Genomic DNA, 55,534 nt, shown 5'->3' on the forward strand with positions numbered 1-55,534 from the left:
GCGACGAGCCGGGTGACGCCTGATGTGCGGCGCCACCGAGGGCGGGCTGTCGCTCGACGGCGTCAACGTCGCCAAGGAGGCCGTGATCCAGGGCCAGGTGCTGCGCGGGGCCGAGCCCGTCCCCAACGCCTACGTCCGGCTGCTCGACGGCAGCGGCGAGTTCACCGCCGAGGTCCCGACGAGTGCCACGGGGCACTTCAGGTTCTTCGCCGGTGACGGCGAGTGGACGCTGCGCACCCTGGCCCCGAAGGCCGACCCGGTCGACACCCGGGTCGTCGCGGCCACCGGCTCGGTCGCGGAGGTCGCGGTCGCGATCTGACCGGGCCGGTCCGGGCGACGTTGTCGCGCGTTGCGGTGGGTTCGCGTTCACTGCAGTGTGCGCGAACCCACCGGATCACCGGTCAGCCGGTGATCGCACGAGCGGCACCCGAGGACGCCGGGACCACCCCGACGGACGTGACGAACGCCTCGCCACCCCTGCGGGTCTGACGGCCTGGTGGAGCCGCTGCGAGCGTGGAGTGATGAAGGCACTCACCTGGCAAGGCAAGCGCGACGTCCGCGTCATCGACGTCCCGGACCCCATGATCGAGGAGCCGACGGACGCGGTCATCAAGGTCACCTCCACGGCGATCTGCGGATCCGACCTCCACCTCTATGACCCGCTGGGCCCGTTCCTCTCGCAGGGAGACGTGCTCGGCCACGAGACGATGGGCATCGTCGAGGCGGTCGGCCCCGACGTCACGCACATCGCCGAGGGTGACCGCGTGGTCATCCCGTTCAACATCTCCTGCGGACACTGCTGGATGTGCGAGCGCGGCCTGATGGCCGCCTGCGAGACCACCCAGGTCCGCGCCCAGGACAAGGGTGCCGCCCTCTTCGGCTACACCGAGCTCTACGGCTCGGTGCCCGGTGGCCAGGCCGAGTACCTCCGCGTGCCGCAGGCGCACTTCGGCCCGATCAAGGTTCCCGAGGGAGTGGCCGACGAGCGCTTCCTCTACCTCTCCGACATCCTGCCGACCGCGTGGCAGGGCGTGGAGTACGCCGAGGTGAGCGAGGGCGACACCCTGCTCGTCATGGGCCTCGGCCCGGTCGGCCAGCTCGCGACCCGGATCGCCCAGCACCGCGGCATCCGCGTGCTGGCCGTGGACCCCGATCCGTTCCGCGCGGGCGTGGCCCGTCAGCGCGGCGTCGAGATCGTCGAGGCCACCAAGCCCGAGGAGGTCGCCGCCGCCGTCAAGGACCTCACCGGTGGCCGCGGCGCGGACGGCACCCTCGACGCGGTCGGCATGGAGGCCCACGGGACCCCCATCGCCGAGACCGCGATCAAGTCCGTCGGGCTCCTGCCCGACGCCGTGGCCAAGCCGCTGATGAAGACCGTCGGCATCGACCGGCTGGGCGCCCTGCGGGCCGCCATCTCGTCGGTACGCCGCGGCGGCACGGTGTCGATCTCCGGCGTCTACGGCGGGATGAGCGACCCGTTCCCGATGATGGAGATGTTCGACAAGGGCATCAGCCTGCGGATGGGCCAGTGCCACGTGAAGCGGTGGATCGACGACATCGTGCCGGTGGTGATGGAGGACGGCGACCCGCTGGGCCTCGAGACCCTCGCGACCCACCGGCTGCCCCTGGCGGAGGCGCCGGCGGCGTACCAGATGTTCCGCGACAAGGCCGACGACTGCCTCAAGGTGGTCCTCAAGCCGTGAGCGGGGTGGACGTACGCGCCTGGCTCCCGCAGCCGCGCGGCGCGATCTCGGGGGCAGTGGCCGCGACGCTGGTCCGGCGCCCCCGGGTCGTGCACCTCGCGCCGGACGTGGAGGACGCGCTGGCCGCCCTCGACGACGCGGCGGGATACGTGCACGACGAGGACGCCCAGCTCGCGCTGTGGATGCTGCTCGAGCTGCACCACCGCGGCTTCGCGGGGGTCGACGACGCGTGGGAGTGGCACCCCGAGCTCGCCCGCATCCGCGCGGTGCTGGGGCGCCGGCTCGAGGAGGTCGTGCACGCCGAGGTGGCCACCGCGATCGACGACCAGGTCCCGGCGATGGTGCGCGAACCGGCGGACACCTTCTTCGCGCTCGTCGGTGACGGCAGCGGCTCGACGCTGGCCCGCCACGTGCGGCGCCGCGCCACGCTGGAGCAGTGGCGCGAGCTGCTGGCCCTCAAGTCGGTCTACCAGCTCAAGGAGGGCGACGCGCACTCGTGGGCGATCCCGCGCGCCCACGGTGCCGTCAAGGTCGCGCTGACCGAGATCCAGTACGACGAGTACGGCTCGGGCGACCCGGCCCGGCAGCACGCGACGCTCTTCGCTCAGGCGATGGAGGCGAGCGGCGTGGACGCGACGTACGCCGCCCACGTCGACCGGGTGCCGGCTGTCGTGCTGGCGGTCAACAACTTCATGGCCGTGTGCGGGCTGCAGCGTCGGCTGCTGGGCGCCACGCTGGGGCACCTCGCGATGTACGAGGCGACGAGCTCGCTGCCGCACGGGATGTACGCCGCCGCTGCCCGGCGGCTGGGACTGCCCGAGGAGGTGGCGGACTACTTCGACGAGCACGTCACGGCCGACGCCATCCACGACCAGATCGCGGTGCGCTCGATGTGCGCGCCGTTCGTCGACGGGGACGCCGACCGGGCCGAGCAGGTGCTCCTCGGGGCGTTGGGCGGGGCCTGGCTCGACGACCAGATGGCCGACGTGGTGCTGGCCGCGTGGGCCGAGGACCGCAGCGCCCTGCTGCCGGCGCCGCCCGGACATCCGCGGGGAGGCACGCCCCGGTTGCAGGTCTGTCCCGACGGACCGGTGCTGGTGCGCGGCGCGGACGAGTGGGTCGGAGGGGACGGTCAGGTGCACACGCTCACCCGGCCCGTCACCGCGGTGTGTCGCTGCGGCGGATCGGCGCAGCAGCCGTGGTGCGACGGGACGCACAAGGTCAAGAGCTGACACGGTGCCCCACGGGGGATTCGCGCGAGACCGGGCCGCACTAGAGTTGCCGCTCGGCGAAGGGCGGGAGCAGATGGATCAGATCGGCGACAGCTTGCTGAGGCTGGCGATGCAGCACTCGCCGGTCGGCATGATGCTGGTGTCGCCGGCGGGCGAGATGCTGGCGGTCAACGACGCCGCCTGCGGGATGCTCGGCTACGACCGCGCGGAGCTGCTGCGGACGTCGTGGCAGGACATCACCCATCCCGAGGACCTGGCCTCCGACGTCGACGTCGTCGCCGACGTGCTGGCGGGTGAGCGGTCGTCGTACCGGCTGAGCAAGAGGTACGTCCGCAAGGACGGCTCGCTGCTGTGGGGCGACCTGTCGGTGGCGCTGCTGCGCGACGACGACGGCACCCCGCTGTACTTCATCTCCCAGATCCTCGACGTGAGCGAGCAGCGCGAGGCCGCCCAGCACATCGCGGAGGCCAACGCCACGATCGAGAAGCAGTCGCGGTCCGTGGCGGCCATCTACGACGCCGTCGACGTGGGACTGGTGCTCGTGGACCGGTCGGGCCGCTACGAGCGGGTCAACCGGCGCCACCACGACTTCATGGCGCTGGCCTACCCGGAGGGCCACCACGGGATGGCCGGCCAGAGGGGGGAGGTCTACGAGGCGGACGGGGAGACCCTGATGGCCCGCCAGGACCTCCCGTCGTACCGCGCCACCATGGGCGACGAGTTCGACGACGTGCGGCTGTGGGTGGGCTCGGACCCCGCGACCCGGCGGGCGCTGTCGGTCTCGGCGCGTTCCACCCGGCGACCCGACGGCACCCTGACCGGCGCGGCGCTGGCCTACAAGGACGTCACCGACTACATGCGGGCCCTGGCGGTCAAGGACGAGTTCGTCGCCTCGGTGTCCCACGAGCTGCGCACGCCGCTCACCTCGGTGCTGGGCCACCTCGAGATGCTGGCCGGGCGCGAGGACCTGCCCGCCGACGTGCGGGCACAGCTGGCCGTCGTCGACCGCAACGCCGCGCGGCTGCAGATGCTCGTCTCCGACCTGCTGTACGTCGCGCAGGAGGCCGACGCGTCCCTCCAGGTCGTCCGGGTGGCGGCCGACGCGGCGGGGATCGTGCGCGAGGCCGTCGAGGCGGCCCGGCCGTTGGCGAGGGCGGGCAAGATCTCCCTGTCCGTCGACCTGCCGGACTCGCGCGTCGCGCTCTTCGACCCGCAGCGGCTGCGCCAGGTCGTCGACAACCTGCTGTCCAACGGCATCAAGTACACCGACGCCGGTGGCGAGGTGCTGGTCCGGCTGCCGGTGGACGAGGACCGTCTGGAGGTGCAGGTGTCGGACAACGGCATCGGCATCGCCCCCGACGACCTCGAGCGCCTCTTCTCGCGCTTCTACCGCGCCGACACCGAGCGGGTCCGGCTCACGCCCGGAACCGGCCTCGGGCTCAGCATCGTCCGCTCCATCACCGAGGGCTGCGGGGGAGGCGTGCGCGTCGAGAGCGAGGTGGGGGTGGGCAGCACCTTCACCGCCTGGATCCCGTACGTCGCCGCGGGCGACGACTGAGGGTCGTCAGGCCGACGCGACATGCTTGTCCTCGTGGTCGCTCGTGACCGGCGGTGTCTCCTGGCGACGGGCGGCACCCCGGACCCGCGCGGTGCGCCGCGGGATCTGGTTGAGGACGATCCCGAGGGGCCGGGCGCGGACCGCGTGGAGGTGCTCGATCGCCGTCTTGAGCTCGTCGTCTCGGGTGCCTCCGGCACTCACGACCACCAGCGCCCCATCGGTGAGGTGGGCGACGATGGCGGCATCCGTCACGGGCAGGAGAGGTGGGGCGTCGATGATCACCATGCCGCGACCGGAGAGCTCCGCTATGAGTGAGCGCATCGCGTCGGACCCGAGGATCTCGCTGGGATTCGACGGTCGGTGACCCGCGGTCAGCACGCTCAGGCCCGCGATGTCCGGATCCTTGCGGAGGACAGTGTCCAGCCTCGCGCGATCTGTCAGCACCTCAGTGAGGCCGTCGCCGTCGTCGAGACCGCGGGAGTGGGCGAGGTCGTCGCCAGAACCACGTAGGTCGGCGTCGATGACGGTGACACGCTGGCCGGTCAGTGCGATGGCTGCAGCGAGGTTCAGAGCGACGGTTGTCTTGCCATCGCCATGATTCGCGCTGGTGACGACTACGGACCGTGGCTGGCCCTCCGCGTCCATGTACGACAGGTTCGTCCGCATCCTGCGCACCTCTTCCGCGGCCTGTGCTGAGAGGTCTGCACCTTGTGCGGTGACAAAGAGCCCACTGGCTCCATCGAGCTCAGGCAGGGAGCCGACGACCGCCACCCCGGACGTGCTCTCGACCCGCTCCAGTGAACGCAGCCGGCGGTCAAGCAGAGTGCGAACGAAGGCGTAGGCAATACCGAGGATGGCGCCCAGTAGTGCGCCGAGGAGGACGGTTCGCGCGACGTTGGGAGAAACGGGGCTGCTGGGGAGAAGTGCGGAGTCGGAGACTTCTAGCCGCAGACCATCGTTGTCCCCGCCCGACTCGACGTCGGAGACCCGCTCCGCCAGCGCCGAGATCCACGCGTCGGCGAGCTCCTTTGCGCCATCTGGCGTCGAGGCGCGAGCGCTGACGTTGACCAGTACCGTCTCGGGCGTCTGCGCAGCATCGATGTTGCCGACAAGGGCTTCGGGAGTGGTGTCGAGATCAAGATCCTCGATGACCAGGGACGCCGTTTCGCGATCCTTCGCGAGACCAACGTAGGAGGCGGCGCGGGACTTGCCCAGCACGTCGTTGATGTTGTCCAGGTTCGGGTCACCGCCCGGGCCGGAGGTGACGAAGCCGGAAGTCGTGGCGACATATACCTGGGGCTGCACGCTGCTGTAGACGAAGGCGGCGACGGCACAGGCGATCGTCGTCGCGGTGATTGCGATCCAGTGGTCGCGCAGCACGCGTAGGTAGTCGGCCAGATCCATGGAGTCGTCCTTGTGGTGGGAGGCGGGCGGGCTGCCTCGTTCGAGTCTAGGTGAGGTGTGCCCTCCCAGCTCAGTTCGGGCGCTCCTCGCCGGAAGCCGCCCCGGCCTGTCGCGTGCGACTCCGTGCGTGCCGCGCGTGGGAGTCGTGTGGCGCCACAGCGAGGCCAGTGACGGAGGGCTGTCTAGAGTCACGGCCAGGGAGAGGGGGTCTGATGGACGAGTGGGGCGACGGTCCACCGCAACGGCCCCCGGCGGGCTCTGTCCCTCTCGACGGGACCTCCGGTCCGGGTCGGGTGCCACGAGTGGGCCTCGACGTACGCCGCGCGGCCTGGGGCGTCGTCCTTGTGGCGTACGTGGTCGCCCTGGTCACCGTGGTGCTCGCCCCGAGCGCCCCCGCGCCCAACAGGGTCCTGGCGGAGCTGATCGAGCGGGCCGTGGCCGCCGGCGCACCGCCCCAGCCGACCGACCACGTCATCGAGGTGCTGCTGAACCTCGCGCTGACGGCTCCGCTGACCGTCCTCGCCTCGCTCGTGTGGCCCCGGCCGAGCTGGCGGGACTGGACCGCCTGGGCGTTCCTGGTCTTCAGCGCGGTCGAGCTGGTCCAGGGACTGCTGCTGCCCGCACGCGACGGGTCCTTCTCCGACATCGTGGCCAACACCGGCGGATGCTGTCTGGGGGCCGTTCTCGTGGTCGCGCTGCGTCGCGCGACCGGTCGGGGGGACCGCTCCGACTGATCAGGAGCGCGCGGACCGCTTGCGCGTCCCGGTGGCGGCTGTGGTGTCGACGTAGTCGTCCGGCGCGTATCCGTAGTGGGCGTAGTTGCCTGCCCCCACGTTGCGTCGCGAGACGCGGTTGAGGATGACGCCGAGCGGCCGCGCGTGCACGGCGTGGAGGTGCTCGATGGCCGAGGTCAGCTCGGTGTCGAGGGTGCGACCGGCGCTCACCGTGACGAGGGCGCCGTCGGTGCTGTGGGCCACGATCGCGGCGTCCGTGACCGGCAGCAGCGGCGGGGCGTCCAGGATGACCATGCCGCGGGAGGCCAGCTCGGCGACGACGGACCGCATGGCCTGCGAGCCGAGGATCTCGCTGGGGTTGGGTGGGCGGCTGCCGGCGGTCAGCACGGTCAGGCCGGCGATCTCGGGGTGCTCCTGCACCGCGTCCGCGAGCTCGACCCGGCCGGCGAGCACGTCGGTGAGGCCGACGGTGTCGTCGAGGCCGAGGGTGCGTGACACGTTGGGACGCCGCAGGTCGCAGTCGACGAGGGTGACGCCCTGGCCCGACAGGGCGATGGCCGCGGCGAGGTTGGCCGCCAGGGTCGACTTGCCGTCGCCCTGCTTGGGGCTCGTGACGACGATGGCGCGCGGCGGGTTGTCGACGTCCATGTAGGAGAGGTTGGTCCGCAGCCGGCGAATGGCCTCTGCCGCCTGGGCGGCGGTGCCGACGCCTGACGCCGTGACGAACAGGTGCTCGTGCTTGCCCAGGTCGGGCACCGAGCCGACGACGGCGAGCTTGGAGGCGCGCTCGACGTCCTCGGTGGAGCGCAGCCGGCGGTCGAGGAGCGTGCGAGCGACGGCGTAGCCGGCGCCGAGGAGGGCTCCGAGGAGGGCGCCGATGAGGACGTTGCGCTCGACCCGGGGCGAGATGGGGCTCGTCGGCAGCTGGGCCGACTCGGAGACCTCGATCCGCATGCCCTGGTCGCTCTTGCCCGACTCGATGTCGGAGACGCGCTGTGCCAGGGCCCCCACCCACGCATCGGCGAGCTCCTGGGCGTCATTGGGCGTGCCGGCCCGGGCAGTGATCTGGATGATCACGGTCTCGGGCGTCTGGCTGGCCTCGATGTTGCCGACCAGCGCCTCGGGGGCCACGTCGAGCCCCAGGTCGTCGATGACGATGGACGCGGTCTCCCGGTCCTTGGCCAGCACGACGTATGACGCCGCGCGCGACTTGGACAGGGTGTCGTTGAGGTTGTCGAGGCCCGGGTCGCCGCCCACGCCGGACGTCACGAAGCCGGACGAGCTCGCGGCATAGACCTTGGGCTGGAGGCTGCTCCAGCCGAACGCGAGCGCCGCCGCCACGATCACCATCGCCGTCATGGCGAGCCAGTGGTTGCGCAGGATGCGCAGGTAGTCGGCCAGTTCCATCGAGTCGTCCCTGTGGTCGGAAGAGGGCGATCGCCCGCCGCGAGTCTAGGTGCGACGCCGGGTCCTGCGCGGGGCTTCGGGGACTCCGTTACTGGACCAGACCGAAAAACCACGGCACGTGCACAGGTCGGTCTCGCGGCAGGCACGGATCGCCCACAGGCGGCTCCGAGGCGTCCCGCGGAGGTCTACTCGGAGCCCTCGGGGACCAGATCACCGACCAGTCCGGGGGGACTACACCATGACTCACTTCTCAGCAGCTCCGACACGACGCACCGTCCTGCGAGCCGCGGCGTGGACCGCGCCGGCCGTCACCATCGCCGTGGCGGCACCCGCCCTCGCATGCTCGCCCGGCACGCCGTGCGGCACCGCCGGTCCGCTCACGATCGTCCGGCAAGGCACGGTCCTCCGGTTGACCACCACCCTGACGACGGACCAGGCGCTCACCGGGGTCTCCGCCGTCGTCACGCTCAGCTACGTGGGGGCCAACGACACCCGTGTCACGTCGACGACGGTCAGCGCCCCGTGGGCGACATCCGGACACGGCGTCGCATCGGCCACCTTCACGGCGGCCGCGCTCGACAGGGGTGACATCTCCTTCAGCCCGCGGATCAACCTCGACAACACGTCCTTCGACAGCGTCAGCGTCAGCGTCACCTTCACCTGGGCGGGCAACACCCAGGGCGTGACGACGTCCGGGACGTACGCCAAGGACGCCAGCCTGCCGTGACGGGCCGGGTGGGAGTGCCACGGGCAGGGTGTGGCGCTCGATCCACCCGTGAGTAACGCAGGTGGCCCGCGGTCTGGACCAGTCCTCGACGGGGCGTGCACAGGACGGTGCACGAGCGTGCACGGGTGCTCCACACCGGCGATCGGCAGGTGGTCACGACGGTCTACTCAAGGCCTCGGGACCACCTGCCACGTCGACTTCGATCACGAGGGACCCACCCATGAGCACGCAGCCCCGCCTCGCACCCACCCGCCGTACCGTCCTGCGCACCGCTGCCTGGACCGCTCCCGCCGTGTCCATCGCCGTGGCCGCCCCGGCCTTCGCGACCGGCTCCGAGATCGCCACGCCGACCGCCACCGCCAGCACCAGCGGCTCCACCCGCGACGGCCGGGTGCTCACGCTCAAGTCCGTCCTGACGCCGGACAACCTGGCGATCACGGGCCTGACGGCCACGGTCACCGTCGACACGGGCACGATCGAGTCGATCACCACGCCGGACGGCTGGACGTTCAGCGGGATGTCCGGGAGCACCGCCACCTTCACCTACAACGGCACCGCGCTGGCCAACACCGCCACGCCCTTCAACCCCGTGGTGACGCTGGTCGGCAACCCGACCTCGACCGTGACCTCGACGATCGGATTCGCCTGGACCGTCTCCGGGACCGCCTCGGTCACCATCCCGCTCGCGTACGTCGCCCCCGCGGCCGGCATCGTCGCGACCGGTACGGCGCGCAAGTACAGCGACTCGGTCAAGCCCAGCATCAAGCACGTCGAGTGGAAGCTGCGGCTGACCAACACCTCGTCGACCCAGACCATCGAGCAGCTCAACCTGGACTTCGCCTGGTCCGGCGACACCGCCAAGAGCCCGGCCACCGCCCTGACGGTGACCACGGCGGGACGCACCTGGACCACGACCGTGGCCGGCCTGCTGGCAGCGCTCTCCAGCACCGCCAACCAGACCGTCAGCGGCTGGAGCCTGGCGCCCGGCGCGACCATGGACATCACGGCGGACTTCGTCAACACCGACAACTCGGCCGGGTCGCTGGGCGTGATCGTCAAGTCCGGCACGAGCCAGGTCACCCAGCTCCTCAACGTCGGCTACTGAGCAACCCTCACCCGGCGTCCAGGACGTGGTGCTCGACGAGCTCCACGACCTGGGCCCGGGTCAGCTCGAGGGCGTCGAGCGGTGGGGCCGGCGGTCCGAACTCATCCACGACCGTCGCCGTGAGCTGCTCGAGGGTCGTGCTGCCCGTCACCGGCGTGGCCGTCAGGATGACCGTGGCCATCTCGGAGAGCACGACGACCTGTCCCCGTACGAAGACTGCCGCGCGACCGTCCGCCACCAGTGCGTCGAGCAGCTCGCCGCGTCGTACCCTCACCGCCGGGCTCCCAGGAGTCGGGACAGGAGCGGTGACAGGTCCGCGGACTCGCGGTAAGTGACCCGGTGGGCGCCGCCGGCCAGGTCGACCAGGTCGGCGAGCCGGTGCAGTGGTCGCTCGAGCCGGGCCAGGTAGGAGTTCTCGGGCGTCAGCGCCGCCAGCGCGTCCACCAGCGCGAGCGGGTCGACCCGGGGCTCGCCCTCGTGGTCGACACGCCTCTCGATCACGAGGAGTGCCGCCAGGCGGGCCTCGGTGTCCGTCGTCAACAGCCCCAGCTCGCTGGGTGAGCGTTGCGTCTTGAGGTGACCGCCCTCGATCACCGACAGCGGCTTGCGGTAGGGCAGGACGTGTCCCTCGGCAGTGATCGCCGACGTCTCGTCGGACAGGTAGACCATCGACCGGCCAAGGGTCGCGGCGGCGGTGGTCTTGCCGGTCCCCGAGGGCGCCACCAGGACTGCGGTCGCCCCGGTGACGGGGTCGGCCAGCGCCGCCGCGTGCAGCATGACCAGCTCGCCGGCCCGGCGGTCGATCATGCGCGTGGTCACCACGGGGGAGAGGTAGTGGAGCACCTCGCCGAGCGTCGCACCGGTGACGTCACCGGCGGTCGCCGGTCCGACCGCCACGCGCAGGGTGATGGGGGTGCCCCGGACCTCGGGGGAGACCGCGTCACGCCACGCGCTGTGCACGGCCTGCGCGAGCTCGGCTCCGACGACCTCGAGAGCGACGTCGACCCCGAGGCCCCTCACCACCAGTCGGGTGACTCGCTCTTCGTCTGGGACCGGCACGCGGTCACCCTACGAGAGGCGTGCCGCGGTGTCCCGAGGATCGCGGGGAGGGGAGTGCCCGTCGGACGGCTCGCCCGCCCGGGCCGCCCGCGCCCTCTGGAGGAATGCCGTCGCACGCCGGCCCAGCACGCGGGGGACGACCACGGCCGCGTGGGGTGACGCCTCCTGGTAGGTGAGCCACTCCGGCAACGCGCTGTGCGACAGGTGGTGCCACAGGTCGGCCCTGCTCGCACCGGCCCAGCGGAGCGCTCGCACCCCGCGGACCAGCGCCAGTCCGGGAACGCGGGTGGGCTGGTGCGTCGCCGCTCCGGTGGCCTGCCGGCGCATCGTGGCGTCCCAGACCCGGGCCGCCTGCTCGGCGGCCTCGGCAAGGACGGGCGGGGCGTGGCGAGGCATGCCGAGCATGCGGACGGCCAGGCCGACGGTCAGCAGCTGGTCCTGGTGCAACGGGCGATCGACGCCGTCCCAGGTGCGGGGGTCGGCGATGAGACGGTGCACGTCGACGATCCCCCTCATCCAGTGCCAGCCGTCCTTGGCGGCGTGCGACGCCGAGTGGGCCAGCGCGTCGTACGGCGACAGGGTCGGGACCTCACGACCGAGCACGTCCACCCAGGCCCTGCGGGCCCACAGCGTGTCGAAGTCCGGGAAGGCGGAGCGTGCCGGGCCGAGGTGCCAGTGCAGGTCGACCATGCTGGTCGGGGACACGAGCGCGAGCTCGTTGTTGGTGCGGACGAAGTGGCGCCAGGCCCAGCTCGACCCCGGCGAGGGGTAGCCCCCGGCGGGCGACCACCCGGCGGCGACCAGCACCCGGTGCGCCCGCTCGAGGTCTGCGGGAGGCACGAGCAGGTCGAGGTCGCCGGTGCCGCGGGCGGCGACGTCACCGTGGGCCTGGACCGCGAGGGGCAGCCCCTTGAAGCAGATGCACCTGATCCCGGCGTGGTCGAGCCGGTCGAGCACGCGTGCGAGGTCGTGGGCGAGCAGGTCGACCGTCGCGCTCTGCTGCCGGTCGACCGCCGCAAGCCCTGCTGCCGAGGCAGCCGGTAGGGCGAGGCGGTCCGACGACCTGGCGAGCGTCGGTGTCACGCGGTGCCGCTCGCTCGCGGCGAGCAGCTGGGTGCCCGAGACGCCGTCCGGCAGGGACCACCGGTCCGGCGAGGGAGACATCACGTGGCGCAGGCAGCTGCGCAGTGCCGCCACCGAGGCGGCGGTGACCGGTGCGCCCGCCGTCGCCTCGTCGGTGACCAGCAGACGGTGTGCCACCAGGTCGTGCACCTGGTGCTGGACCACGTCCAGGGCCTCGAGCGGCGCAGGCGGCCTGCCCACGGAGGCGACCACGGCGTCGGTGAGCTGCTCGAGACTCACCGCGCCGTCGAGGGGCGTGGCCTCCAGGATGGCGGCGGCGACCTCCGAGAGCGCGATGACCTGGCCGTCGACGAGGACGGTCGACGTGCCGTCCTCGTCCCGGACCATCTCCAGGGCTCCGCGACGGACCCTCATCGATCGGCGTGACGGACCGGGTCAGGGAGCATGGCTCGAGGGTAGGGGAGGACCGGGACTCCCGTGGGCACGACGGTGTCGATCCGCCGGCCGGGCGCCGTGGTCCCTTCTACCCAAGTTCGCCGCACGAGGGGAACAAGTTGTTAAAGCCACGACGACGACGAGGCTCCGCCTCCTAGCGTGCACGATGCCGGGTCACCGCCGGCGCTGGACCCGGTGCGTGGGGCACCTGGACAGGAGTCATCCGTGGAGGATGAATGTCGCACGTCAGCCACCTGGGGGAGATCGCTCCGGCGAGGTCGTTCCAGCCGGTCGCCCGGCTCCGCCTCGCCGAGCGCCGTTCGGCCGACTCGCTCGCGGTGGACGGCTGGCGCGACAGCTACGCGCGGGTCCTCCTGCTGGTCGACACGGCGGTGCTGGTGGTCGCCGTGGCCGGGGCGCAGCTCGTCCGCTTCGGACCGACGGGCGCTCCCGAGTCCCGGGTCCAGGGCATTGCGGTCTCCTACCCCGTCGTCGGGATCGCGTTGGCGGTCGGTTGGTGGATCTCGTTGCAGGTGCACCAGGCGCGCAACCCCCACGTGGTTGGACACGGGGCCGAGGAGTACCGCCGCATCGTCGTCGCCACGTTCCGGGCGTTCGCGGTGCTCGCGATGCTGTCCGTGGCCTTCAAGGTGGACTCGTCACGGCTCTACCTCGCCATCGCCTTCCCCCTCGGGCTGGGTGGCCTCCTGCTCGGCCGCAAGATCGCCCGTGTCCACCTGCGTCGACGCCGGCTCAAGGGCGACGCCATGGTCAACGTCATGGTCGTCGGCGGGTCGGGTTCGGCCAGCCAGCTCGCCGGCTGGTTCGCCAAGCACGCGGCAGCGGGGTTCCGGGTCAGTGGCGTCTGGGTGCCCGACGCCCACGAGGCGCGCGTCAACGAGCTGAAGCTGGGGTCGAGCCGGGTGCCGGTGATGTCGACGCGGCTCGCGTTCGAGGAGGCGCTCGCCATCTCGCGGGCGACGACCGTGGTCGTGACCGACACCGAGCACCTGGGCCACGAGGCGCTGCGCGAGCTCACCTGGCGACTGGAGGGCACCGGTATCGACCTGATGCTCTCGCCGAACGTCCTGGACGTGTCGTCCTCCCGACTGAGGCTGCACGACGTGTCCGGCATGCCGATGCTGCACCTCACCGAGCCGCAGTACGCCGGCGCGGCTCGCCTCGGCAAGACCGCCTTCGATCGCATCGGAGCACTGGTGCTCCTCCTGGCCCTGGCTCCCGTCCTGCTCGCGGTGGCACTGGCCGTCAAGCTGACCAGTTCCGGATCGGTCTTCTACCGCCAGAGCCGGGTGGGCCGCGACGGGGAGTCCTTCGCCATGGTCAAGTTCCGCTCCATGCGGGTGGGCGCCGACGCCGAGCTCGCCGCCCTCCTCGCGGCTGAGGGGAAGTCGCTCGCAGCGCTCCCCAAGCTCACCCAGGACCCGCGCGTCACCCGGGTCGGCGCGTTCATCCGGCGCTTCTCCCTCGACGAGCTGCCCCAGCTCTTCAACGTCGTCAGGGGAGACATGAGCCTGGTGGGGCCCCGGCCCCAGCGCGACTTCGAGGTCGAGCAGTACGACCACGTCGCCACCCGACGGCTCACCGTGCGACCGGGGATGACCGGCCTGTGGCAGGTCTCGGGCCGCTCGGACATCTCGTTCGAGGACGCGATCAGCTTGGACGTGCACTACGTGGAGAACTGGTCGATGACTGCCGACCTCATGATCTTGTGGAAGACGGTCCGCGCAGTCGTTGCCTCCGATGGGGCGTACTGAAGGACCGTCGTGGACACTAGGCGGTGCCCATGACACATCTCGGGAAGTAGGCAGCATGCACGGGAGGTCCGTCTCCTTGGTGACGGTGACGTACAACAGTGCTGCAACCCTCCAGCACTTCTGGCATGACTGGCCGGCCGACGTCTGCGAGTGGATAGTCGTGGACAACGCTTCCACCGACGGCTCGGCTGACATGGCCCGGTCGATGGGGGCCCGCGTCGTCCAGCTCGACGCGAATGTCGGATTCTCGGCCGCGAACAACAGAGGCGTCGAGGAGGCCGGAGGAGATGTCCTCGGTTTTCTCAACCCCGACATTGCGCCGACGCGAGAAGGGATCGCCCGACTGGCGACTCGCGTGACGGCATCGAGTGCCCTGGTGGCCCCACAGCTCACGAACCAGGACGGGTCGCTGCAGGAGAACGGGCGCGGTGCACCGTATCCATGGCGGAAGCTCGCGCACATGTTCGCCCCGGCATCGAAGACCAACAGCCGATACGTGCGCCATGTCGATTCGGGCCTGGAACGAGTGGTGTGGGTCATGGGCGCCGCAGTGTTCATGTCTCGGGACGTGTTCGATGCCATTGGCGGGTGGGACGAGGGATATTTCATCTACTACGAGGACTCCGACATATGTCTACGCGCGCTGCGCGTCGGCGTGCCCACGTACGTCGACGGCGAGGTGCGGTGGGTCCACGGGTGGGCCAGGGAGACAGCCAAGGGAGGATCCCTCTCCATCTGGAAGCACGAGGTGCGATCAGGGCTGCGCTTCTACCGTCATCACTTCAGCTGCGTGATGCCCCTCGGGTCTCAGGCGAGGGCGATGCGCTCCATCGAGCGTCCACAGAAGGGACTCTGGGCATGACCATCTCGTTGGTGATGACGGTGCTGAACGAAGCCGTCGGCCTACCCGCGTTCCTGAACACCCTGTCGCGACAGTCACGTCTTCCCGACGAGGTAGTGGTGGTGGACGGCGGTTCCACAGACGGCACCGCCGAGGTGTTGGAACAATGGTCTCGTGACTCGGGCATCCCGACCCTCGTCCATACCTCGCCGGGCGCCTCCATCTCCGAGGGGCGGAACGAAGCGATCCGCCTCGCGACTGGCGACTTCATCGCCGTCACAGACGGTGGGACCACCTTGCACCCGGAATGGCTCGCTGGGCTCGTCGCGCCTGTCGATGCAGGTGCTGACGTGGTGTCGGGTTGGTTCGAGCCGCAGTACTCCGACTTCTGGTCAGGGACGATCGGCGCCACGATCACGCCTCTTCTGGCAGAGGTCGAACCGGAGACCTTCTTGCCGTCGAGCCGTTCCGTCCTCTTTCGCCGCTCACTGTGGGAGCACGTCGGCGGGTATCCGGAGTGGCTGGACTACTGCGAGGACCTGTTGTTCGACCTGGCGATGAAGGAGACGGGAGCGAAGTTCGTCTTCGCGCCGCAGGCGGTCGTCTCATGGGACGCCCGTCCGAGCGTCAGGGCCTACGCCAAGCAGTACTACCGATACGCGCGAGGCGATGGGAAAGCGCACCTGTGGCCGAAGCGGCACGGGATCAGATACGGCAGCTATGCCCTCGGCGTCGGTCTGATCGCCGCCGATCGTTCGGCAGGAGGATCTCTCCCGCTGCGTATGACGATGCTCGCCGGCGGTGCCGCCTACACCAGCAAGTACGCCCGCCGAGTGATCGCCCGCCGTGCCAAGCTCGGGGCGTCGTGGCCGGTCTCGTTGGCCCTGGTCCCGGTTCTTATGGCGGTGGGTGACGCCGCCAAGATGGTCGGCTATCCCGTTGGCCTGTGGTGGCGTCGAGCCCACGACCAGAGCGTGTAGATCCAGTGCGTGACGTGGGAGCGATCATCGTCCACCATCGACACTTCCCGGAGGTGACGAGGACCATCGGGGCGATCTTGGCGTCGGGGGTCGAGCCGACATCGCTGGTCGTGGTCGACAACAGCGATGACGAGAGGCTCGCCGCCGATCTTCGGCGCGGTGTGCCGACCGGCGTGTTGCTCCAGTTTGTTCCGAATCGCGGATATGCCGCTGCTGTCAACGCCGGCCGGAGCGCACTCTCCGCCGCGGACCCCAGCATCATCGTGGTGGCGACGCATGAAGTGATGCCGGAGGCAGGTGCCCTGCTGATTCTTGTGGACGCCGTGCGAAACGACGCGACGATAGGTGCTGCGGGCCCGACGCTGCTTCTCCCAACCGACGAGGGCGACACTGAGCGGGTCTGGTCGCTGGGCGGACGCCTGAGCCCGGTCCTGGGCTGGCCGCAACATGTCCGGAGCGAGCCGAACGGTGCGGCCCCTGCGCCACGCGACTGGTTGGACGGCGCTTTGTGCGTCTATCCGGCCAAGGCCTTGGCTGAACTGATGCGGGAAGACTTCTTCATGTACGTCGAGGAGCTCGAGTTTCATCGCCGTCTGCGGGCATTGGGATGGAACGTGGTCTGGGTGCCGTCGGCGCGGGCTGTCCAGGACACCGAGGGAACTCCGCCCTACCTGCAAGCGCGCAATCTCCAGCTCTTCTACACGTCGTGGGGCTCGATGGCTCAACGGCTTCTTTCGGTGCCCGCCCTGATCATCAGGCAGGGCCTCATTCGGCTGTTGCGCAGACAGCAGCCGATCCCGGCAACTCGTGCGGCATTGCTGGGTTGGTGGGGTGCGTGGTTCCACGACACGGACCTCCGCGACAGTGCACACGGTCCAGGCAGCCACAGAGAGAGCTTCAGACGTTACTGAGTGAGGTCCTCCTCATCGGACGCCCGACGCCCGACCACCAACGCATGAAATCATGGAGCTCATGGAGACCTTGACAGTCGACGACGTCGAGCTCGTCGCTGCGGTGAACGATTTCCGCATTCTCGAACAATGCCTCAAGAGCTCACCGGACGTCCGGGACGGCCGGGTGACGCTCACCCTGATCCAGGGGGAAACCCGTCCCGGCAAGGCGTTCAACGACGTGCTGGATGCCTCCGCGTCACGCCTGATCGTCATCGTTCACCAAGACGTGTACCTGCCGGCATCCTTCGTGCCCAGGCTCTTGGACGAGATCAACCGCTTGGCCGAGGTGGATCCAGACTGGGGAGTGATCGGCTGCATTGGAGCCGACGAGGACGGTGTCGTGCACGGAAAGATCTGGGCATCCAGCGTGCAGGCCGAGGTGGGGAACAAGTGCACCTCGCCGACCCGGGTGGAGAGCCTGGACGAGGTCCTCCTGGTGTTGCAGGGAGGTACCGCTGTGCGTTTCGACGAGGGCTTGCCGAGCTTTCACCTGTACGCGACGGATCTCGTCCAATCAGCGAAGCAGGCTGGACGTTCGAGTTACGTCGTTCCGATCCAGGTGGTGCATCACAGCAAGCGACTCGCTGACCTTGGCGGGGGATATCGCACTGCGTATCGATATTGCCAACGCAAGTGGGCACACGTCCTGCCCGTCCCGACTCTCTTCGGCGGGCTTCGGCGAGGCATGGCCCATCTCTTGGTGGCCGACCTGCGGATTCGCCGAGCCAATGGGTGGCGACGCGCGCGACCTGAACCCGTCGGCAATCCCGCTCAGATAGCTCGTGACCTGGGGTACGAGGCGCCCTGATGCGCCTTGTCCCGTCACTTCACCCGGGTCGACCAGCCATCCTCAACACCCCTTCCGTGGTTGCGATAGGTCGCTTTGTCTCGCTGTTCTTCTCACTCGCGACGGTCCCCGTCGTGGCCCGGGCGCTCGGGCCCGATGGTCGAGGAGTCAGCGCGACGATGCTCGCTGTCATCACGTTCTCGCAAGTGATGCTCGGTCTGGGTGTGCCGCTCGCCGTCAGACGGCGGGCAGTGGTGATGGATGACCTCACTGGCGTCATGAACAGCGCCAGATTGTTTGCGGCACTGACCATCGTCCCCGCTTTGGTGATGGGCTTCCTCGTGGATCTCTCCTTCTTCGGGTCCGAGACGACCAGCAGTCGTATCGCGTTCTTCATAGGAATGGCGGCCGTTCCTCTCGCCGTGTCCTGGGCCACCGACGTGAGCGTCTTGGTGGCTCGTGAGCAGTACTTGCGCATGGCGGTTCTTGGTCTCATCCAAGCGGCTACATCACTTGTCTGTGTCGTCTCCTTCTGGCTGGCTGGAGGACTGGACGTCGCGAGCGTCCTCTACGCCAATCTGGCGGGGAGTGTGCTGACGTTCGTGGTCGGTCTTGCGTGGGTGCGTGTCCCGCTGCGGAGGCACCACGAGTTCGCGAGCCTCCTACGGGAGGGAGCAAGCCTGACCGGCGGCCAGCTGGCCAGCGTCGCGTCGGGGCGACTCGATCAGGTGCTGGTCCTGGGTGCCTTGGGGTCGACCAGTGCCGGCCTCTACTCCGTGGCCGTCACCATCGGGACGCTCCCGCTACCCATCGCACAGGCTGTCGGAGCGGGTGCGTACCCCAAGTTCGCCAACGGCGATCGAGAGGCCACGACAAGTGCGATGCGGCATTGCGCGGCGCTCGGGATCGTCGCAGCGCTCTTGTTGGCAATGGTCTCCCCGTTCCTCATCCCGATTCTCTTCGGTCACGAATTCGCGGGCGCTGTTGGCGCCACGCTGGTCAGCGTGCTGGCCTCGGTGAGCGTTGGCATTGCCTTCGTCACCTCCATGGCTCTTGCGGGTGCGCGCATGGGTAACCGCATGACGGCTGCACAGACCGTCGGGCTAGCTGTCGGCCTCGCGCTGCTGACCCCGTTGGCGATGTTGTGGGGGGTGGTTGGAGCGGCGGTCGCAATGCTGCTGGGAACCGTGACGACGACGACGATCTCGCTGCACTTCCTGAGGCTGAACCCGTTCAGCATCTTTCCCAGACCAGTGGACTGGGCCGGGGCTATTCGGTTTCTCGTTCGCTGAGCGTCGACGCCCGGCACGTGAGGGGCGTGGTGACGGTGTGACACGATGGACTGGTGCTGAGAATCCCTCGCGATCAGATCCGCGAGCGTGCCGTGTCTGTTCGCCTGCGACTGGAAGCCGCGCGTCTCAAGCGGCCGTATGCAGTCGTGTGGGGCAACTGTCAGGCCAGTGCGGTCCGACGATTGTTGAAGGCTTCTCCGGGCTTCGCAGGTCGGTTTGACGTCGCGTGGCTCCCTGGGGTCCACGAGGTGAGCGCGGACCAGCTCCCCGTCGTGCGCCGCATTGTTGAGGGAGCGGACGTCGCCATCGTGCAGCCTGTGAGAGATGGCTATCGCGGCCTGGCTGTCGGAACTGAGGAGATCCTGGCGCACAACGCGAAGGAACCCACGGTGCTCCGCTATCCCGCCATCTACTACACCGGGCTCCACCCTTACCTGGTCTACGTTCACGCCACGGGTGAGCTAGGCACACCCATGCCAGTGACCGGGGGCTACCACGACCTCCGCTTCATCTCGGTGGCCTCAAGCGGTGCAATGGGCCGCGAGGCCGAGAGTCGGTTGCTCAGCCTGGTGGGCGACGAGGAGGCGCTACGACGGAATGCGCAGGAGTCCTTGTCCGAGCTGGCAAGGAGAGAGCTCTCTCTGGACGTGCGTGTCTCGCACCGGATTGATGCGTTGGGCGTCGAGGCGGTCTGGACGGTCAACCATCCTTCCAATGCGCTCCTTTCAGAGGTTGCCACTCAGGTGAGCGGGCATCTGGGGCTCGAAGGCACGCCCGCGCCTGGCATGCAGGAACTCCTGCAGTCCGTGGTTTCTCCCGTACACGCAGACGTGCGTGCGGCCTTGAAGCGTCCGGTTGACGGCTCGAACGAGTGGAAGGTCGACGGCACGGCCCACCATGACCTGAGTGTGATGCACGCGCATCTAGCTCACTATCGCGACAATCCGCGGGTCCTCCAAGTTGCCCAGGACGAGCATGCGGAGAAACTCGGCAGGTTCGGACTGATCAACTGACCGTCAACCCGAACCGGTTGTCGGCGCGGGAGTCAATTGCGGCGAAGCATCAGGGTCGTGCCTCCACTGAGGCTCCGTCGTCGTGTCCCTCGCTGCCGCGGCGAGACGAGTATGCGAACGCCAGTGTCATGAACAGCAGCGCGGCGATTTGGGGCCACGTGGTCAGGGCGACCACGAACCCACAGCCCAGCAGCCCCATCGCGGCGAGAGAAGCCGTTCTTGCGTTCCTCAGCCCGTTGATCGCGATGATGATCCAGACGACGTAGACGACCAGCCCGAGGTAGCCGAACTTCGAAGCAAGGAGCACCGGTTCGGCGTCGATCGAGATCGACACGTCAGACACACCTCGAGCATTGGAGAAGATGAAAAGGACACCCTGGGGGAGACCCGAGAAGCCGTGCCCGAGGGGCGACCCGGCGAGCATCTCGGGAACGAGCGAGTACAAGGCCGGTCGGTACGCGGTGCTGTACTCCTCGGTGGTGGAGTCGTTGATGACGTTCGTCCAGTGGTAGATGGACAGCCACGCGGTGACAACCACGGCGCAGAACAGGGCCACCTTCAAGAGACCTGGCCGTCGAGCGAACCAGTGGGTGAGGGACGGGGCGAGTGTCAGGACGGTGAGCGCCCCTGATACTGCCATCGGCCCTGACGATCCCGTTGAGTAGACACCTGCCAGCAGGAGCAGGACAGACGCCAGCCGAACCGCGCGCCTCTTCAGGCAGGGCGTGAAAGGGATGCCGATCGCGAGGAGCAGGCCCAACACGATGGGGTGCTGCACGAAGACGAGGGCCCTGTCCAGGTCAGCCTGCTCAGTGGAGCCCAGAATTCTCGAAACGCGGACGTGCTCGTACGTTGCGAGCGCCGCCATGATCAGAGCAATGCGCACATATGTGCGCATGAACCTCTGCCACATCAAGGGATCCCGGGAGAGGGCGTAACCAATTGTGGTCGCCATAGGCAGGATGGCGGCAACCACAGCCATGGTCGGAAGGGGCGACGCGGTCGAGTCGGAGGGGAACAGTGCTGCCGTCGTGACGACGAAGAGTGATGTGAGGTACATGGGCACTGTCCATCGAGCCTGCAGCCCGGCGCCGCCGTGCATCACGAGAACCAGCGCCAAGGACGCGATAACCGGTATAAAGCCGGTGACTCCAGAGCGGATTGACAACTGGACCGTGAAGCAGACCACCACGAATGCAAGCAACGAGAGCTGAGACGGCAGGTTGCGCGCCGGGGTCGCAACCGGACGCCTCATCGCCATTGCGGTTGTCACGCTGCCTCCCTCGCTGCGCGACTGTGGGGCTGCACCATGCTCGCACTTTTCTGAATCATGCGTGGGGCTTCCGCCGTGACCGCGCCCATGTGCCCAACGTCGTGCGAGCAGTCGCCACGGGCTGGCTCAGCCAGCCGCGGTACAGGCCGTACCCCCGGTAGTGCGGGGGCACCTTGCCGGCAAGTCGTCGCCCTAGGAGACGGCCCGACAAGACCGCCCGTCGTTGGCGTTGCAGGGGTTGGACGCCTGCCACCGCGTCCAGCGAGAGTTCCCGCACGACGATGACGCCGGACTTGATCGCCGACCGGAGGACTTCAAGCCCACGAGGAGTCCGTGCGATGACCACCGACGACCCGTCGTTCTCGGAGAAGACAGGGAAGCCCTTGGCGTCGGTCTTCCAATAATCGCCCACAGCGATGTCGGCAAACTCGCCTGTACCGTCGACACAGAGCTTGCAGCGCCACTGGAGGTCCCTACCGAGGTGCTGGCCCCAGGACTCCTCGTAGCTCAGGGTGCTAGTGCCGGCGATGTCGGACGCCGCGAACGAGCCGGGCCACCCGTCGCCGCGATAACGAAGAGACGTCAGGTTCTCCACGTCTCTGCCGATCGCGGTGACGAGACGATCTGTCGCGTGCTGCGACGGCGTTCCGGCACAGAAGAACGAGATCATCAATGGGGGAGCACCAGCCCCAGGACTCACGCGGTGGTAACCCCGAGCCGCAGCAACCTCACACGGCTTGGCGACCAGCACCTGGTCCTCAGCGCCAGACCACTGCGACAAGGTGGCCACGGGGGCGTAGCGAGACCCCGCGGCTGCCAACGCCTCATCGCGTGAGGTGATGGTGATGGGAACGGTACGCGATGCCTTCGTGGGCGAGCTGGCGACGCAATGGGTGCCAGACGCCTCACCGGCTTCGACGAGACCCAGGGAGAGAGCAGTGATGACGCCACCGCTGCTTCCTTGACGACGGACCTCGGGATCTGCGGCCCAGGCCTCCCAGGCTCCGAGGTAGCGACCAAAGGTCGGATGAGAGTCTCCCGCGGACTCGGGAGAAGCGAGGCCTACGCCCGGACACACGCTCTTGAACTGCTCGGCAAGGTCGTTCGATGAAGATGATTCGAATCGAGGCTGGCAGACCCTCGGCCGGAGGAAGCCGTCGGCAGAGTCTTCGATCACGATTCGGGGGTCAAGCAGGGCGCATGCACCACACCCGGAGCAGTTGTCATTGTTCAGGACTCGTGCGACCTCGACCTCTAACGGGTCGCGGTCGGTCACTCGCCCGCGGAGCCTTAATCGCGCCATTGCCGTCAGTCCGTCCGGTCGAGAGTCGGGGCCCTATCCCACCGGACTGGACCTGTGCCTACTGTGCGTCGCGTCAACGACCGTCTCGAACAGGGCTCGAGTCGAGTGCCACGCTGAGACTGACCTTCTCCAGGATGTCTGCTGCCCGTTCATTCACCTGATTGAGCCGCTCGGTCGGGGGATCGGATCTCCACCGCTGCACGAGCGCGACTGTTTCTGGCACAGGGTCGTTGTCGTGATGCAGGTTCTGGACGTAGTCCCATCCCAACTGCCGCAGGAGGGGCTCGAACTTCCGCGAGTAGGCCCACGGGATTGCGGGAGTTCCGACGGAGATAGCGTTGAGGCACGCGTGCATACGTGACCCGATGACGACCTCCCCAGTCGACAGCCATTCGCGCGCCTGCGTCAGGTCGCTGGGAATCAACAACTCAACGGTGTCGCCGAACTCCTGACGGAGTGCTCTGGCCACCGGCACGTCGTTGTCCCCCGAGGGGTTGTCCAAGACATGCGCCAAGAGGGCAACGTCGCGCCCCACCGATTGAAGCTCGTTGATCAGAGCGCGGATCGCTTCGCGGTAAGCGCGATGATCCACGTGCGTGTTGTCTTCGAACAGCAGTCCCGACACATTCAGGATCACGTCTCGTGACTTGACCCCCGTGGGGCGTGGCAGTGCGAAGACCACGTCCGTGGCCAGTTGGGCATCTGCTCGACCCAGCGACACCGCGTAGTTCTGGCTCTCTGGGTCCCGAGTGATGACACCGCTCATACCTCGAAGGGACCGGGCTCCGATCGCGCGACCCACTCTGGTGCGAAAGGGTCCGATGGTCTGGGGAGCCATCACGATCGGGATTCCCAGCTGGCGTGCGATCCGATGGACGTTCGCCATGATGGCGAGTCGCTTCAGGCCGTAGATATCGGTGAAGCTGTCGCCTGCTCCGGTGTCCATCACGACGTCGAACTCGCGGAGCCTCGTCTTGAGCGGCCCAGACGCCCTGCCCAGGTCGCGCACGGAGTTGGACCCGCCGAAGGACAGGCCGGAATCACCCGGCGCGAAGTCCTGGAATGCGACTTCGACATCGCGCCCCCACATGCGAGACGCCAGTGCAGCACTTCCCTCGGCCAGCACCCTTACCCCGAGGTTGCTGGAATGGTGGTCTGCCCAGAGGACGAGAACCTTCATCGAGCCTTCTCCACTGCGAGCAGACCTACGATCCGCTGTTGATCATCCCGGCGCCGACGGTGACGCCGGTCGCCTCGTCGATCAGGATGAACGATCCCGTGGTGCGGTTCTTGGAGTACGGGTCGCACAGCAGCGGCACAGTGGTGCGCAGCTGGACGCGGCCGATCTCGTTGAGGCCGAGCTCCTTGGTGTCCTGGTCGCGGTGCAGGCTGTTGACGTCAAGGCGGTACTGGATGTCCTTGACCATCGCCCGCGCGGTCCGGGTGGTGTGCTTGATGGCGAGCTTCTGGCGCGGACGCAGCGGCTCGTTGGTCATCCAGCAGATCATCGCGTCGATGTCCTGGCTGGGCTTGGGCGCGTTGTTGACGCGAGCGATCATGTCGCCGCGCGACACGTCGACGTCGTCCTCGAGGCGCACCGTGACCGACATGGGCGGGAAGGCCTCGGTGATCTCCTGGTTGAAGAGGTCGATGCCCTCGATCCTCGAGGTCATGCCACTCGGCAGCACGACGACCTCGTCACCGGGCTTGAGGACTCCACCGGCCACCATGCCGGCGTAGCCGCGGTAGTCGTGGAACTCGTCCGACTTGGGGCGCACGACGTACTGGACCGGGAACCGGACGTCCTGGAGGTCGCGGTCGGAGGCGACGTGGACGTGCTCGAGGTGGTGCATCAGCGTGGGCCCGTGGTACCAGGGGGTCTTCTCGCTGCGCGTCACCACGTTGTCGCCCTGGAGCGCCGAGATCGGGATGACTTCGAGGTCCGGGATGTTGAGCTTGGTGGCGAAGGCGGTGAACTCGTTGTGGATCTTTTCGTAGACCGCCTCGTCCCAGTCGACGAGGTCCATCTTGTTGACCGCCAGCACCAGGTGGGGCACCCGCAGCAGCGACAGCAGGACGGCGTGCCGACGGCTCTGCTCGGTGAGGCCCTGGCGGGCGTCGACGAGCACGAGGCCGAGGTCGGCGGTGGAGGCGCCGGTGACCATGTTGCGGGTGTACTGGATGTGGCCCGGGGTGTCGGCGATGATGAACTTGCGGCTGGGCGTCGCGAAGTAGCGGTAGGCCACATCGATGGTGATGCCCTGCTCACGCTCCGAGCGAAGACCGTCGGTGAGCAGCGCCAGGTCCGTGTAGTCGTAGCCCTTGGACTGCGACGAGGCCTCGACGGCCTCCAGCTGGTCCTCGAAGATCGACTTGGAGTCGAGCAGGAGTCGTCCGATGAGCGTCGACTTGCCGTCGTCGACCGAGCCGGCGGTGGCGAAGCGGAGCAGGTCCATCGGCGCGCGTCCCTCGTGGGCCTCGGCGACGGGAGAGATCTCGGGGCTCATCAGAAGTAGCCTTCCTTCTTGCGGTCTTCCATGGCCGCCTCGGAGAACCGGTCGTCACCGCGGGTCGCGCCTCGCTCGGTCACCCGGGCGATGGCGATCTCGTCGATGATCTCGGCAGTGGTGGATGCGGTCGACTCCACGCACCCGGTCTGCGACTTGTCGCCGACGGTGCGGAAGCGGACCATCTTGGTCTCGACGGTCTCGTTGCCCTTGGGCTGCACGGCGTCGGACAGCGAGAGCCACATTCCGTCGCGGAGGATGACCTCGCGCTCGTGGGCGAAGTAGATCGAGGGGATCTCGATCTGCTCGCGGTCGATGTAGTGCCAGATGTCCAGCTCCGTCCAGTTGGACAGCGGGAAGATCCGCATGTGCTCGCCCGCATGGATGCGCCCGTTGTAGAGGCTCCACAGCTCGGGACGCTGCATCTTGGGGTCCCACTGGCCGAACTCGTCACGGTGGGAGTAGACGCGCTCCTTGGCGCGGGCCTTCTCCTCGTCACGGCGGCCTCCACCGAAGGCGGCGGTGAAGCCGTTCTCCTCGATGGCGTGGAGCAGGGCGCCGATCTGCTGGCGGTTGCGGGAGGTCTTGCCGTCATCGACGATGACGCCCTGGGCGATCATGTCCTCGACGCTGGCGACGTGCAGGCGCGCGCCGAGGCGGTTGACCCAGTTGTCGCGGGTCTCGAGGACCTCGTCGAAGTCGAGGCCGGTGTCGACCTGGAGCAGCGGGAACGGCAGCTTGGACGGGTAGAACGCCTTCTCCGCGAGGCGGAGCATGACGATCGAGTCCTTGCCACCGGAGAACATCAGGACCGGCTTCTCGAACTCGGCGGCGACCTCACGGAAGATGTGGATCGACTCGGCCTCGAGCTGGTCCAGCTGGCTCAGCTGGTAGTCGGCGTGCGTTTGGGTCATGACAGACGGGGGGCCTCTCTAGGGACAGCAGCCCACATCGTAGCCATCGCCCAGCCGATCATCGGCATCACGCTCGCGGAGGAGACTCCAGCACGAGGGTGACAGGCCCGTCGTTGACGGATGCCACCTTCATGTCGGCGCCGAAGACCCCACGCTCGACGGGCGTGCCGAGCCGCTCGAGCTCGGAGCACACGGCGTCGTACAGGGGCTCGCTCACGGCACCCGGAGCGGCGGCCGACCACGTGGGTCGACGACCCTTGCGGGCGTCGCCGTACAGGGTGAACTGACTGACGACCAGGACGGGAGCGCCGACGTCGCCCACGGACTCCTCGTCGCGCAGGATCCGGACGTCGCGGATCTTGCGGGCCGTCCAGGCGGCGTCGGCGAGGGTGTCCTCGTGGGTGACCCCGAGCAGGATCAGCAGGCCGCCGTCGATGCTGCCGACGACCGCACCGTCGACGGTGACCGACGCGGACAGGACCCTCTGGAGCACGGCGCGCACGGGACGACCCTAAGGTGCTCCCATGGCTGACGGACTGTTGATCACGGTGGCACCGACGGGTGCCGAGACGAGCAAGGCGGACTGCCCCCAGCTGCCCACCACCCCGGAGGAGATCGCGGCCACGGCCGCGGAGTGCGAGGCCGCCGGCGCGGCGATGATCCACCTCCACGTGCGCGACGGCGAGCACGCCCCGACCCTCGACCAGTCGCTGCTGCGGGAGTGGGTGGCCGCGGTCCGCGAGTCGAGCAGCCTGGTCGTCCAGCTGTCCAGCGGCGGCTCGGTCCACGACCCGCTCGACAGGCGCCTCGAGGTGCTGGACGCCGAGCCGGACTCGTGCAGCCTGACGATGGGCACGACCAACTTCGGCGACGACGTCTTCAGCAACCCGTGGCCCTTCGTCTGCGAGCTCTACCAGCTCGCCCAGGAGCGCCGGATCGTGCCGGAGTTCGAGCTGTTCGACCTCGGGCAGGTGCACGCGCTCGGGCGCCTCCTGAAGACCTACGGCCTGCCGCACGGCGGCAAGGTGCACTGCGACTTCGTGATGGGCGTGCCCGGCGGGATGCCCGGCACGGCCGACGCGCTCGTCGCCGGCGTGGCGATGCTGCCCCCCGAGGTGACCTCCTGGTCGGCGACCGGCATCGGTCGTACGACGCTGTCGGTCGCCCTGGCTGCGCTGTCCAAGGGCGGGCACCTGCGCGTGGGCATGGAGGACGTGCTCACCATCGCCCGCGGGGTCCCGGTGGAGAGCAACCGCCAGCTGGTCGAGCGGGCCGTCGAGCTCGGGCGCCTCGCGCAGCGCGAGCCGATGACGCCTGCGCAGTGCCGCGAGCTGCTCGGGATCTGACCGCCCCCGGCCTCAGCCGGGCAGGGGGAGCGGCACCTGGTGCACGGCCAGGTGGTCGTGGTTGGTGATCAGCAGCGCCCGGTCGGTGGCAGCGACGCTCCCGCTGCCGGGCGGCAGGTCGATCCAGTGGGTCACCGTGCGGGACTCGGGGTCGATGCGGGCCACGGCGGTGTCGGTGCGCAGCCAGACCGCGCCGGCGCCCGTGGTCAGGTCGCCGCCCCCGATGACCTCGCCCGTCACGGGGACGGTCTCCACCTCGGAGGTCCGTCCGTCGACCCGCGACACGGAGCCGTCCCCCTGGTTCATCACCCACACGGCGCCGAAGCCGACGTCGAGGAACCGTGGACGAGGTCCGACGGTGACGGTCGTCCACTCGCCCGTCCCCAGGTCGTAGCGCTCGATCGTGCCCAGGCTGGTGGGCACCCAGAGCGCGCCGAAGGCTGCGCGCACGCCCGCGGCGGCGGCGGGGGCGGCGAGGGTGTCGGTGACCTCGTCCCCGCGGACCACGGCGATCGTCGGCTCGAGGGGGTCCACGAGGACGTAGACCGCCGTGCGGTCCGCGCCGACCACCCCTTCGGCCGCCGGGCTTCCCGGCAGCCTCACCCGAGCGCGCACGGCCCCTGTCGAGGCGTCGAGGCGCAGCAGGGTGTTCGGTCCGCTCGTGGGCACGTACACCTCACCGCCGGCCTCCTCCAGGGCCTGCGTGACCGCGCCGGCGATGCGGGTGCGGGCGGTGACGTCGCCGGACGTCTCGTCGTACCGCACGGCTCCGGGTGCGACCCCCGAGACCCACACGCCGGTGCCGCTGGCCACGGCGAAGTCGGCGAACGGCTCGGCCCTGATGGTCCGGCCGTCCACCTCGCGCAGCGAGAGCGGGTCGGGGAGGTCGCCCTCCTCGAGGTACGTCGCCTCCTCAGTCGGCTCGGTCGCTGTCTCGGCACCGGTGGTGCTCGTGGACTTCGTGGAGTCGCCGTTCGCGCCCGCACCGTCCTCGTCGGAGGCGCAGGCCACCAGTGAGGCAGTCAGCGCCGCCGTCACGACGACGCGAGCGATCGACACTTCCCACACGATCCTCCGCCGGCCGAGCGGCGGCCACGGAGATACGGGCCCGGTCTGGACCGGATCAGTCGTCGGTGCGCTTCATCCCGATGAAGCCGGGCTTGAAGTTGGGGTCCTCGAGCTGGGCGATGGTCGGCTTGCCGAACATCGGCAGTCCCTCCGACTTGCGGATGAAGCCCCAGACGATCGGCAGCACGACCAGCACGAAGAGGCCGACCCCGGCGATGAGGATCGGGTGGGTGTCGTCCTCGCCGGCGCCCAGGGGCGGCCAGCCGGCCTTGTCCAGCAGCGCCACGCCGCTCATGGTGAGCACCACGACGATCCCGCGCCGGATGACCGACTGCGGCACCCGCGGGGCGATCTTGGCGCCGAGGAGCGTGCCGGGGACGGATCCGGCGATCAGGGGGATGAGCACGCCCCAGTCCATCCCGTGGATGGCGATGTTGGAGATGGCCGCGGCCAGCACGAGCGGCACCGCCTGCACGAGGTCGGTGCCGACCAGCCGGACGGCGCCGAGGCCGGGGTAGAGCATCAGCAGCGCGATCATGATGACCGAGCCCGAGCCCACGCTGGTGATGCCGACCAGAAGGCCGCCGAGGGCGCCCACCAGCAGGGTGGGGAGAGGGCGGACGGTGGGGTTGGGGTCGGGCCGGGGGCCGTCGCCGCGCAGGCGCTTGAGGTTGATGTAGAGGCGCAGCGCGTACGTCGCGGCGGCGAACAGCAGGGCGAAGCCGATGCAGAGCTTGAGCGTGCTGTCGAGGTCCTCCGGGTCGGCGAACGCCTTGACCAGATAGGGACCGAGGAGGGCCATGGGCACCGACCCGATGATCAGCCATTTGGCCAGCTGCATGTGGGGGGAGCCCTCGCGCTTGTGCACGATGGCGCCGCCGGTCTTGTAGACCGCGGCTGCGGTCAGGTCGGCCGTGACGACGGTCGCGGCGTCGCCGACGCCCAGGAAGATCAGAGCCGGCGTCATGAGCGCACCACCGCCCATGCCGGTCAGACCCACCACGATGCCGACGACGAAGCCCGCCGCCAGGATCGACAGCGCCGTCAGGGTCAGCAGGTCGGCCATCAGTCCTCCTCGGCGAGCGCCGCGACAATCACGCTCAACATTGTCGACATCTTGCCCGCTGCGGCCTCCGCGGCCGCATTCCCGCGCCGGTAGGGGTCGTCGATGTCGTCCTCGGCCAGGGGTGCCGTACGCCGCTCGCCGGCCGCCGCAAGCAGGTCACGGCCGCGCAGGTCGGGGGCTGCGTGGGCGGCCCGGGCGAACTGGCCGAGGGTGAAGACCTTGCGCAGCGCCTGCGGGTGCTCCTCGAGGACGTACGCGCGGTGGCTGCTCTCCGCGGTGAGGACCAGGTCGGCCTGCTCCACGATCTCGCGGGTCAGGCGGCGGCTGCGGAACCCCTCGTCCGGGGAGCTGAGCGTGCCGGACATGACGGTGTCCATCGGGTGGGCGTCGAAGCCGTGGGTGCCGGCGCTGCTGAACTCGATGCCGCGCGCCCCCAGGGCGCGGGCTGCCTGCTCGAGCCACGCGGAGCGACAGATGTTGGCGGTGCAGACGAAGAGGACCTTGAGTGGTGGTTTCGAGGCTCGCTCCGCTCGCACCTCAACCGACGAAGGCGGCTCGACCGGCGCTGCGGAGAGCTCGAGGTGGCCGGTCTTCGCGAGGGCCTCGAGCACGTCGTCGAGGGCGTCCTCGATGCTCCGGCCGGTGGTGTCGACGCGGACCGCCGCGTCCTCGGGCTCCTCGTAGGGCGAGGAGATGCCGGTGAAGTCCGGGATCTCGCCGCGGCGCGCCTTGGCGTAGAGCCCCTTGCGGTCGCGGCGCTCGCACTCCTCGAGCGGCGTGGCGACGTGGACGAGGAAGAAGTCCCCACCGGCGTCCTCGACCATCTGGCGCACGGTGGCGCGCGTCGAGGCGAACGGGGCGATCGGGCTGCAGATGGCGACGCCACCGTGGCGGGCGATCTCGGCGGCGACCCAGCCGATGCGGGTGATGTTGGTCTCCCGGTCCTCGCGGGAGAAGCCGAGCCCGGCCGAGAGGTGGCGGCGTACGACGTCGCCGTCGAGGCTGGTGACGGTGCGCTCGCCCTGCTCGAGGACGCGGTCCATGAGGGCGCGTGCGAGCGTGGACTTGCCGCTGCCGGACAGGCCGGTGAAGAAGAGCACCAGACCCTGCTCCCCGGGCTCGGGGAGGTCGCGGGCGACGACGGCCTCGATGCTCGGCGGGTACGGCGCGTCGCCGTCGGCGTCGGCGAGCGCGTGGACGGGGTCCGTGCCGGCGTAGGTCCGGGCCACCCGGACGCCCAGCGCGTGGTCGGCGTCGGGGTCGCCGTGGTCCGCGAGGGACACCACCACGACGACGGCGTCGTCGAGGAGGTCGGCGGTGGCCAGGGTGGCGCGGACGAGCGCGACGGGGGACAGGGCGGAGGTGCCGTGGCCGGCGAACGCGAGCAGCAGGCTCGGGCCGAGCCCGCGCACCTCCTCGACCTGGGTCGCGGTGAGGGCGTCGGTGACGGGCACGACCGTGCGCCCGGCGTGCTGCTCGCGCACCTCGCGGGGCGACAGGTACAGGCGCCGGAAGGGGCCGTACTGCGCGTGGGTCAGCGCGGTCACCTCACCGGTCGCCGGCACCACGCGTGCGAGAGGGAGCCCTTCGGGGTCGACCAGCTCCACCTCGCCCGCCGCGGCGAGGTCGCCGGGCAGGTCCAGGGTCAGCACGCTGCCCGGGGCGTTGAACGCCGTCAGCGGGTGCACCGCCCCCGTCGTGAGGAGCTCGAGGTCGTCGAGCTCGCGCGGACCGGGGCAGTGCTGGGGTGTCGACACGGGTCAATCCTGCCAGTCCGACGTCGGTAGCCTGCAGCCATGTCGAGTCCAGTGGTGGTGGCCGAGATCGTGCGTTCGGGGTTCGTGGAGGGGCACCACTACGGATCCGTGGTCGCCCTCGACACCGCGGGAGCGGTCGACTGGTCGGTGGGGGTGGTCGACCAGCCTGTCCTGCCCCGCTCCTGCAACAAGCCCGTCCAGGCGCTCGGCATGGTCCGTGCCGGACTGGACCTGCCGCCCGACCTGCTCGCCCTGGCCTGTGCCTCGCACTCCGGTGAGCCCCTGCACGTGGACGGCGCGCGCCGCATCCTGGCGTCCGCCGGACTCACGGAGGACGCACTGCAGACCCCCGTGGACTACCCGATCGACGACGAGGCCCGCGAGGAGGTCATCCGGTCGGGTGGGGCGAGGTCCTCGATCCTGATGAACTGCTCGGGCAAGCACGCCGCGATGCTCGCGACCTGCGTCGCCAACGGCTGGCCGACCGACACCTACCTGGCCCCGGACCACCCCCTCCAGCAGGTGATCGCCGAGACCTTCGCCGACCTGACGGGCGAGCCCGTCACCACGGTGGCCGTGGACGGCTGCGGGGCGCCGCTGCTGTCCACGTCGCTGGTCGGCCTCGCCCGCGCCTTCCGGACGCTGGCGGTCGCCACCGACGGACCCGAGCGCCGCGTCGCCGACGCCATCCGCCAGCACCCGGCGTACGTCTCGGGGACCCGCCGCGACGAGCTCGCGCTGCTGACCGCTGTCCCCGGCGCGATCGGCAAGGCGGGCGCCGAGTCCTGCTACGCCGTCGCCCTGCCCGACGGTCGCGCGTTCGCCCTCAAGACCGACGACGGCGCCCCCCGGGTCCGCCCGGTGCTGATGGCGGAGGCGCTGCGCCGCTCGGGCGTGCTGGAGCTCGACGGGGTCGATGCGGACGCCGTACGTCGCACGGGCCAGCACGTGCTCCTCGGTGGCGGGAAGCCGGTCGGCGAGATCCGCGCGACGTACTGAGCTAGCACCGAAACCCTGTTCCCATTGGGTGTGTGAGGGTCGTCACCGCGCTGTAGTTTGCATTTTGCTAACTGGTGTTAGCACTATGGAGGCATGGCCAAGGACAGCAAGGACGGGAAGACCGTCGTCGCCTCGCTCGGAGACTTCCTCAGGGAGCAGCGACTCGCGTCGCGACTCTCCCTGCGGCAGCTCGCCGACCAGGTCGGCGTCAGCAACCCCTACCTGAGCCAGATCGAGCGCGGTCTGCGCCGTCCCTCGGCCGAAGTGCTCCAGCAGATCGCCAAGGCACTGCGCATCTCCGCCGAGCAGCTCAACGTGCGGGCGGGGATCGTGAGCCCCGAGCCGGGCGTCGGGGGGTCGGTCGAGCTGGCCGTCCTGGCCGACACCGGTCTGACCGAACGCCAGAAGCAGTCGCTGCTGGACGTGTACGCCTCCTTCCTCGCCCTCAACGCGGGGCAGGCGGACGACCAGCGCTGAACCGACCCGACCGCGATCACCGAGATCGGGTCGGACACACCTCAATCGAAGGAGCTCCACCATGGCCAAGGCCACCCTCCCGAAGCCCGTCCTCGCCTACGTCGGCGTGACCGACCTCGCCGTCGAGATCGTCCGCGACCTCGTCACCGAGACCCAGACCCGCATCGCGGGCGTCCAGAAGGACGTCACCGCCCGCGTCGCCGACGCGCAGAAGACCGCCGGCGACCCCAAGGCCCTCGCGGACCGCGCCACCACCGTCGTGAACGCCCGTGTCGACGCCCTGGCCAAGGACGCCAAGGCCCGCCGTGAGGCCATCGAGGCCCGTGTCGCCGAGCTCCAGGCCGAGGCCAAGGCCTACCCGGGCAAGGTCCAGAAGCTGGTCGACGGCGGCGTCGACACCGCGACCGACACCTACGCCGACCTGGTCAAGCGCGGCGAGTCGCTGGTGGGCCGCGTCCGCCGCCAGGAGTCCACGAAGCGCACCGTCTCCTCGGCCCGGACCACCGTCGCCAAGGCCAAGACCACCACGACGCAGGCCAAGAAGGCCGTCGACGCGGAGACCACCGCCACCAAGCGGACCGCCACCGCGCGCAAGACCGCCACCAAGGCTGCCGCCAAGAAGAGCACCACCAAGGCCGCCGCCGCCAAGAGCGCGACGAAGACCGCCGCGAAGAAGGCGCCGGCCCGCAAGGCGCCCACGAAGCAGACGACCACCGCGCAGAGCAGCGCCAAGGCCACCGTGACCGCCGCCAAGAAGACGGCGTCCAACGCGACCCAGGCCGTCACCGACGCCGCCGAGAAGGTCGGCGACTGAAGGACTGGTGCCGCACGCGGCACCGACGACGACCAGCTCGCCCTGTTTTGAGCTCGTGGTCTGAGACCAGCAACGACCCCTGGCCGGAAGGCTGGGGGTCGTTGTCGTCTTCGGGGCTTGGTTTCGACACGGGCGCCAAGGCGCCCTGCTCAACCAGCGATGGCGCCCGGGCGCCCTGCTCGACCAGCGTCGGCGCGCGGCGTCAGCGGCGGCCCGTGACCTCGGCCAGGGCGGGACGGACGTCGGCGAGGTAGACGAGGGCCGCGATCGTGAAGGCGAGGTGGATCAGGTTGATCGGCGACGCGTTGAGCAGCAGCACCTGCGCGAGGAGGCCGAGTCCCAGGATGATGCTCCACGCGGGTTTCGTGAGCTTGCCGGTGGCCGTGTAGGCCTCCGCCGAGAAGAGCAGCGAGCTGATGAAGGCGTAGGCCTTGACCGCCAGCATCACCAGCATGACGACGAGGTAGACGTACCCCTGGAACTCGTAGAAGGCCACGAGGCCAGCCTAGGTCAGCGCCCGGAGCTCGTGACAAACGTGCGGCGTCGGGGCCAGGCATGAACGTCGCCGTGCGTGGCCGGGTATCGTCACGCCGGTCGTCGTACACGCACACAGGGGAGAAACAAGCATGTCGCTGGACTGGGAAGAGCGCCCGTGGGGCTCGTGGCACGTCATCGACGAGGGTGACGGCTACAAGGTCAAGCGCATCCACGTGGCCCCGGGGCAGCGGCTGTCCTACCAGACCCACGAGCACCGCTCCGAGCACTGGGTGGTCATCGCCGGCACCGCGACCTGCATCGTCGAGGGCGAGACCGTGATCGCCGTGGCGGGCCACTCCGTCGACGTGGCGCTGGGTGCGGCGCACCGCATCACCAACGCGCACGACGAGGAGCTCGTCATCATCGAGGTGCAGCGCGGCGCCTACACCGGCGAGGACGACATCTGCCGCCTCGAGGACGACTACGGGCGCTCCGAGGCCCCCAGGTAGCGCTCCAGCGCCGTCAACGCGTCCTCCGGCTCGAAGCCGGTGGCCCGGAGCTTGTCCAACGACATCGCCGAGCGGAGCGGACGCGGCGCGAAGGGGTTGCCCTTCTCGAGCACCCCGGCGGCGTAGGCGTCGGTGCTGATAGGCGCGACGTCGCCCGCCGACCGGCCGGACCGCTCGAAGACCGCCTGCGCGACCTCCGCCCACGACATCGCCGCACCGTCGTTCGAGACGTGGTAGGTGCCGTGCTCGGCGCCCGACTCCAGCAGGTGCCGGGTGGCCCGGACCAGCTCGGAGGTGAACGTGAGGCGACCGACCTGGTCGGCGACCACGCTGGGGGAGACCCCCTTGTCCGCGAGGGACTGCATGGTGCGCACGAAGTTGTGGCCCTCGCCGATCACCCACGAGGTGCGCAGCAGGTAGTGGCGCGGCGCCAGGGCCACCGCGAGGTCGCCGGCCGCCTTGGTCTGTGCGTAGACGCCCAGCGGGGACAGCGGCTCGTCCTCGACGTGGTCCTCGGCGGTGCCGTCGAAGACGTACTCCGAGGAGTAGTGCACGAGCGTGAAGCCGTGCTCGCGGGCCAGTCGGGACAGGGTCGCGGGCGCGGTGGCGTTGGCCGCCCAGGCCGCGCGCCGCCCCTCGGGCGTCTCGGCCGCGTCCACCGCGGTGTAGGCGGCGGCGTTGAGGACCACGGCGTACTCGTGCCACGGCCAGGCCTCGACCGCGTCGGCGTCGGTGACGTCCAGCTCGGCCCGGGTCACGCCCTCGGAGCCCGGGAACGCGGCGACCAGCGCCTGCCCGAGCTGGCCTCCGGCACCGAGCACCAGGGTCTTCTTCGGCGCCATCGGGGTGACGTCGCCCAGCCCCGGGTTGGCGAGGTCCTTCTCGGAGATCTCGGCCTCGTCGAGGGGGATCGGCCACGGGATGTCGGCGGTCTCGTCGCGCAGGTTGAGCGCCGGGTAGGCCACACCGGGTCGCCAGTGGTCGTTGACGAGGTAGGTGTAGGCCGTGCCGTCCTCGAGCGCCTGGTAGCTGTTGCCGACGCCGCGGGGGACGAAGACCGCGACCGACGGGTCGACCTCGAGGTGGAACGTCGTACCGAAGCTCTCCCCCTCGCGCATGTCCACCCACGCGCCGAAGATCCGGCCGGTGGCCAGCGAGACGAACTTGTCCCACGGCTCGGTGTGGATGCCGCGGGTGGCGCCGCGCGAGGCGTTGAAGGAGATGTTGTTCTGGACGGGGCCGAAGTCGGGCAGCCCCAGGGCCACCATCTTCTCGCGCTGCCAGTTCTCCTTGAACCAGCCGCGGGCGTCACCGTGCAGCGGCATCCGCACGACGAGCAGGCCCGGGATGGGAGTGGTGTCGACGGTCAGGTCAGTCATGGGTCTCCTCGGTTTCGACACGCTCGCTTCGCTCACTGCTCAACCAGCGGGTGCGACGCTCGCTTCGCTCACTGCTCAACCAGCGGGTGCGACGTTCGCTTCGCTCACTGCTCAACCAGCGGGTGCGCGTCTTCACTGGCCCTTCGAGGCGTAGGCGGCCTCGGTGGCCTCCTTCGCGGGGCGCCACCAGTCCTCGTGCGTGCGGTACCACTCGATGGTGTCGGCCAGGCCGGACTCGAAGTCCTGGAACTGGGGCTGCCAGCCGAGCTCCTGGCGCAGGCGGCCGGACTCGATGGCGTAGCGCAGGTCGTGGCCGGCGCGGTCGGTGACGTGGTCGAAGGCGTCGGCGGGCTGGCCCATCAGGGTCAGGATCAGCCGGACGACCTCGAGGTTGTTCTTCTCCCCGTCGGCGCCGATGAGGTAGGTCTCGCCGATCTCGCCCTTGTTGAGGATGGTCCACACGGCCGAGGAGTGGTCGTCGGCGTGGATCCAGTCGCGGACGTTCTCGCCCGAGCCGTAGAGCTTGGGGCGGATGCCGTCGATGACGTTGGTGATCTGGCGGGGGATGAACTTCTCGATGTGCTGCCAGGGACCGTAGTTGTTGGAGCAGTTGGAGACGGTCGCCTGCACGCCGAAGCTGCGCACCCAGGCGCGGACGAGGTGGTCGGAGCCGGCCTTGGACGCCGAGTAGGGCGAGGACGGGTTGTACGGCGTGTCCTCGGTGAAGCGCTTCGGGTCGTCGAGCTCCAGGTCGCCGTAGACCTCGTCGGTGGAGACGTGGTGCAGGCGCTTGTCGTGCTTGCGGACCGCCTCGAGGATGGTGAACGTGCCCAGGATGTTGGTCCGGATGAACGGGCTGGGGTCGTTGAGCGAGTTGTCGTTGTGCGACTCGGCTGCGTAGTGCACGACCGCGTCGTGCTCGGCGACCAGCGGGTCGACGACCTCGGGCTCGGCGATGTCGCCGACGACGAGGCTGACCCGGTCCTCCGGCAGCCCGGCCAGTGCCTCCCGGCTGGCGGCGTACGTCATCTTGTCGAGCACGGTCACCCGCACGTCGGTGTGCTCCATCAGGTGGTGCACGAAGTTGGAGCCGATGAACCCGGCGCCCCCGGTCACGAGAAGTCGTTCCATGCGCGGGAGTCTAGGGCGAGGGCTACCCGCGCCGGGCCACGAGGGTGAACCGCGGGGAGTCGTCCAGCGCCTCGTCGGTCCACGTGACGGTGCCGCGGCCAGCGGCGCTCCAGCCCTCGGGGAGCTCCTCGGCGGTGAACCCCTCCGGCAGGTGCAGGCGCACCGACACGCTCTGGGGACGCACCATGCCCTGGGGGTCGACGTCGAGGCCGTAGGTCAGCGTGTCGCCGTCGCGGACGGCCGCGGCCGGGACGTCGTACTCCAGGCGGACGGTCCGTCGTGCCTGGGGCGGGAACTCGAGGGACTGCCGGACGAAGGGGCGGCCGAAGTAGTCGCCGACGTTGAAGTCGATGGGCGTCCCGTCCACGGTCACGGTGTCCACGGCGGCGCGTCGCGGGAGGAAGGTGCCGACGGACAGGTGTGCCCAGCGGGTGAAGTACCCCTCCTGCGGGTCGATGCCCGGTCCGGCGTACGGCGCGCTGTCGTTGTGGATCTCCACCTCGAGCGCGACCCGGGCGCTGCCGTCGGGGCGCAGGCGCACGTCGGAGCTGACCCGGCGGGACTGCCAGTAGTCGGTCTTGCTGCCCACGGTGTTCTGCGTGAGGACGCCGAGGTAGTCGTGCTTGGTCTGCGACAGGTCGCCGCTGATGGCCAGGTCGCCCAGCGTGTCCTGGACCTCGTCGTCGCGGAAGTACGCCGCGAAGTGGCGTCCGCGGGCGGCGTCCGCGAGCACGCGGACCTTGTCGGGGAGCTGTCCGGTGCCGAGCAGGCGGTCGACGAAGAGGCCCACCAGCGCCTTGTTGGAGTCCTTGCGCTCGCGACTGGAGGGATCCGCGTAGTCGTCGTAGCTGCCGATGAGGGTCTCCACCAGGTTGGAGCTGTCGACGCGTCCGTAGCCGGGGACGTCCATGGGGCCGGTGATCTCGGAGAGCCGGGCCAGCGCGATCACGTCCACGGCGATCAACCCGGACATGTTGCGGCCGCGCAGGGCGCGCCAGGCGTTGAGGGTCTCCTCGCCGGCGACGGGCCACGACGGGGCCAGACCGGCGAGCATCACCCGCTGGCGGCCCTTGTGGAACGGGTTGCCCTTGACCTTGCGCCAGTAGCGCGGCTCGAACACTTCCCGGTTGGCGCCTGTGTCGACGCTCTCGCCGATGCTCACCCGTCCGTCGGACACGGTCACCGGCGCGTAGGACAGGGCCACGCCGCCGGAGTAGTACATCTCCGCGGGGTTGAGGATGGCCAGGAGGTACTTGCGGTCGCCCTCGGCGCCCAGGATCGTGGGCAGCTCCTCCATCAGCGGCATCAGGTCGTCGAGGCCGTCGGCCAGCGGGTCGACCTGCTCGAGCGCACTGTCGCGCGCGTCGCCGATCCGTCCTCCGCCGGGGCCGGTGGCCTCGATGGCGGTCAGGCTCGACTGCGCGCTCGCGAGCTCGGTCCGGACCTCGCCGGCCGTGCCGACCAGGCGCTCGAGGGTGGGGATGTCGACGTTGCCGCCCTCGAAGAACGTGGCGTCGTCGCCGGTGATCTCGGGCAGCGTCGCCGTGCCCATCTCGGCGATGGAGACCGCCGAGTCGAGGGCGTCACCGAGGTGGCGGGCGTCGCGTGCGCTGGTCCCGACGACCGGCAACCACTGGCCCAGGACACCAGCGGGCCCCTGGACGCCCAGCTGCACCGTGTCGGCGTGCTCGCGCGCCCGGTCGACCGCCGCCGTGGCGGCGTCGGTGTCGCCGGCCTCCAGGGCCACCTTGGCAGCCTCCAGCTCCGTGCGCGCCTCGTCTGCCGCTCCGGGGACCTGTGCCAGGGAGACCGCGAGCGCGCCGAACCCCACGGCGGCGGACAGCAGGACGACGGGTTTGCGGAGCGAGGAGAGCGCAGGCACGCGCTCCAGTATCCCAGCCGGTCCGTGACCTCCGAAAACGCGGCGACCGGTGCGGGGGCCCGCGGGTCGACACCCCGCGGCGGGTCGCGCCTGACGTCGTCGGCGCTCGGCCCTCTAGGGTGGCGCGCATGCGCGGAATCATCCTGGCCGGAGGCACCGGGTCCCGACTCCACCCGATCACCCTGGGCATCAGCAAGCAGCTGGTACCGGTCTACGACAAGCCGATGATCTACTACCCGCTCACGACGCTGATGCTGGCCGGCATCACCGACGTCCTCATCATCACGACGCCCCACGAGGCCGAGCCCTTCCACCGCCTCCTCGGAGACGGGTCGCAGTTCGGCATCAACATCACCTTCGCCGTCCAGCCCAGCCCCGACGGCCTCGCGCAGGCCTTCATCATCGGCGCCGACCACATCGGTGACGACGGTGCGGCGCTCGTGCTGGGCGACAACATCTTCTACGGCACCGGCCTCGGCACCCGGCTGCGCCGCTTCGACGACCTCGAGGGCGCGGCCGTCTTCGGCTACCACGTGGCCGACCCCACGGCGTACGGCGTCGTGGAGTTCGACGACGCGGGCCGGGCCCTCTCGCTGGAGGAGAAGCCCGAGCACCCCAAGAGCCACTTCGCGGTCCCCGGGCTGTACTTCTACGACAACGACGTGGTCGGCCACGCCCGGGACCTCAAGCCGTCCCCGCGGGGCGAGCTCGAGATCACCGACCTCAACCGGATCTACCTCGAGCAGGGCACGCTCCAGGTCGAGGTGCTGCCCCGTGGGACCGCCTGGCTCGACACCGGGACGTTCGACTCGCTCAACGACGCGAGCAACTTCGTGCGCACGATCGAGGGCCGTCAGGGCTTCAAGATCGGCGCCCCGGAGGAGGTCGCCTGGCGGATGGGCTTCCTGTCCGACGACGAGCTGCGCCAGCGCGCCGAGCCACTGGTCAAGAGCGGGTACGGCGCGTACCTGCTCGGCCTGCTGGAGGAGCAGGGCGAGGGTCAGTAGGCCCCGCTGCTGCCGAAGACGGCGCCGAAAGTGCGCGCCATGATCGACAGGTCCTGGGTCATCGACCAGTTGTCGACGTAGTAGAGGTCGAGCCGGATCGCGTCCTCGAGCGAGAGGTCCGAGCGCCCGGACACCTGCCACAGGCCGGTCATGCCGGGCCGCACCCGCAGGCGGCGGTGCATGGCGGTGTCGTACATGTCGACCTCCGCCTGCACCTGGGGGCGCGGGCCGACCAGGCTCATCGTGCCCAGGACGACGTTGAAGAGCTGCGGGAGCTCGTCGACGGAGTAGCGGCGCAGCCAGCGTCCCGGGGGCGTGATGCGCGGGTCGTCCTTCATCTTGAACAGCAGCGCCCCGGCACCCTGCGCCTCCCGGAGCTCCGCGACCAGGGACTCCGCGTCGATGACCATCGTGCGGAACTTGAAGCACGCGAACTCGATGCCGTCCTTGCCCACCCGTCGCTGGCGGAACAGGACCGGACCGCGGTCGTGGGCCCAGACGCGCACGGCGGCGAAGAGCAGCACGGGGGAGAAGGCGAGGATGAGGAGGCTCGAGCCCACGACGTCGAAGATGCGCTTGCCCCACCGGCTCGCCTGTCGCACGCGGGGCGGCTCCAGGTGCACCAGCGGCAGCCCGCCGACCGGCCGGATGCTCACCCGCTCGCTCGAGACGTCGGAGACCTTGGGTGCGACGACCACCTGGACGTCCTTCTCCTCGAGGTCCCAGACGGCCTGGCGCATGTCCGCGGTGGTGTTGAAGGCGCCCGCCGCGACGAAGAGGGTGTCCGCGTCGAGGGTGTCGACGACCCAGGTCACGTCGTCGGTGTTGCCCCACACCTTGACGCCGGACGCCGTCGTCTCGCGGAAGTCGGTCGCCGGGGTGACGGCCCCGACCACCTGGTAGCCCAGCCACGACTCACGGCGCAGGACGGCCGCGATCTCGTCCACGTGCGAGGGCAGGCCTGCCAGCACCACCCGCTGCAGGAGTCGTCCCCGGCGCCGGGCGCCCTTGATGAAGAGGCGCAGGACGGCGCGACCCAGCACGAGCAGGGGGACGCCGCTGACGAAGGAGAAGAGGAACAGACCGCGGGAGAACTCGTACTGGGCGAGGTAGCAGCCGATGCCGACCAGCCCGGCGGTGACGAGGGTCGAGTTGATGACCATCTTGAACTCGTCGGTGCCCGCACCGAAGACGCGGGCCCGGTAGCCCCCCAGGACGAGGACCACGACCAGCCACAGCCCGATGAGCGCGACGACGACCATCGGGGGGACGGGCGTGGACATCACGTTCTGCGGGAAGATCGGCAGCACCTCGCGCAGCAGGCCACCGACGGTGACGGCGCACAGCATCATCAGCAGGTCCACCGCGAAGGCGGCCACGGGGATGCGTGCGCGGGCGCGCCGAGCGGCGACCCGGGCGACGGAGGGGGCCGCGACCTCGCCGGCGCTCGGCCGCAACGGGGGACCCGTCTCCGGGGTCGCCGGTGAGGCGACACGCGCGCTCAGCCGGTCACTCGTCGTAGACATTGCATCGCCCCCCACAGGCCCCGAAGTCGGACAGATGTCGTCCAACGAGCCTTTACCCTCTCAGTGATCCGAGCATGTCTCACTGTTTGGGGCGTGTGTGGCGGCCGGTGTGCGCAATCTCTCCCGTTTCGTGACCGTTTGTAGCCCGTACCGCCCGGTAGGTGCTAGTCGGCGCCACCCGCTCGGCGGTGTGTTTCACGACGGACCGTTGGTGAATCAGGCGTCGAGGTCCGCCGCGACCATCCGGGCGACGACCTCGGTGAAGCCCACGGAAGGCCGCCAGCCGAGCAGCGCGTGGGCGAGCGACGGGTCACCGACCAGCTCGGTGGCGTCCGCCGGCCGGACGAACGCCGGGTCGGTGTGCACCAGGGGACGCCAGTCGGCGACGCCCGCTGCGGCGAAGGCGGCGGCGACGAAGTCGCCCACCGTGTGGCTCTCGCCGGTCGCCACGACGTAGTCGCGCGGCGTGTCGGCCCGCGCGGCGCGGACCATGGCGTCGACGTAGTCGGGGGCCCAGCCCCAGTCGCGGCGCGCGTCGAGGTTGCCGAGCACCAGCCGGTCGGCCTCGCCCCGCGCGATGGCGGCCACGGTGGAGGTGATCTTGCGGGTCACGAACTGCGCCGGCCGGCGGGGTGACTCGTGGTTGTAGAGCACCATGCTCGACGCGTGCAGGCCACGCTGTCGGGAGACGCCGACCGCGAGGTGCGCGTAGGCCTTCGCCGCGCCGTACGGGTTGAGGGGCCGGATCCGGGTGTCCTCGTCCTGCGGCGTGCGGTCGGGCTCGCCGAAGATCTCGGCGCTGGAGGCCTGGACGACGCGGACGTCGTGCCCCCGCTCCTGCAGCCGGCGCGCGCTCTCCAGCAGTGCCACCGGGGCCGAGCCGTTGACCCGGCTGACCAGGTCGGGCTCCTGCCACGACTGGGCCACCGAGCTGATGGCGGCCAGGTTGTAGACCTCGTCGGGGGCCAGGTCGAGCACGAGCCGTCGGGTCGCCCCGACGTCGGCCACGTCGCCGACGTGCAGGGTGACCTCGTCGGGGCAGTGGGCGGGACGGGAGTCGGCGCCGAGCACCAGGGCGTGCACCTCGACGCCGTCCGCGACCAGGCGCTCGGCCAGGTAGCTGCCGTCCTGGCCGCCGATGCCCGTAACGAGGGCTCGGGTCACCAGCCGGCCTTCAGCGCCGCCAGGTCGGCGTCCACCATCATCGTGACGAGCTCCTCGAAGCCGACCTCGGGGCGCCAGCCGAGCCTGGTGTGGGCCTTGGTGGCGTCACCGATGAGCAGGTCGACCTCGGCCGGTCGCATGAAGCGGGGGTCCTGGCGGACGTAGGGGCGCCAGTCGTCGATGCCGACGTGGGTGAACGCGACGGTGAGCAGCTCCTCGATGGAGTGGGTCTCGCCCGTGGAGATGACGTAGTCGTCGGCCTCCGGCTGCTGGAGCATCAGCCACATCGCGTTGACGTAGTCGCCGGCGAAGCCCCAGTCGCGACGGGCGTCGAGGTTGCCCATCACGATCTCGTCCTGGAGGCCCAGCTTGATGGCCGCGACGGCCTTGCTGACCTTGCGGGTCACGAACTCCTCGCCGCGGCGCGGCGACTCGTGGTTGAACAGGATCCCGGAGCTGGCGTGCATGCCGTAGGACTCGCGGTAGTTGATGGTCATGTAGTGGCCGTAGACCTTGCTCACGCCGTACGGCGAGCGGGGCCACAGCAGCGTCTCCTCGGACTGCGGCACCTGCTGGACCTTGCCGAACATCTCCGAGCTCGACGCCTGGTAGAAGCGCACCGACGAGGGGTCGTCCCCGGCGTGCAGGCGCACGGCCTCGAGCACGTTGAGCACGCCGATGCCGGTCACGTCGCTGGTGACGAACGCGTTCTCCCACGAGTAGGCCACGAAGCTGACCGCGCCCAGGTTGTAGACCTCGTCGGGCTGCGAGTCGCGCAGCGCGCGCATCAGGCTGGACAGGTCGGTGAGGTCGCCGTTGTGGAGCGTGACGTCGGGGACGAGCCGCTCGACCAGCTGTCGGCGGGGGTTGTTCTGCCCGCGGATGACACCGTGGACGTCGTACCCCTTCGACAGCAGGAGCTCCGACAGGTAGAGCCCGTCCTGGCCCGTGATCCCGGTGATGAGTGCGGTAGGCATGGGCGCGATTGTGCCAGCCGGGAGCGGGCTGCCCGCCCACCGGCGTCGGTAAGGTGCGCCCCATGAAGATCCTCGTCAGCGGTGGCACCGGCTACATCGGCTCGCACACCGTCATCCAGCTCGTCCAGGCCGGCCACGACGTGGTGATCGTCGACAACTTCAGCAACTCCCGGCCCACGGTGCTGGGGCGGCTCGAGGCCCTGACCGGCACCGCGCTGGCGATGCACTCGTTCAACCTGTGCGACTACGACAAGACCGAGCACCTCTTCGCGGCCGAGGACTTCGACGCCGTCATCCACTTCGCCGGCTTCAAGGCCGTCGGCGAGAGCGTTGCGATGCCGCTCGACTACTACGAGAACAACCTCGGCTCGACGTTCTCGCTCGTGCGGGCGATGCAGAAGTACGACGTCGACAAGCTGGTCTTCTCCTCCAGCGCGACCGTCTACGGCACCGACCAGGCCGGGGCGACCGAGGACCGACGCACCTTCGCGACGAACCCGTACGGCTGGACCAAGGTCATGCAGGAGCAGATCCTCACCGACGTCGCCCACGCCGCCCCGCACCTGCGGTTCGCGCTGCTGCGCTACTTCAACCCGGTCGGTGCGCACGTCTCCGGCACCATCGGCGAGGACCCGTCCGACACGCCCAACAACCTGATGCCCTACCTCGCCCAGGTGGCGGTCGGGCGCCGCGACAAGCTGAGCATCTTCGGCGACGACTACGACACGCCCGACGGCACCGGCGTGCGCGACTACATCCACGTCGAGGACCTCGCGGCGGGCCACGTCGCGGCCCTCCAGGCGCTCAGCACGACCACCGAGCCGGTCAACGTCTGGAACCTCGGCTCGGGTCACGGCACGAGCGTGCTCGAGCTGCTGCACGCCTTCGAGAAGGCCGTCGGGCGCGAGCTGCCCTACGAGGTCGTCGCGCGCCGCCCCGGTGACGTCGCGTCGTCGTACGCCGACCCGTCCAAGGCCAATCGCGAGCTCGGGTGGCGCACCACCAGGTCCGTCGAGGAGATGTGCGTCGACTCGTGGCGCTGGCAGTCGCAGAACCCCGACGGCTACACGGGCTGATGCTCGCCACCCTCGGCCTGTCGGCCGCCCTGTCGGCCGCCTCCGCGCTGCTGCCGCTGGCCGGCACGACAGTGGTCGTCGACCCCGGCCACCAGCTCGGCAACGCCAGCTACCCGGCCGAGATCAACCGTCCGGTGCCCGCGGGCGGCTTCACCAAGCCGTGCAACACCACCGGCACGGCGACGAACGGCGGCTACCCGGAGGCGACGTTCGCCTGGCAGGTGTCGCGGCAGCTGCGCGCGCGGCTCGTCGATCTCGGTGCGGACGTCGTGATGACCCGCACCAGCAACCGGACCGACCGCTGGGGCCCCTGCGTCGACGTGCGCGGCCGCGCCGGCAACCGCATCCACGCCGACCTCAAGATCAGCATCCACGGCGACGGGTCGTACGCCGCCGGTGCGCACGGCTTCCACGTCATCGCGCCGACCTCACGGGCCGGCTGGACCGACGACATCGCCGCCCCCTCGATGGCGCTGGCCCGCTCCGTGCGGACTGGCCTGGTGCGTTCCGGGGTGCCGGTGGCCACCTACATCGCCGGCGGGGACGGGCTCGACGTCCGCTCCGACCTGGCCACGCTCAACCTCTCCGACGTCCCGACCGTGATGGTCGAGCTCGGCAACATGCGCGACCCCGGCGACGCCCGCCGGATGACGACGGCGCGCGGGCGCGCGACGTACGCCTCGGCGCTGCTGACCGGGGTGCGGCGCTTCCTCCGCTGACTCGGGCTGCACGACACGGGCAGTTCGGGCGACCCGAGCCGGCGCCGAGCGGGGCTCGGGACCCAGGGCCGGCGAACTGCCCACACCGTGCCTGTGGATGGGCGGAGCAGGGACCCGTCTTCCGGTGCCAAGGTGATCGGCGATGGATCCGGTGACCGCGCTCCAGAGGCTCGGCGGCGTCGCGACCTACGGGGAGCTCCTCGGGCCGACGACGCGGTCGGAGCTGCTGCGCGCGCTGCGCGACGATCGGATCATCAAGGTGCGCCGCAACCGCTACGCGCTGGTCGACACCGACGAGCAGGTGCGTCGGGCCGTGGCGCTCGGCGGCGTCCTGTCCCACCTCAGCGCTGCCCAGCGCTACGACTGGAAGGTCAAGCACGCGCGCCCGAGCGGCTGTGCCTCATCGTGCCGAGGAGCGCGCGCACCCCGGGCGCGGACGTCGAGGCGCGCTGGGCCGACCTTGCCGACCGTGACGTCCACCGCCACGTGACCCGCCGGGTGCGGACGGTCATCGACTGCGCCCGGGCCTACGACTTCGACGTCGCGCTCTGTGTGGCCGACTCGGCGTTGCGTGAGGGGGAGGTGACGCGGTCCGACCTGGTGTCCGCAGCCGAGCGGAGCCCGCGGACCGGGCGGACCAAGGTGTTGCGGGTGGCCGAGTTCGCCTCGAGCAAGCGGGCCAATCCGTTCGAGTCGTGCCTGTTCGCCATCGCGCTCACCGTCCCGGGACTGGTCGTGGAGCCCCAAGGCCACGTGCCCGGTGTGGGGTGGGTGGACCTCCTCGACCGCCGACTCGGCATCGTCGTCGAGGCGGAGTCGTTCGAGTTCCACGGAACACTTGACGGACTGCGGCGCGACGTCGCCCGCTACACGGCCTGTGCCCGGCGCGGCCTCGTCGTGGCGCGCTTCACGTGGGACGAGGTCATGTTCCGCCCCGACGACGTCCGGGCGGCCCTCCTGGACATCGTGCGGTGGCGCACGGTGCAGGCAGTTGGCTCCCACGGCCTGAGCGCCTGAGCGCGCTCGACGTCAGGAGGGGGCCGAACTGCCCCAGCCGTGCGGGCTAGGTTGACGCCATGCCCCTCGACCCGCAGCTCAAGGACATGCTCGACTTCATCGCGGCGGCGGGCTACCCGCCCATGGAGCAGGGCACGCCGGCCCTGGCCCGGCAGGGCTTGCGGGCGATGTCGGTCGACCTGGTCAAGCCCGAGGACGTCGTGCCCGTCGGCTCGGTCGAGGATCTGGCCGTCCCCGGCGGGGCGGGGGAGCGGGACGCCCGGCTCTACCGGCCCGAGGGCGAGGGCCCGTGGCCGACGCTGGTCTACCTCCACGGCGGTGGGTTCGTCATCGGCGACCTCGACACCCACGACCAGGCCTGCCGGCGCATCTGTCGTGACGCCGACGTGGCCGTGCTGAGCGTGGACTACCGGCTGGCGCCCGAGGACCCGTTCCCGGCCGGGCTCGAGGACGCGCAGACGGCCACCGAGTGGGCCGCGGCGCACCTCGACCGGCTGGGTGGCGACGATCGGCTCGCGGTCGGCGGCGACAGCGCCGGGGCCAACCTGGCCGCCGTGGTCGCCCAGCACCTCGGCGACGTGCTGGCGGGCCAGTTCCTCATCTACCCGGCCACCGACGGGGTCGGGGACTACCCGTCCAGGGCGGAGAACGGCGAGGGGCTCTTCCTCACCACCGGGATGATGCAGTGGTTCAGCAGCCACTACGTCCCGGCCGAGACAGACCTCAACGCCGAGCTGCACCGGATCGCGCCGCTGCACGGCGAGACGGCCCACGTGGCGCCGGCGCTCGTGGTCACTGCCGAGTTCGACCCGCTCCGCGACGAGGGGGAGGCGTACGCCGCGGCGATGCGCGCGGCCGGCGTCGAGGTCGAGCAGGTGCGCTACGACGGGATGATCCACGGCTTCGTCGACATGGGCCCCTTCAGCGCGGCCGCCGCCGACGCGGTCGCCGACATGAACGCCCGCTTCGGGGCGCTGCTGCGCCGCTGAGTCAGCGCACGTCGAGGGCGCGCAGCGCGTCGAGCACGACGCGCAGGTGGGGGACCTCGTGCACCCGCAGCAGGTGGGCGCCGCCGAGCGCGGCGAAGACGGCGTAGAAGCCCTCGGCCTTGCGGAACTCGTCGCCGAAGATGTCGTAGGTGTGCGGCAGCACGTTGCACACCGGCACGCCCAGCGGCCGCAGCCGGAAGGTCTGCGAGAGCACCCGAGTCTGGTGTCGCGACCGGGTCAGCGGGTCGACCAGGTTGCCGTAGTGGAAGCCCATCCCTGGGTCGATGACCACCTTGTCGGCGCCGAGCTCACGGGCCCGCTCGATGCGCGGTCCGAAGTGGTCGAGCAGCACGGGCATCGGGTCGGCGTCCGGGGGCACGTCGGAGGCCACGCGCACGTTGGCGGTCTCGCCGAAGCACATCACCACCGCGGCGTCGTACTGCGCGGCGAGGGTGAGCATGTCGTCCTCGTGCTCGCGGCCGGTCATGTTGAGGATGCGGGCGCCGGCGTCGAGGCAGGCGGCGACGACGCTGGGCTCGTAGGTCTCGACCGAGACGACGGCCTCCGCGGCGAGCCGCTCGACCACGGGCACCAGCGCCTTGACCTGGTCGGCGGGAGTGACCCGCGCGGCCGTCGCGTTACTGGACTCGGCGCCGAGGTCGATGATCGCGGCACCCTGGGCGGCCTGGATGCGGCCCATCCGGACCGCGTCGTCGGGGCCGGTCGCGACGCTCTCGCGGTAGGTCGAGTCGCGGGACAGGTTGACGCACCCCATGAGGGTCACCGGCCCGTCGCCGATGACCACCGCACCGTGGGGACCGGCGAGGACGACGGGCTCGACGGGCGAGGACCACGCGTCGCCGTACTGCTCGGAGAGGACCGCCAGGTCCGCAAGGGTGATCACCCCTGAGACTGTAGGCGGCAGGATGGAACGCGTGACCTCTCCTCTCGTGCTGCCCCACCTCTCCGACCTCTCTGACGACGAGCTGACGCAGGCCTACGCGCCGCTGGCCGAGCCGTGGCTGCGGGTCAACTTCGTCAGCACCGTCGACGGCGCCGCCCAGGGCGGCGACGGCCTCAGCAAGAGCATCAACAACGCCGCCGACAAGCGGGTCTTCGACGCCCTGCGGCGCAACGCCGACTGCCTGGTGGTGGGGGCGGGCACGCTGCGCGACGAGGAGTACGCCGTCCCGAAGATCCCGCTCGTCGTCGTGAGCCGTTCCGGCGAGGTGCCGGAGAACCTGCGCGAGGCCCCCGACGGTCGGATCCTGATGGCGACCACCGCGTCCGCCGACGGACTGTCGGCGTCGCGCTCCCTGCTGGGTGATGAGCAGGTGCTCGTGCTGGGCGACGACGAGGTGGACCTCGTCGAGCTGAAGTCCCGGCTGGCCGGACGCGGGTGGGTCGACCAGCTGTGCGAGGGCGGGCCGGGGCTGTTCGCCGCGGCGCTCGGCGCCGGGGTGGTCGACGAGCTGTGCCTGACGATCGTGCCGCGCCTTCTGGGTGGCGACCTCACGCGGATCACCGCCGGCGCCGACCTCGACGTGGAGCTGCGCCCGCACTCCCTGCTCGAGGAGGACGGGACGCTGCTGGGCCGCTGGCTGGTCGCCAGCGGCCGCAGCTGAGGTCCTCGGCGCTCAGCCGAGGGCGGCGAGGATCGCCTTGGTGAACGCGGGGATGTCGTCGGGGTTGCGCGAGGTGATCAGGTTGCCGTCCTCGACGACCTCCTCGTCGACCCACTCGCCGCCGGCGTTGCGGATGTCGGTCTGGAGGCTGGGCCACGACGTGACCCGCTTGCCGGAGAGCACGCCGGCCTCGACCAGGGTCCACGGGGCGTGGCAGATCGCGGCGACGGGCTTGCCCGAGGCGGCGAACTCCTTGATGAACGCCACGGCGCCCTCGTCCATCCGCAGGGCGTCGGGGTTGGCGACGCCGCCCGGGAGGACGAGCGCGTCGTAGTCGGCGACCTCGGCGTCGGCGACCTTCGTGTCGACGGGCCGGGTCTCGGCCTTGTCGAGGTGGTTGAAGAGCTGGACCTCGCCGGACTCCGGGGACAGCAGCTCGGCAGTGTGCCCGGCGCCGGTCACGGCGTCCCACGGCTCGGTGAGCTCCACTGCCTCGATGCCCTCGGACGCGGTCAGGAATGCGATTCGCTTGGTCATGCCCCCACCGTTGCTCGCGGGAGAGGACCGGACAACCCACCTACGGGTGAGGGGCCGGCGGGTGGCGCCGGGCGCTAGCCTCGCGACGTGACCGACACCGACGCGACGCCCCTCCGCATCAGCGACCAGACCATCGCCGTCCTCGGCGGCACCGGCCCCCAGGGGCGCGGGCTGGCCCGTCGTTTCGCCGCCGCGGGGCTGACCGTGGTGCTCGGCAGCAGGGCGGCCGACAAGGCCGAGGCCGCAGCGGCCGAGCTGTCCGAGGCCCTCGGCGTTCCGGTGTCCGGGGCGAGCAACGCGGACGCCGCGGCCGCGGGCGACGTCGTGCTGGTCGTCGTACCGTGGGAGGGGCACCGGGAGCTGCTCGAGTCGCTGCGTGAGGTCCTGGCGGGCAAGGTCGTCGTGGACTGCGTCAACCCGCTCGGCTTCGACAAGCAGGGGCCCTTCGCGTTGCAGGTCGAGGAGGGGTCGGCCACGCAGCAGGCCGCCGGGATCCTCAGGGGCTCCCGCGTCGTCGGCGCCTTCCACAACGTCTCCGCGGTGCTGCTCGGCGACCCGGACGTCCCGCGGGTCGAGACCGACGTCCTCGTCCTCGGCGACGACCGCGAGGCCACCACCCTGGTCCAGGAGCTCGCCGACGCCGTCCCCGGCATGCGCGGGCTGTACGGCGGTCGGTTGCGCAACGCGCACCAGGTCGAGGCCCTGACGGCCAACCTGATCGCCATCAACCGGCGCTACAAGTGCCACGCGGGGCTGCGCGTCACCGACGTCTGAGGTCCGGCAGCGGAATGTCGCCGCGTCGCGTGGTGTTGCGACCCGACGTGGTGCAGACGGCGATGACCCCGGTCCAGGCTCCCGACGACTCCCGTCGGGTGTCCCTGCTGCTCGGCCTGCTCTTCGGCCTCGCCGGCATGGGCTCGTCGTCGGCGGCGATCGCATTGCCGCTCATGGCGTCCGACCTCGACGTGAGCGTCGGGTCCGCGGCCTGGAGCATCAGCCTCTACGTGCTGATGCTGGCCGTCACGACCGCGGTCTACGGGCGCGTCAGCGACCTCGTCGGCGTCCGCCTCCCGCTCGTCTTCGGCATCACGCTGATGACGGTCGGCGCGATCGCCGCTGCCCTCGCGCCGACCTTCGGCGTGCTGCTCGTCGCCCGCCTCTTCCAGGGTGCCGGCGCGGCGGCGGTCCCGACGCTGGGCGTGACCGCGCTGAGTGCCCGGTACGACGGCGCGGTGCGCGGGCTCGCCCTCGGCCGCCTGGCCGGCACGGCCGCGGCGATCAGCTGCCTCGGGCCGCTGCTCGGCGGCCTGGTCGAGCACTCCCTGGGCTGGCGGGCGGTGATGGCGCTGCCGATCCTCGGGGTCGTGGTGATCCCGTTCCTGTGGCACGCACTGGCCGGTGGCGGCAGCGGCGCGCGCCTCGACATCATCGGCGCCGTGCTCGTCGCGGTGACCTCCGGCGGCCTGGTCCTGCTGGTGCAGTCCCCGACCAGCGGACTGACGATCGCCGTCGTCGGCGCGCTGATGGTGCTGCTGGGTGCGCCGCTGGTCGCGCTGCGGGTACGCCGCCGCCCGCACGGCTTCCTGCCGCTCTCCGTCATCCGCAACGGGCGCGTGGTGCGCTCGGCGCTGGCCGCGGCGTCGGTGCCCGCGTCGTGGTTCGCGCTGCTGATCGGGGTGCCCGCCGTGCTCGTGCACGCCGGGTGGGAGCCGTGGCAGGTCGGGCTCCTCCTCGTCCCGAGCGCCGTCGTGGCGATGCTCGTCCCGCGCGTGACCGGTCCGCTCCTCGACCGCATCGGCGGCTCGTGGAGCCTGGCCATCGCCGGCGTCGTTGCGGCCCTGACCATGCTGCTGGCGGCCCTCGGCACCCAGCTCGTCGCGCCCGTCCCGGTGGCGATCGCGGTAGCCCTGGCGACCGTGTCCTTCGGGCTCGGCCAGCCCGCGCTCACCGCGCTGGTCGGCGACGCCGTGCACGCCGACGTACGCGGTGTGGCCCTCGGCATCGCCACCCTGCTCTTCCTCGTCGGCGGGAGCGTCGGCTCGGCCGTCGTCGCCGGCCTCGGCGAGGTGATCGGGATCCCCGGCAGTCTCGCCGCCCTCGCCGTCCTCCCGGTCCTCGGGCTGCTGGCGCTGCTGCCCGACCTGCGGCGGGTGCCTCTCGCGGAATCACCTAGCACCCGGTGATCGCAGGAGGGCCGGTCGTCTCCCAGCGCCCTCGTAGTCTCGACGGCGTGACGACACCCGCGACCACGACCCGCACGGCCGCCTCCTGGGGGCAGGCCGGGGTGTGGAGCGCCGGGTTCGTGGCCGTCCTGTGGGTCGCGGAGGTCATCGACACCCTGCTGGGCAACCGGCTCGACGCGGAGGGGATCCGGCCGGGCGACCCCGACGGGCTGAGCGGCATCGCGTTCGCACCCCTGCTGCACGGAGGCTTCGGTCACCTCGTCGCCAACAGCGTCCCGCTGCTGGTCCTCGGCTTCCTCATCCTGCTCTCTGGCGTCGCCCGCTGGATCGCCGTCACCACCCTGGTGTGGCTGGTCGCCGGCGTCGGCACGTGGCTCTTCGGGGGCGTCGGCACGATCCACATCGGCGCGTCGGGCCTGGTCTTCGGGTGGTTGACCTACCTGGTCGTGCGCGGCCTCGTCACCCGGCGTCCCGGCCAGATCCTGGTCGGGGTCGTCGTCCTGCTCGTGTACGGCGGGGCGCTGTGGGGCGTGCTCCCCGGCCAGCCGGGAGTCTCCTGGCAGGGTCACCTCTTCGGCGCCCTCGGCGGGGTGCTGGCCGCCTGGTGGCTGTCCGGCAGCAGGCGGGGCGAGCCCGACCCGTACGCCGCGTGAGGCGGCGTACGGCTCAGCGGATCGTGCCGTTGTCGTCCTTGGCCAGCGACCGCGAGATGACCATCCGCTGGATCTGGTTGGTGCCCTCGAAGATCTGCATCACCTTGGCCTCGCGCATGTAGCGCTCGACCGGGAAGTCGCGGGTGTAGCCGTAGCCGCCGAGCACCTGGACGGCGTCGGTGGTGACCTTCATGGCGTTGTCGGTGGCGACCATCTTGGCGATCGAGGCCTCCCGGGAGAACGGCTGGCCGGCGTCGCGCAGGCGCGCGGCGTGCAGGGTCGTGGCGCGCGCGGACTGGACCGCGGCCTCCATGTCGGCCAGCACGAAGGCCAGGCCCTGGTGCTCGATGATCGGCTTGCCGAACGTCTCGCGCTCACGGGCGTAGGCGACCGCGGCGTCCAGCGCGCCCTGGGCCAGTCCGACCGCCACGGCCGCGATGCCGAGGCGACCCGAGTCCAGGCCGGCCAGGGCGATGCGCAGCCCGTCGCCCTCCGCACCGAGGCGGCGCGTGGCCGGCACCCGGACGTCGTCGAAGCGCATGGTCGCGGTGGCGGAGCCGGTGAGCCCCATCTTCCGCTCCGGCGGGTCGGCGCTGAGGCCCTCGCTGGAGGCGGGGACGAGGAAGCAGGAGATGCCGTTGCGGTCGTCGGACGTCCGCGCCATCACCTTGTAGAAGTCGGCGTGGCCGCCGTGCGTGGTCCACGCCTTGGCGCCGTTGATCACGTAGTCGTCGCCGTCGCGGCGGGCCGTCGTACGCATCGCTGCCGGGTCGGAGCCCGCGTGCGCCTCGGAGAGGCAGTAGGCCCCCAGCAGGTCGCCGCCGAGCATGTCGGGCAGCCACTCGGCCTTCTGCTCCTCGGTACCGAAGGCGTACAGCCCGAAGCACGACAGTGCGTGCACCGAGACGCCGACGCCCACCGAGGACCACACCGCAGCGATCTCCTCGAGGACCTGCAGGTAGACCTCGTACGGCTGCCCGCCGCCGCCGTCCTCCTCGGGATACGGCAGGCCCAGCAGCCCCGCCCGGCCCAGCATCGCGAAGACGTCGCGCGGGAAGGTCTCGGTCGCCTCCGCCTCGGCGGAGCGCGGCGCCAGCTCGCGGGTCGCGATCTCGCGGGTGAGGGCGAGGAGGTCTCGCGCCTCCTCGGTGGGCAGCACGCGGCTGGCGGTCATGCGGGGGTCCTCCCGGGGGTGTGGGCGGTCACGGAGACGGGTGACGGTGGTCACTGCCGATCACCCTAGGGGGCCGTAGTCCGTCCGAGCCATTTGCCCATCACCCGCCCCGGCGCACCACTGGTCACCCGTACGTTGCGCACCATGGGGGACCGATGGCTGCCGTACTCGGCAGCGGCGCTGGCGAGCGGCGCGATCGCCCTCGTGCTCGGCACCCTCGGCCTCCCCACGGGCGCCGACGGCACCGCCGTCCTGGACAGCGCCCGCCTCGAGGAGGGTCGCTGGATCATGGCGTCGGTCGCCCTCCTCATCTGCTCGCTGGGACTGGCGCTGGGGTTGCCGACCTTCCTCTTCGGGATGCCGCGGCGCGGACGGTACTTCGGCTACGCGGGCACGGCCGTGCTCGGCGTCGCGGTGATGGCGATGACGGCGTACGCCGCGCTGCTGGCCTTCTTCCGCATCCTCGTCGTCAACGGCACCATCGGGGACAGGGAGCTCGCGCTGCTCACCGACGACGCCGCGCTGGTCGGCTTCACGGTCGTCCTCGTGGGCAGCTTCGTCCTCGGTGAGGTCCTCCTCGCGATCGGCCTCCTGCGGGCCCGGTCGGTGCCGAGGTGGGTCCCCGTGCTCTTCCTCCTGCACGCCGGAGCGGCCCCGTTCACCGGCGCCGTGCCGCAGCTGACCGAGGTCGGGGCCGTGGTGGTGGGGGTGGCGTTCATCGGCGTCGCCGTGTTCACCAACGAACGCTTCCAGCTCGCCCGAGCCGCTCGCGCGGTGGCCTGAGCCCGACCCTCGCTTGACCTTGACGCAGGGTCAGGGCGCGACGCTGGTCCCATGACCACCACTCCAGCCATCGAGATCACCGGACTGACCAAGTCCTACGGCGATCATGTCGTGCTCGCGGGCGTCGACCTGACCGTCCCCGTCGGTGCCGTCGTCGCCCTCCTGGGCTCCAACGGCGCCGGCAAGACCACCGTCGTGAGGATCCTGGCGACCCTGCTGCGGGCCGACGGTGGGACCGCAGCCGTCCACGGTCACGACGTCGCCTCCCGTCCCCAGGAGGTGCGCGAGTCGATCAGCCTCACCGGACAGTTCGCCGCCGTGGACGAGGTCCTCACCGGGCGCGAGAACCTCGTGCTCGTCGCCACGCTGCGGCACCTTCCCGACCCACGCGGGATCGCCGAGGACCTGCTGGCGCGGTTCGCGCTGACCGAGGCGGCGGGGCGGCGCGTCGCGACGTACTCCGGCGGGATGCGCCGACGCCTGGACATCGCGATGAGCCTGATCGGCGACCCGCCCGTGCTGTTCCTCGACGAGCCGACGACGGGGCTCGACCCGCAGTCGCGCATCGAGGTCTGGAGGACGGTCCGCGAGCTCGCCGACGGGGGCACCACGGTGCTGCTCACCACCCAGTACCTGGACGAGGCCGAACAGCTCGCCGACCGGATCGCGATCCTGCACGGCGGCCGGATCATCGCCGACGGGACCCTCGACGAGCTCGAGCGACTGCTCCCGCCGGCCACGGTCGAGTACGTCGAGAAGCGCCCGACGCTCGAGGAGATCTTCCTCGCGATCGTCGGCGACCGGCCCGACCGGCCCGACCGGCCCGACCGGCCCAGCCAGACCGACCGGCCCGACCGGGCAGGGGGCGCACGATGACCACCGAGCTCCTCCGCGACACCGTCGTGCTGTCACAGCGCTGCCTGCGCCACGTCCTGCGCAGCCCCGACACCATCATCACCACCGCGGTCACGCCGATCGCGATGCTGCTCCTGTTCGTCTACGTCTTCGGTGGCGCCATCGAGGTCGGCGGTGGCGACTACGTCGACTACCTGTTGCCGGGGATCCTGCTCATCACCGTCGCCTCCGGGGTCTCCTACACCGCCTTCCGGTTGTT

At 70.4% G+C, this 55,534-nt stretch carries 57 protein-coding genes (2 of these 57 cut by a window edge); 33 read left to right on the forward strand and 24 right to left on the reverse strand.

Annotated features, from left to right (window positions below):
- The 5 genes from ASG94_RS12940 to ASG94_RS12960 form a co-directional block, all read left to right on the forward strand.
- A protein-coding gene (locus tag ASG94_RS12940) for a sulfurtransferase (RefSeq protein WP_056926854.1) crosses the window boundary here: on the forward strand, window positions 1–23 show its 3' end. The gene continues 826 nt to the left of window position 1, outside the view; 23 of the gene's 849 nt are visible here — the last part of the coding sequence; its start codon lies beyond the left edge, outside the window; its stop codon occupies window positions 21–23.
- Window positions 23–319, forward strand: a complete 297-nt coding sequence (locus ASG94_RS12945) for a DUF1416 domain-containing protein (RefSeq protein ID WP_056926855.1) — start codon at window positions 23–25, stop codon at window positions 317–319. The genes ASG94_RS12940 and ASG94_RS12945 overlap by 1 nt, the downstream gene beginning before the upstream one ends.
- A gap of 202 nt (window positions 320–521) precedes the next feature.
- Window positions 522–1,703, forward strand: a complete 1,182-nt coding sequence (locus ASG94_RS12950) for a zinc-dependent alcohol dehydrogenase (RefSeq protein WP_056926856.1) — start codon at window positions 522–524, stop codon at window positions 1,701–1,703.
- A complete protein-coding gene (locus ASG94_RS12955) occupies window positions 1,700–2,935 on the forward strand; it encodes an iron-containing redox enzyme family protein (RefSeq protein WP_156411572.1) in 1,236 nt (411 codons plus the stop codon). Before ASG94_RS12950 ends, ASG94_RS12955 begins: the two co-directional genes overlap by 4 nt.
- A 73-nt stretch (window positions 2,936–3,008) precedes the next feature.
- Window positions 3,009–4,493, forward strand: a complete 1,485-nt coding sequence (locus ASG94_RS12960) for a sensor histidine kinase (RefSeq protein ID WP_056926858.1) — start codon at window positions 3,009–3,011, stop codon at window positions 4,491–4,493.
- A gap of 6 nt (window positions 4,494–4,499) precedes the next feature.
- Here the strand turns inward: ASG94_RS12960 and ASG94_RS12965 are convergent, their stop codons facing one another.
- Window positions 4,500–5,897: a polysaccharide biosynthesis tyrosine autokinase gene (locus ASG94_RS12965; protein ID WP_056926859.1), complete on the reverse strand. Its 1,398-nt coding sequence runs from the start codon at window positions 5,895–5,897 to the stop codon at window positions 4,500–4,502.
- A gap of 293 nt (window positions 5,898–6,190) precedes the next feature.
- On the opposite strand from ASG94_RS12965, the gene ASG94_RS12970 reads away from it, so the two are divergent.
- Window positions 6,191–6,631 carry a VanZ family protein gene (locus ASG94_RS12970; RefSeq protein WP_162260813.1) on the forward strand — a complete coding sequence of 147 codons (441 nt, stop codon included), beginning with the start codon at window positions 6,191–6,193 and terminating at the stop codon, window positions 6,629–6,631.
- Here the strand turns inward: ASG94_RS12970 and ASG94_RS12975 are convergent, their stop codons facing one another.
- A complete protein-coding gene (locus ASG94_RS12975; RefSeq protein WP_056926861.1) occupies window positions 6,632–8,038 on the reverse strand; it encodes a polysaccharide biosynthesis tyrosine autokinase in 1,407 nt (468 codons plus the stop codon).
- Between the two features lie 238 nt (window positions 8,039–8,276).
- Between ASG94_RS12975 and ASG94_RS12980 the strand changes: the two genes are divergently transcribed.
- Window positions 8,277–8,765 (forward strand): hypothetical protein, encoded by a 489-nt coding sequence (locus tag ASG94_RS12980; RefSeq protein WP_056926862.1) that lies wholly within the window; start codon window positions 8,277–8,279, stop codon window positions 8,763–8,765.
- 220 nt (window positions 8,766–8,985) lie between these two features.
- Window positions 8,986–9,870, forward strand: a complete 885-nt coding sequence (locus tag ASG94_RS12985) for a hypothetical protein (protein WP_056926863.1) — start codon at window positions 8,986–8,988, stop codon at window positions 9,868–9,870.
- Window positions 9,871–9,877: 7 nt separating this feature from the next.
- On the opposite strand, the gene ASG94_RS12990 is transcribed toward ASG94_RS12985, so the two are convergent.
- Genes ASG94_RS12990 through ASG94_RS13000 form a run of 3 tightly spaced genes read right to left on the reverse strand, consistent with a single transcriptional unit; the run spans window position 9,878 to window position 12,426 of the window.
- On the reverse strand, window positions 9,878–10,144 hold the full coding sequence (locus tag ASG94_RS12990) for a hypothetical protein (RefSeq protein ID WP_056926864.1): 267 nt from the start codon (window positions 10,142–10,144) through the stop codon (window positions 9,878–9,880).
- Window positions 10,141–10,929, reverse strand: a complete 789-nt coding sequence (locus tag ASG94_RS12995; RefSeq protein WP_156411573.1) for a hypothetical protein — start codon at window positions 10,927–10,929, stop codon at window positions 10,141–10,143. Before ASG94_RS12995 ends, ASG94_RS12990 begins: the two co-directional genes overlap by 4 nt.
- Before the next feature lie 9 nt (window positions 10,930–10,938).
- Entirely contained in the window at window positions 10,939–12,426 is a 1,488-nt protein-coding gene (locus ASG94_RS13000) for a nucleotidyltransferase family protein (protein WP_082624165.1), read from the reverse strand.
- A 257-nt stretch (window positions 12,427–12,683) separates the two neighbouring features.
- On the opposite strand from ASG94_RS13000, the gene ASG94_RS13005 reads away from it, so the two are divergent.
- From ASG94_RS13005 to ASG94_RS13035, 7 genes are all read left to right on the forward strand, one after another.
- Complete coding sequence (locus ASG94_RS13005; protein ID WP_056926867.1) at window positions 12,684–14,222, forward strand: sugar transferase; 1,539 nt, start codon at window positions 12,684–12,686, stop codon at window positions 14,220–14,222.
- Between the two features lie 79 nt (window positions 14,223–14,301).
- Entirely contained in the window at window positions 14,302–15,084 is a 783-nt protein-coding gene (locus tag ASG94_RS13010; protein WP_162260814.1) for a glycosyltransferase family 2 protein, read from the forward strand.
- Window positions 15,081–16,043, forward strand: coding sequence for a glycosyltransferase (locus tag ASG94_RS13015; RefSeq protein ID WP_162260815.1), 963 nt, complete (start codon window positions 15,081–15,083; stop codon window positions 16,041–16,043). The genes ASG94_RS13010 and ASG94_RS13015 overlap by 4 nt, the downstream gene beginning before the upstream one ends.
- A gap of 14 nt (window positions 16,044–16,057) precedes the next feature.
- The gene (locus ASG94_RS13020; protein ID WP_162260816.1) at window positions 16,058–16,954 is read left to right on the forward strand and encodes a glycosyltransferase family 2 protein; all 897 of its coding nucleotides are present in this window, start codon (window positions 16,058–16,060) and stop codon (window positions 16,952–16,954) included.
- A gap of 52 nt (window positions 16,955–17,006) precedes the next feature.
- Complete coding sequence (locus tag ASG94_RS13025; RefSeq protein WP_056926870.1) at window positions 17,007–17,804, forward strand: glycosyltransferase; 798 nt, start codon at window positions 17,007–17,009, stop codon at window positions 17,802–17,804.
- Window positions 17,804–19,075, forward strand: coding sequence for an oligosaccharide flippase family protein (locus ASG94_RS13030; RefSeq protein ID WP_082624168.1), 1,272 nt, complete (start codon window positions 17,804–17,806; stop codon window positions 19,073–19,075). The genes ASG94_RS13025 and ASG94_RS13030 overlap by 1 nt, the downstream gene beginning before the upstream one ends.
- A 146-nt stretch (window positions 19,076–19,221) precedes the next feature.
- Window positions 19,222–20,088 carry a WcbI family polysaccharide biosynthesis putative acetyltransferase gene (locus tag ASG94_RS13035; RefSeq protein WP_235537287.1) on the forward strand — a complete coding sequence of 289 codons (867 nt, stop codon included), beginning with the start codon at window positions 19,222–19,224 and terminating at the stop codon, window positions 20,086–20,088.
- A gap of 49 nt (window positions 20,089–20,137) precedes the next feature.
- Here ASG94_RS13035 and ASG94_RS13040 read toward each other — a convergent pair whose 3' ends face one another.
- The 6 genes from ASG94_RS13040 to dtd form a co-directional block, all read right to left on the reverse strand.
- Window positions 20,138–21,361 (reverse strand): hypothetical protein, encoded by a 1,224-nt coding sequence (locus tag ASG94_RS13040; RefSeq protein WP_156411574.1) that lies wholly within the window; start codon window positions 21,359–21,361, stop codon window positions 20,138–20,140.
- Window positions 21,362–21,416: 55 nt separating this feature from the next.
- A complete protein-coding gene (locus ASG94_RS13045) occupies window positions 21,417–22,664 on the reverse strand; it encodes a Coenzyme F420 hydrogenase/dehydrogenase, beta subunit C-terminal domain (protein ID WP_056926874.1) in 1,248 nt (415 codons plus the stop codon).
- 73 nt (window positions 22,665–22,737) lie between these two features.
- Window positions 22,738–23,844, reverse strand: coding sequence for a polysaccharide pyruvyl transferase family protein (locus ASG94_RS13050; protein WP_056926875.1), 1,107 nt, complete (start codon window positions 23,842–23,844; stop codon window positions 22,738–22,740).
- 25 nt (window positions 23,845–23,869) lie between these two features.
- The gene (locus tag ASG94_RS13055) at window positions 23,870–25,171 is read right to left on the reverse strand and encodes a sulfate adenylyltransferase subunit 1 (RefSeq protein ID WP_056926876.1); all 1,302 of its coding nucleotides are present in this window, start codon (window positions 25,169–25,171) and stop codon (window positions 23,870–23,872) included.
- A complete protein-coding gene (gene cysD / locus ASG94_RS13060) occupies window positions 25,171–26,085 on the reverse strand; it encodes a sulfate adenylyltransferase subunit CysD (protein WP_056926877.1) in 915 nt (304 codons plus the stop codon). The genes ASG94_RS13055 and cysD overlap by 1 nt, the downstream gene beginning before the upstream one ends.
- Before the next feature lie 67 nt (window positions 26,086–26,152).
- Window positions 26,153–26,587 (reverse strand): D-aminoacyl-tRNA deacylase, encoded by a 435-nt coding sequence (dtd, locus tag ASG94_RS13065; RefSeq protein ID WP_056926878.1) that lies wholly within the window; start codon window positions 26,585–26,587, stop codon window positions 26,153–26,155.
- A 22-nt stretch (window positions 26,588–26,609) separates the two neighbouring features.
- Here dtd and ASG94_RS13070 point away from each other — a divergent pair, with 22 nt between their 5' ends.
- Window positions 26,610–27,431 (forward strand): 3-keto-5-aminohexanoate cleavage protein, encoded by an 822-nt coding sequence (locus ASG94_RS13070; RefSeq protein ID WP_056926879.1) that lies wholly within the window; start codon window positions 26,610–26,612, stop codon window positions 27,429–27,431.
- A 12-nt stretch (window positions 27,432–27,443) separates the two neighbouring features.
- Here the strand turns inward: ASG94_RS13070 and ASG94_RS13075 are convergent, their stop codons facing one another.
- The 3 genes from ASG94_RS13075 to cysC all read right to left on the reverse strand — a co-directional run bounded on the left by ASG94_RS13075 (window position 27,444) and on the right by cysC (window position 31,322).
- The gene (locus tag ASG94_RS13075; protein ID WP_056926880.1) at window positions 27,444–28,490 is read right to left on the reverse strand and encodes a hypothetical protein; all 1,047 of its coding nucleotides are present in this window, start codon (window positions 28,488–28,490) and stop codon (window positions 27,444–27,446) included.
- A gap of 64 nt (window positions 28,491–28,554) precedes the next feature.
- Complete coding sequence (locus ASG94_RS13080; RefSeq protein WP_056926881.1) at window positions 28,555–29,565, reverse strand: sulfite exporter TauE/SafE family protein; 1,011 nt, start codon at window positions 29,563–29,565, stop codon at window positions 28,555–28,557.
- On the reverse strand, window positions 29,565–31,322 hold the full coding sequence (gene cysC, locus ASG94_RS13085) for an adenylyl-sulfate kinase (RefSeq protein WP_056926882.1): 1,758 nt from the start codon (window positions 31,320–31,322) through the stop codon (window positions 29,565–29,567). Before cysC ends, ASG94_RS13080 begins: the two co-directional genes overlap by 1 nt.
- Window positions 31,323–31,361: 39 nt before the next feature.
- Here cysC and ASG94_RS13090 point away from each other — a divergent pair, with 39 nt between their 5' ends.
- From ASG94_RS13090 to ASG94_RS13100, 3 genes are all read left to right on the forward strand, one after another.
- Window positions 31,362–32,321: an asparaginase gene (locus ASG94_RS13090; protein WP_056926883.1), complete on the forward strand. Its 960-nt coding sequence runs from the start codon at window positions 31,362–31,364 to the stop codon at window positions 32,319–32,321.
- Window positions 32,322–32,414: 93 nt separating this feature from the next.
- Complete coding sequence (locus ASG94_RS13095) at window positions 32,415–32,798, forward strand: helix-turn-helix domain-containing protein (RefSeq protein WP_056926884.1); 384 nt, start codon at window positions 32,415–32,417, stop codon at window positions 32,796–32,798.
- A gap of 61 nt (window positions 32,799–32,859) precedes the next feature.
- Window positions 32,860–33,612 carry a hypothetical protein gene (locus ASG94_RS13100; protein WP_056926885.1) on the forward strand — a complete coding sequence of 251 codons (753 nt, stop codon included), beginning with the start codon at window positions 32,860–32,862 and terminating at the stop codon, window positions 33,610–33,612.
- Between the two features lie 202 nt (window positions 33,613–33,814).
- Here the strand turns inward: ASG94_RS13100 and ASG94_RS13105 are convergent, their stop codons facing one another.
- On the reverse strand, window positions 33,815–34,108 hold the full coding sequence (locus tag ASG94_RS13105) for a DUF2516 family protein (RefSeq protein WP_056926886.1): 294 nt from the start codon (window positions 34,106–34,108) through the stop codon (window positions 33,815–33,817).
- A 130-nt stretch (window positions 34,109–34,238) separates the two neighbouring features.
- Here ASG94_RS13105 and ASG94_RS13110 point away from each other — a divergent pair, with 130 nt between their 5' ends.
- Window positions 34,239–34,598 (forward strand): phosphomannose isomerase type II C-terminal cupin domain, encoded by a 360-nt coding sequence (locus ASG94_RS13110; protein ID WP_082624169.1) that lies wholly within the window; start codon window positions 34,239–34,241, stop codon window positions 34,596–34,598.
- On the opposite strand, the gene ASG94_RS13115 is transcribed toward ASG94_RS13110, so the two are convergent.
- The 3 genes from ASG94_RS13115 to ASG94_RS13125 form a co-directional block, all read right to left on the reverse strand.
- Entirely contained in the window at window positions 34,571–35,977 is a 1,407-nt protein-coding gene (locus tag ASG94_RS13115; protein ID WP_056926887.1) for a sugar nucleotide-binding protein, read from the reverse strand. The two genes, ASG94_RS13110 and ASG94_RS13115, sit on opposite strands and share 28 nt — an antisense overlap.
- A gap of 132 nt (window positions 35,978–36,109) precedes the next feature.
- Entirely contained in the window at window positions 36,110–37,108 is a 999-nt protein-coding gene (gene rfbB / locus ASG94_RS13120; RefSeq protein WP_056926888.1) for a dTDP-glucose 4,6-dehydratase, read from the reverse strand.
- A 22-nt stretch (window positions 37,109–37,130) separates the two neighbouring features.
- Window positions 37,131–38,990: a DUF4012 domain-containing protein gene (locus ASG94_RS13125; RefSeq protein WP_056926889.1), complete on the reverse strand. Its 1,860-nt coding sequence runs from the start codon at window positions 38,988–38,990 to the stop codon at window positions 37,131–37,133.
- Window positions 38,991–39,118: 128 nt separating this feature from the next.
- Here ASG94_RS13125 and rfbA point away from each other — a divergent pair, with 128 nt between their 5' ends.
- Entirely contained in the window at window positions 39,119–39,997 is an 879-nt protein-coding gene (gene rfbA / locus ASG94_RS13130; protein ID WP_056926890.1) for a glucose-1-phosphate thymidylyltransferase RfbA, read from the forward strand.
- Here rfbA and ASG94_RS13135 read toward each other — a convergent pair.
- The 3 genes from ASG94_RS13135 to gmd form a co-directional block, all read right to left on the reverse strand.
- Window positions 39,991–41,523: a sugar transferase gene (locus tag ASG94_RS13135; protein ID WP_082624170.1), complete on the reverse strand. Its 1,533-nt coding sequence runs from the start codon at window positions 41,521–41,523 to the stop codon at window positions 39,991–39,993. The two genes, rfbA and ASG94_RS13135, sit on opposite strands and share 7 nt — an antisense overlap.
- 216 nt (window positions 41,524–41,739) lie before the next feature.
- Window positions 41,740–42,687 (reverse strand): GDP-mannose 4,6-dehydratase, encoded by a 948-nt coding sequence (locus ASG94_RS13140; RefSeq protein ID WP_056926892.1) that lies wholly within the window; start codon window positions 42,685–42,687, stop codon window positions 41,740–41,742.
- On the reverse strand, window positions 42,684–43,664 hold the full coding sequence (gmd, locus tag ASG94_RS13145; RefSeq protein ID WP_056926893.1) for a GDP-mannose 4,6-dehydratase: 981 nt from the start codon (window positions 43,662–43,664) through the stop codon (window positions 42,684–42,686). Before gmd ends, ASG94_RS13140 begins: the two co-directional genes overlap by 4 nt.
- A gap of 62 nt (window positions 43,665–43,726) precedes the next feature.
- Here gmd and galE point away from each other — a divergent pair, with 62 nt between their 5' ends.
- From galE to ASG94_RS13170, 5 genes are all read left to right on the forward strand, one after another.
- A complete protein-coding gene (gene galE, locus ASG94_RS13150; protein ID WP_056926894.1) occupies window positions 43,727–44,740 on the forward strand; it encodes a UDP-glucose 4-epimerase GalE in 1,014 nt (337 codons plus the stop codon).
- Window positions 44,740–45,459, forward strand: a complete 720-nt coding sequence (locus tag ASG94_RS13155) for an N-acetylmuramoyl-L-alanine amidase family protein (RefSeq protein WP_056926895.1) — start codon at window positions 44,740–44,742, stop codon at window positions 45,457–45,459. The genes galE and ASG94_RS13155 overlap by 1 nt, the downstream gene beginning before the upstream one ends.
- 142 nt (window positions 45,460–45,601) lie before the next feature.
- Complete coding sequence (locus ASG94_RS13160) at window positions 45,602–45,949, forward strand: hypothetical protein (protein ID WP_056926896.1); 348 nt, start codon at window positions 45,602–45,604, stop codon at window positions 45,947–45,949.
- Window positions 45,946–46,476 carry a hypothetical protein gene (locus ASG94_RS13165; protein ID WP_056926897.1) on the forward strand — a complete coding sequence of 177 codons (531 nt, stop codon included), beginning with the start codon at window positions 45,946–45,948 and terminating at the stop codon, window positions 46,474–46,476. The genes ASG94_RS13160 and ASG94_RS13165 overlap by 4 nt, the downstream gene beginning before the upstream one ends.
- A 59-nt stretch (window positions 46,477–46,535) precedes the next feature.
- Entirely contained in the window at window positions 46,536–47,465 is a 930-nt protein-coding gene (locus tag ASG94_RS13170) for an alpha/beta hydrolase (RefSeq protein WP_056926898.1), read from the forward strand.
- Window position 47,466: 1 nt separating this feature from the next.
- Here the strand turns inward: ASG94_RS13170 and ASG94_RS13175 are convergent, their stop codons facing one another.
- A complete protein-coding gene (locus ASG94_RS13175; RefSeq protein WP_056926899.1) occupies window positions 47,467–48,369 on the reverse strand; it encodes a dihydropteroate synthase in 903 nt (300 codons plus the stop codon).
- A 31-nt stretch (window positions 48,370–48,400) separates the two neighbouring features.
- Here ASG94_RS13175 and ASG94_RS13180 point away from each other — a divergent pair, with 31 nt between their 5' ends.
- A complete protein-coding gene (locus ASG94_RS13180) occupies window positions 48,401–49,090 on the forward strand; it encodes a dihydrofolate reductase family protein (protein WP_235537263.1) in 690 nt (229 codons plus the stop codon).
- 12 nt (window positions 49,091–49,102) lie between these two features.
- On the opposite strand, the gene ASG94_RS13185 is transcribed toward ASG94_RS13180, so the two are convergent.
- Window positions 49,103–49,627: a type 1 glutamine amidotransferase domain-containing protein gene (locus ASG94_RS13185; RefSeq protein ID WP_056926901.1), complete on the reverse strand. Its 525-nt coding sequence runs from the start codon at window positions 49,625–49,627 to the stop codon at window positions 49,103–49,105.
- 87 nt (window positions 49,628–49,714) lie between these two features.
- Between ASG94_RS13185 and npdG the strand changes: the two genes are divergently transcribed.
- Genes npdG through ASG94_RS13200 form a run of 3 tightly spaced genes read left to right on the forward strand, consistent with a single transcriptional unit; the run spans window position 49,715 to window position 52,463 of the window.
- Complete coding sequence (gene npdG, locus ASG94_RS13190) at window positions 49,715–50,401, forward strand: NADPH-dependent F420 reductase (protein ID WP_056926902.1); 687 nt, start codon at window positions 49,715–49,717, stop codon at window positions 50,399–50,401.
- Between the two features lie 32 nt (window positions 50,402–50,433).
- Window positions 50,434–51,810 (forward strand): MFS transporter, encoded by a 1,377-nt coding sequence (locus tag ASG94_RS13195; RefSeq protein ID WP_162260818.1) that lies wholly within the window; start codon window positions 50,434–50,436, stop codon window positions 51,808–51,810.
- Between the two features lie 47 nt (window positions 51,811–51,857).
- Window positions 51,858–52,463, forward strand: a complete 606-nt coding sequence (locus tag ASG94_RS13200) for a rhomboid family intramembrane serine protease (RefSeq protein WP_056926904.1) — start codon at window positions 51,858–51,860, stop codon at window positions 52,461–52,463.
- A 13-nt stretch (window positions 52,464–52,476) separates the two neighbouring features.
- Here the strand turns inward: ASG94_RS13200 and ASG94_RS13205 are convergent, their stop codons facing one another.
- Entirely contained in the window at window positions 52,477–53,637 is a 1,161-nt protein-coding gene (locus ASG94_RS13205) for an acyl-CoA dehydrogenase family protein (protein ID WP_056926905.1), read from the reverse strand.
- A 144-nt stretch (window positions 53,638–53,781) separates the two neighbouring features.
- On the opposite strand from ASG94_RS13205, the gene ASG94_RS13210 reads away from it, so the two are divergent.
- The 3 genes in view from ASG94_RS13210 to ASG94_RS13220 are tightly spaced (at most 51 nt apart) and all read left to right on the forward strand, a layout consistent with a single transcriptional unit that may run on beyond the window.
- A complete protein-coding gene (locus tag ASG94_RS13210) occupies window positions 53,782–54,420 on the forward strand; it encodes a hypothetical protein (RefSeq protein WP_056926906.1) in 639 nt (212 codons plus the stop codon).
- A 51-nt stretch (window positions 54,421–54,471) separates the two neighbouring features.
- Window positions 54,472–55,296 (forward strand): ABC transporter ATP-binding protein, encoded by an 825-nt coding sequence (locus ASG94_RS13215; RefSeq protein ID WP_056926907.1) that lies wholly within the window; start codon window positions 54,472–54,474, stop codon window positions 55,294–55,296.
- On the forward strand, window positions 55,293–55,534 hold the 5' portion of the coding sequence (locus ASG94_RS13220) for an ABC transporter permease (RefSeq protein WP_056926908.1). 520 nt of this gene lie beyond the right edge of the window; the window shows 242 of its 762 coding nt (coding positions 1–242); it begins with the start codon at window positions 55,293–55,295; its stop codon lies beyond the right edge, outside the window. The genes ASG94_RS13215 and ASG94_RS13220 overlap by 4 nt, the downstream gene beginning before the upstream one ends.

The organism is Nocardioides sp. Soil805 (assembly GCF_001429625.1).
Lineage (GTDB): Bacteria > Actinomycetota > Actinomycetes > Propionibacteriales > Nocardioidaceae > Nocardioides.

Coding starts and splice junctions, on each gene's coding strand:
- ASG94_RS12945 (WP_056926855.1), top strand. CDS start 23: ATGTGCGGCGCCACCGAGGGCGGGCTGTCGCTCGACGGCGTCAACGTC.
- ASG94_RS12950 (WP_056926856.1), top strand. CDS start 522: ATGAAGGCACTCACCTGGCAAGGCAAGCGCGACGTCCGCGTCATCGAC.
- ASG94_RS12960 (WP_056926858.1), top strand. CDS start 3,009: ATGGATCAGATCGGCGACAGCTTGCTGAGGCTGGCGATGCAGCACTCG.
- ASG94_RS12965 (WP_056926859.1), bottom strand. CDS start 5,897: ATGGATCTGGCCGACTACCTACGCGTGCTGCGCGACCACTGGATCGCA.
- ASG94_RS12975 (WP_056926861.1), bottom strand. CDS start 8,038: ATGGAACTGGCCGACTACCTGCGCATCCTGCGCAACCACTGGCTCGCC.
- ASG94_RS12980 (WP_056926862.1), top strand. CDS start 8,277: ATGACTCACTTCTCAGCAGCTCCGACACGACGCACCGTCCTGCGAGCC.
- ASG94_RS12985 (WP_056926863.1), top strand. CDS start 8,986: ATGAGCACGCAGCCCCGCCTCGCACCCACCCGCCGTACCGTCCTGCGC.
- ASG94_RS13000 (WP_082624165.1), bottom strand. CDS start 12,426: ATGAGGGTCCGTCGCGGAGCCCTGGAGATGGTCCGGGACGAGGACGGC.
- ASG94_RS13005 (WP_056926867.1), top strand. CDS start 12,684: ATGTCGCACGTCAGCCACCTGGGGGAGATCGCTCCGGCGAGGTCGTTC.
- ASG94_RS13015 (WP_162260815.1), top strand. CDS start 15,081: ATGACCATCTCGTTGGTGATGACGGTGCTGAACGAAGCCGTCGGCCTA.
- ASG94_RS13025 (WP_056926870.1), top strand. CDS start 17,007: ATGGAGCTCATGGAGACCTTGACAGTCGACGACGTCGAGCTCGTCGCT.
- ASG94_RS13030 (WP_082624168.1), top strand. CDS start 17,804: ATGCGCCTTGTCCCGTCACTTCACCCGGGTCGACCAGCCATCCTCAAC.
- ASG94_RS13045 (WP_056926874.1), bottom strand. CDS start 22,664: ATGGCGCGATTAAGGCTCCGCGGGCGAGTGACCGACCGCGACCCGTTA.
- ASG94_RS13050 (WP_056926875.1), bottom strand. CDS start 23,844: ATGAAGGTTCTCGTCCTCTGGGCAGACCACCATTCCAGCAACCTCGGG.
- ASG94_RS13055 (WP_056926876.1), bottom strand. CDS start 25,171: ATGAGCCCCGAGATCTCTCCCGTCGCCGAGGCCCACGAGGGACGCGCG.
- cysD (WP_056926877.1), bottom strand. CDS start 26,085: ATGACCCAAACGCACGCCGACTACCAGCTGAGCCAGCTGGACCAGCTC.
- ASG94_RS13070 (WP_056926879.1), top strand. CDS start 26,610: ATGGCTGACGGACTGTTGATCACGGTGGCACCGACGGGTGCCGAGACG.
- ASG94_RS13080 (WP_056926881.1), bottom strand. CDS start 29,565: ATGGCCGACCTGCTGACCCTGACGGCGCTGTCGATCCTGGCGGCGGGC.
- ASG94_RS13090 (WP_056926883.1), top strand. CDS start 31,362: ATGTCGAGTCCAGTGGTGGTGGCCGAGATCGTGCGTTCGGGGTTCGTG.
- ASG94_RS13095 (WP_056926884.1), top strand. CDS start 32,415: ATGGCCAAGGACAGCAAGGACGGGAAGACCGTCGTCGCCTCGCTCGGA.
- ASG94_RS13100 (WP_056926885.1), top strand. CDS start 32,860: ATGGCCAAGGCCACCCTCCCGAAGCCCGTCCTCGCCTACGTCGGCGTG.
- ASG94_RS13110 (WP_082624169.1), top strand. CDS start 34,239: ATGTCGCTGGACTGGGAAGAGCGCCCGTGGGGCTCGTGGCACGTCATC.
- ASG94_RS13115 (WP_056926887.1), bottom strand. CDS start 35,977: ATGACTGACCTGACCGTCGACACCACTCCCATCCCGGGCCTGCTCGTC.
- rfbB (WP_056926888.1), bottom strand. CDS start 37,108: ATGGAACGACTTCTCGTGACCGGGGGCGCCGGGTTCATCGGCTCCAAC.
- rfbA (WP_056926890.1), top strand. CDS start 39,119: ATGCGCGGAATCATCCTGGCCGGAGGCACCGGGTCCCGACTCCACCCG.
- ASG94_RS13135 (WP_082624170.1), bottom strand. CDS start 41,523: ATGTCTACGACGAGTGACCGGCTGAGCGCGCGTGTCGCCTCACCGGCG.
- gmd (WP_056926893.1), bottom strand. CDS start 43,664: ATGCCTACCGCACTCATCACCGGGATCACGGGCCAGGACGGGCTCTAC.
- galE (WP_056926894.1), top strand. CDS start 43,727: ATGAAGATCCTCGTCAGCGGTGGCACCGGCTACATCGGCTCGCACACC.
- ASG94_RS13155 (WP_056926895.1), top strand. CDS start 44,740: ATGCTCGCCACCCTCGGCCTGTCGGCCGCCCTGTCGGCCGCCTCCGCG.
- ASG94_RS13160 (WP_056926896.1), top strand. CDS start 45,602: ATGGATCCGGTGACCGCGCTCCAGAGGCTCGGCGGCGTCGCGACCTAC.
- ASG94_RS13170 (WP_056926898.1), top strand. CDS start 46,536: ATGCCCCTCGACCCGCAGCTCAAGGACATGCTCGACTTCATCGCGGCG.
- ASG94_RS13185 (WP_056926901.1), bottom strand. CDS start 49,627: ATGACCAAGCGAATCGCATTCCTGACCGCGTCCGAGGGCATCGAGGCA.
- ASG94_RS13205 (WP_056926905.1), bottom strand. CDS start 53,637: ATGACCGCCAGCCGCGTGCTGCCCACCGAGGAGGCGCGAGACCTCCTC.
- ASG94_RS13210 (WP_056926906.1), top strand. CDS start 53,782: ATGGGGGACCGATGGCTGCCGTACTCGGCAGCGGCGCTGGCGAGCGGC.
- ASG94_RS13215 (WP_056926907.1), top strand. CDS start 54,472: ATGACCACCACTCCAGCCATCGAGATCACCGGACTGACCAAGTCCTAC.